Genomic DNA, 57,671 nt, shown 5'->3' with positions numbered 1-57,671 from the left:
CGACGGCGAGGCCGTCGTCACCGGGCGGAAGAAGGACGTCATCATCGTCGCGGGCCGCAATATCGCGCCCACCGTGGTCGAGCGCGCGGCCTCCGGCGTCGCCGGGGTGCGGCCGGGCAGCATCGCCGCGCTCGGCATCCAGCTGCCGAGCATGGCGCGCGAGGGGATCGCGGTGATCGCCGAATCCGAGGCGGCCGGGGACGGCGACGCGTGCGAGCGGATCCGCCGCGAGGTCGCGCGGGCGGTGCACGACGAGGTCGGGATCGCGCCCGCGATCGTGGTCATCGTGCAGAAGGGGGCGCTGCCCAAGACGCCGTCCGGGAAGTTGCGGCGGGCGTCGGCGGCGAGTCTGATCCCGAGCTGACGCGCGGGCGCCGCCGGGTGACCCGGCGGCGCCGACGTTGCCGGACAGAACCGCTGTGCCCGAGCGAGATCGGCGCGCGGGCCGATACCCTGTCGTCCAGCATCACCCCGTCGGACGTTGGACGCCCATGAGATCGAGCAGGCCGGACCCGGCCCTCCGCACCCCGCCCGAACCCGCCCGCGAGTGGCGCGAAACCCGGCTCCGGCTCCGCTGGGTCGCGCTGCGCGCCTGGGGCGCCCTGCTCGGCACCCTCGCGCTCGGCCCCGCCACCGGCGTCCTGGTCTACCTGGAAGCCACCGCGACCACCCCCGGCCCGCAGCGCCTCGCCGCCACCGGCTCCACCTTCACCGGCGCCGCCTTCGTGCTCTGGACCCTGGTCCTCGCGCTCCCGCTCTTCCTGCGCTACCGGCGCCGCCGCCGCGCCCTGCGCCGCCCCTGGCAGCAGTTCTGGTTCGAGCACCTGCCGCGGAACGGCCGCGACTGGGTGATCCTCATCGACCTGGACGGCCAGATCGCGGGCAGCCTCGTGCTCCGCTCCCGCGGCGGCACCGCCGACGCCCTCCTCGACTCCGCCAGCGACGCCATCTGGTTCGCCGGCGACCCGGCCCGCTTCGGCGTCCTCTCCCGCCCCGGCGGCCTCGACCTGCACGACGCCCGCCGCCCCCGCTTCCGCACACCCCCCGCCCCCACCTTCCCCACCCCGCCCGACGACCGCTTCGACCCGCCCACCGCCGTCTTCACCATGATCCGCGACGGCGACCGCGTCGTCATGCGCGCTGCCGACGGAACCGGGGGTCCCGGTAGTAATCGCCGGTGAATCAACGGATATGGCGGGTGAGCGTGGGGCCTCGGGTGATGATTCGTCCCCGACAGCGGTGTCACGGCGCGGCGACGTCCACGTCGATGAGAGCCGACAGGATGGCTTCGATCGCCGCGACGTGCTGTCGAACGGTCGCGGTGTCGAACGGGCTGCGCAGTTCGATGGACAGCCGGCCCTGGAACGTGGTGAGAAAGTAGGCGTTGGGAGCCGTGTCGGCCGTGGCCTCGGGCAGCATGCTGCGGAAGTCGTCGAACCGGAGTCGTTCGGGCGCGCGCAACGGCGGCACGATGCCCCAGTTGCTGGAGAGGACCATGACACGCCGTTCGGACTCGGGGACCTGCCCGACTCCGGCGGCCGTCATCGTGCGGTCGAAGAAGTCCAGGCCGGCCCGGTGTATCTCGCCGGTCCGCAGGTCGTCGACGAGCTGTGCGGTGATCGTCTTCGCCAGTTCGACGATGTCGGTGACGTCCGTCGCGGGGGTGAAGTTCGCGTGGCCCAGCGGATCGGTGGCGGCTTGCGCGGCCACCGGCGGCGAGAGCCGGTCACGCAGATTCACCGGATACGAGTAATGGATGCGTTCGGCGGGTAGGTCCCTCGATTCGGTCTCGACCCGCAGGATCGCCGCGGAGATCACGCTGTTGAGCGTCGACTCGTGTCGCCGCGCGAACTCCAGCAGCGCCGAGGTGGCGTCCTCGCTGAGCCGGCACCGGGCTCGCGCGACCGCGAACCGGCGAATGGCGTCGAGGGGCCGGCTCGGCGCAACGGGCGCGGCGGGCGGCTGTGCGGCCCTGACGATTCCGCGCTCGGCCAGCAGCGTCTCCAACGACTTCGGGTAGCCCCACGGCGTGGTGTCCAGCGGTTCGCCGTGCACTGCGTCGGTATACAACGACCACAGGTCTGCGAGCAGGGCGTAGGAGTGGCACGCGTCGGCGATGCTGTGATGGGTCAGCAGGGTCACCGATGCGCGGTCGTCGTCGTGGTTGATGTGCAGGGCCGCCAGCGCGCGGCGCTGGTCGGCGCCCACAATGCTGATCGCTCCGTCTACCTCGCCCGCCGACACCACGACGCCCGGCAGCGGACCGGACCTGGCAATGATCGCGAACCCGTCGTCGTCCGCCGCCAGCGATGCCGCCAGCACCGGATACCGTCGCCGCAATGCGGCGAAAGCGGTGGACAGCGCGGCGATATCCAACTCGCCGCGCACGCGCACGGAGTAGCCGACGTAGGCGCCGCCCATCGCGAAGAGCCGCTCGCTCGGAGCGAGTGATCGGATACGACTGGACACAGGGGCTCCTCGACGGCGTGGGATGTGTCGGTGGACGACCACCTCGACCCACTATTCCGACACGGTGGTCGCGATCCAATCGACGCCGTGGTTGGGGTCAGTTGGTTTTTCGGCGGTTGCTACCGGGAACCCGAACCGGCACCCGCTACCCCCTCGCACACTTTCCAGCACCGACCAGGGGTGGCGCAGCTACTCCGCCTGGCTCACCCGGGACCGGCAGATCCTGAAGGCGGCGAACAAGATGATCGACGCCGCCCTCGCCGACCCCTTCGCCGGGATCGGCAAACCGGAGCGCCTGAAACATCAGCTCGCGGGCAACTGGTCCCGCCGCATCACCCAGGAGCACCGGCTCGTCTACTACGTCACCGACACCGACATCGTGGTGATCCAGGTCGGCACGCACTACGAGTGACTACCGCCGCGCGGCCGAGCGGGATCGGCCCGCGATTCTACGATCCGTCCCTTTTGTCCTCGAGCTCGCGAATCCGCGCACCGGCCTGCTCCAGCCGCTTGCGCCGGGACTTGGCATCCGCCTTCTTGAGCTCCTTGTACATCTTCTCGTCCTCGTCCCCGAAGTGGTAGAGCAGCCGGGGCACCGAGAGCGTCACCGCCAGCGAGGGCCAGACCAGCCACGCCCAGCTCCAGTCCACGGCGAACTGCAGGATCAGGAAGACCAGCAGGGTGAGCCCGAGGATCACCCCGTCGACCGTCTCCACCACCTTGCCGCGGTGCCGCAGCGACTCCAGCTCGGCGGCGGGCGAGCTCTCCTCCGGCTTCGCGAGCGGCTGCGGGCGTGGGTCCCCGACCCGCTCGATCGCCCCGCTCACCTCGCGCAGCGGCACCCCGCCGGGCAGCCCGCGGAAGGGCTCGCGCAGCGCCGCGAGGGTCCGGCCGGCGGCGACCGCGCCGGACCGCTCGTAGAACTCGTCGCCGTCCAGCCGGCCCGCCGCGTAGTGCTCGCCGAGGACGTTCAGCGCGTGCAACCGCTCCTCGTCGCTGAGCCGGATGTCGTCACCGTCGGTCATCGTCGCGCTCCGCTGTGAGGGGTGGGTCGTCACCGATGATGGTAGTGGCGAGGATCGGCGGATTCAGGCGCAGTGGATGAGGAATCGCGTCGACGCGGGCTCGCCGAGCTTCACCACCACGGTGCTGGTCGCCACCTCGTTCGGGTGGCAGCCGCCGGGCACCGAGAGCACCGTCGCGCGGTAGCACCCGGCCTCGGTGACGCCCTGGGTGGCGGTGCCGTCGCGATCGGTGACCACCGTGCCCAGCTCGGTATCGGTGTCGCAGGTGGTGATCCGCACCGTGACATCCGGCACGCCGAACATCTCGGTGCCGGTGCCCGCCTGGATGGTCACCGGAGTTCCGGCGACCGGGGTCGTGGTCGCGGCGGCGCTCGAGGTCGGTTCACCGCCGACGGTCAGCGAGGAGCCGACCGCCGCGGGGGTGGTGCCCGACGACCCGTCGGCGCAGCTCGCCAGGGCGAGGGCACCCGTGAGCAGGGAAACGGCCAGCAGCGCGGAGCGCATGGATCTCCTTCCGGTCCGGCGCGGCCACCGCGCCGACTGCCACTGTAGGTACCCCGCCGACCGGTCCGGCACGCTTCTTGACAATCCCCGCCTTTCGCGCCGAAAGCGCTACCAGCGGATATCGACTCCGTGGCCGCGCGGGGGGCTGGCATTCGCGGTCAGGCGGGCACGGCGGGGGAACTCCGCGGCGCGGATGATCCGTTCGGGTAGCGGAGTTGCTCGGGTACGGGAGAGGTGGTGGTCGGAGTTGTTCGCCTGGTGGGGCACCCGGGTTTCGCGCTGGCGGTGGCCGGTCATCGGGCTGGTGGCGGCGACCATGCTGGCGCTGGCCGCCTACGGGGCCGGGCACGCCGACCATCTGAGCGAGGGCGGCATGTTCGACCCCGGCTCGGAGTCGGCGCGGGCCGGGGAGCTGGCCGACGCCGCCTTCGGGCGCAACCACGACGTGGACGTGGTGGTCCTCTACACCGCGCCCGCCGGGACCACGGTCGACGACCCCGCCTTCGCCGCCACCGTCACCGGCAGCCTGAATGCGCTGCCCCGCGAGCACCCCGGCCAGATCGCGGGCGTGAACGCCTCCTACTGGCCGACGGAGACCGGCAAGCTCAGCGGCGCCGCGGCCGCCACCGCCGACCGGACCAGGGCGGTCGCCTCGATCGCACTGCGCGGTGACACCGACACCGAGGTGCTGCGCAACTACCGGATCGTCGAGGACGCCTTCGCCATTCCCGGCGTGGAGGTCGAGGTCGGCGGGTTGCAGCCGGTGGCGGGGGCGCTGAACGACACCATCGCCGCCGATATCCACCGGATGGAGCTGCTCGCCTTCCCGGCCGTCGGGGTGCTGCTGTTCTTCGTCTTCGGTGGGCTGGTGGCGGCGGCGCTGCCGCTGGTGGTCGGCGGGCTCACGGTCTTCGGCGCGTTCGGCATCGTGCGCGGCCTCACGCACCTCGCCGAGGTGAATTCCTTCGTCTCGCCGGTGGTCTCGATGATCGGGCTCGGGCTCGCCATCGACTACGGGCTCTTCATCGTGAGCCGCTTCCGCGAGGAGCTCGCCGAGGGCAGCGACACCGCCACCGCGGTCCGCCGCACCGTGACCACGGCCGGGCGCACCGTCGTGTTCTCCGCGACCATGATCGTCGCGAGCCTCGGCGGGCTGCTCCTCTTCCCGCAGACCTTCCTGAAATCCATCGGCTACGGCGCCATGGCCACGGTCACCATGGCGGCGCTCACCGCCGTCACCATTCTGCCCGCCATCCTGGCCGTGCTCGGCACCCGGATCGACGCCTTCGGGCTGCCGCGCTTCGCCCGCACCCGGACCGCGGCCGAGGTGGAGGCCGGGTTCTGGGGGCGGCTCACCCGCTGGGTCATGCGGAACCCGCTGCGGATCGCGGTACCGCTGGTGCTGCTGCTCGCGCTCCTCATCGTGCCGATGAAGAACCTGGCCTTCGGCGGGTTCAGCGAGAAGTACCTGCCCCCGGAGAACCCGACCCGGCTGGCCCAGGCCGAGATCGACACGCACTTCCCGCTGCGCCGCTCGGACCCGATCGAGCTGATCTTCACCGGCACCGACACCACGGCCATCGGGCGGCTGCTGACGGAGGCGAACGCGGCGCCGAACCTGGCCGGGCAGTTCACCCTGCCCAGCCGCTCCACCACCGACGCCGCCGTCTTCCGCACCAGCGCGGTGCTCACCGACCCCGGCGCGGCCGGCGCCACCATCGGCTACCTGCGCGGGCTGGAGCAGCCGGACGGGGTGCGGATGCTGGTCGGCGGCGTGCCCGCCATGCAGCACGACAGCATCGGCACCCTGCTCACCCGGATGCCGTGGATGATCGCGCTGGTCGTCCTGGTCACCACCGTGCTCATGTTCCTGACCTTCGGCTCGCTCGTCCTGCCGATCAAGGCCGCGCTCATGAGCGCGCTCGGCCTCGGCTCCACGCTCGGCATCCTGACCTGGATCTTCGTCGACGGCCACGGCGCCGGGGTGCTCGGCTTCACGCCGCAGCCCATCCAGGCCACTGTCCTGGTGGTCATCATGGCCGTGATCTACGGCCTCTCCACCGATTACGAGGTTTTCCTGCTCTCCCGCATGGTGGAGGCGCGGGCCCGCGGCGCCACCACCACCGACGCGGTGCGCGGCGGCACCGCGCAGACCGGGCGGATCATCACCGCCGCCGCGCTCATCCTGCTCGTCGTGGTCGGCGCCTTCGCCTTCTCCGACCTGGTGATGATGCAGTACATCGCCTACGGCATGATCGCCGCGCTGATCATCGACGCCACCGTGCTGCGCATGCTGCTGGTCCCGGCGGTCATGAAGCTGCTCGGCGACGACTGCTGGTGGGCGCCGGCCTGGATGAAGAAGGTGCAGCGCCGGGTGGGGTTGTCCGAGTTCGAGCCGGTGCCGGAGCCGGAGCTGCGGTCAGCGCCGGTCCTGGCCGGCGATCGCGGCTAGGCAGCGCTCGCCGAGCGCGCGCACGGCGTCGACCAGCTCCGGCGGCCCGTCCACGGTGAAGCCGACATCCACCGCGGTGAGCATCCAGGCGAGCGCCCACGGCGAGTCGGCGCCGAGGTGCAGCCGGCTCCGGGTGTCGTCGACGGCCTCCAGGGTGCCCATGCCCGGCCAGATCCGGTCGGCGAGCTCGGCGGCGGAGGCGTGCAGGGTGACGACCGCCCGGTGTGGCCAGGCGTCGGTGGAGAGCCGCTGCGACAGGTAGGCCACGACGTCGCCACCCGGGATCTCGCGCGGGGTGAAGCGGGGGCCGGTGGGGATGCGCGGGTGCACGCGATCGACGCGGAAGGAGCGCCAATCCGCGCGGCCGGTGTCCCAGCCGACCAGGTACCAGTGCCGGTTGAAGTTCACCACCGCCTCCGGCTCGACATCCCTGATCGTCGCGGTGCCCGAGTGGTCGCGGTAGTCGAAGCGCAGCCGCTCCCGGCGGTGCCTGGCATCCGAGATGGCGATGAGCACGTTCGGGTCGACCCGCGGCGCGGCCCCGCTCACCCGGATCATGCTGCGCTGCAACGCCGTCAGCCGATGCCGCAGCCGGGAGGGCAGCACCTGCTCCAGCTTGCCGAGCGCGCGCAGCGAGGCCTCCTCGATCCCGCTCACCGTGCCGCCGGTGACGGTGCGCAACCCGACCGCGACCGCCAGCGCCTCCTCGTCGTCGAGCAGCAGCGGCGGCACCGTCGCGCCCGCCGCGAGCCGGTAGCCGGTGGCGCCCTGGGTGGCGTGCACCGGGTAGCCGAGCCCGCGCAGCCGCTCGATATCGCGGCGCACCGTGCGCGCGCTGACGCCGAGCCGGTCGGCCAGCACGGTGCCCGGCCAGTCGCGCGGGGTCTGCAGCAGGCCGAGCAGCCGGAGCAGCCGGGCCGATGGGTCGTCCACGGGTTCCAGCATGCCATCCGGTTAGGACAGGATCCGGCCTAACCGGTTCGTAGCGTTGCCGGTATGAGCACCATCGAGGAATTCCGGATCGACATCCCGCAGCCCGACATCGATGACCTCGCCGCCCGGCTCGGCGCCACCCGCTGGCCTGCCGAGCTGCCCGGCGTCGGCTGGAGCTACGGCATCCCGACGAGCTACGTCCGCGAGCTGGCCGAGTACTGGCGCGGCGGGTTCGACTGGCGCGCGCAGGAGCGGGCGCTCAACGACATCCCGCAGTTCGTCACCGAGATCGACGGGCAGCGGGTGCATTTCGCGCACATCAGGTCGGCGGTGCCGGAGGCGACCCCGCTGGTGCTGGTACACGGCTGGCCCTTCGCCGACTTCCGCGCCGTGATCGCCCCGCTCACCGACCCGGTGGCGCACGGCGGCACCGAGCGCGACGCCTTCCACCTGGTGATCCCGACCCTGCCCGGCTTCGGCTTCTCCGGGCCGACGGGGGTACCCGGCGCCGCCGCCACCGAGCACTCCGCGGTGCTGATCGCCGAGCTCATGACCCGGCTCGGCTACGAGCGGTTCGGCGCGCAGGGCGGCGACGCGGGCTCCTTCATCGCCCCCGAGCTCGGCCGGATCGCGCCCGAGCGGTTGCTGGGCGTGCACCTCAACGACCCCATCACCATCCCCGCCTGGGACGATGACGGCTCCGGCTACTCCGACGCCGACCGCGAGAAGCTCGCCGCGCTGCAGGACTGGAGCGCCGACGACACCTCCGGCTACGCCGGCATCCACTCCACCCGCCCGCAGACCCTCGCCCCCGCCCTCACCGACTCACCCGCCGGGCTGCTGGCCTGGACGCTCGACGTCGTGCACACCTACATGGACCCCGCGCACGAGCTGCCCGATCGAGCCATCGACCGGGACGCGCTGCTCACCGCGGTCAGCGTGCTCTGGTTCACCGGCACCGCGGGCTCCTCGCTGCTGCTCTACAAGGAGTCCGAATCCTGGGGTGCGGCACTGCGGAATTCCGGCGTGCCGACCGGCGTCGCGGTCTTCCCGAGCGGCAAGTCCGTGGTGCGCGGCATCGCGGAGAAGCAGCACACCGTCGTGCACTGGTCGGAGTTCGACCGCGGCGGGCACTTCGCCCCCATGGAGGCCCCCGACCTGCTGATCCAGGATCTGCGGGCCTTCTTCGGCGGACTCCGCCCGGCGTAGCCTGACCGCATGGCCGATCGCCCCGCCCGCGTCGACGATGTGCACCGGATCGCGGCCGCCATGCCGCACGTCACCCGGGTCGCCGGCGGGCGGGGCAATGCCGTGTACCAGGTGGGCGGCAAGTCCTTCGTCTTCTTCCGCACCCCGCGCCCGGATGCCGTCGACCCGGTGACCGGGGAGAAGTACGACGACGTCATCGTGCTCTGGGTGGAGTCCGAGGCCGACAAACTGGCCCTGATCCAGGACCCCGGCACGCCCTTCTTCAGCACCCCGCACTTCGACGGCCACCCGTCGGTGCTGGTGCGCGGCAGCGAGATCGGGCGGGTCGGGCTGGCCGAGCTCACCGAGATCGTCCAGGACGCCTGGCTCTCCCGCGCCTCGGCCCGGCGCGGGCGGGCGTGGCTGGAGCTCAGGTCGTGAGCGGGTTCTCGCGGGTCATGTGGGACAGCTTCGCCGGGTTGCGCACCGCGTAGACGCCGGTGATCCGCCCCGTCTCGACGTGAATCGAGAGCACCGTGTCGATGGCCCCGTCGACCCGCAGCACCAGCGCGGGCCCGCCATTGGCGGTCGTCGGCTCCAGCAGCCCCGCGATCGCCGCGACCCTGGCTGAGGTGAGCACGCGGGCGACCCGATCCGCGCCCCGCACCGGCCGCGGTAGGGCCTGGACGATGCCGCCGCCATCGCCGACCAGCAGCACATCCGGGGCCAGCAGGTCGAGCAGCCCGCGCAGGTCGCCGGTGCCGACCGCGCGCCGGAAGGCGTCCAGCACCGCGCGGCTCTGCTCGGCCGAGACCGTGCCGCGCGGCCTGCGCGCGGTGACGTGCCCGCGCGCCCGGTGCGCGATCTGCCGGACCGCGGCCGGCGTCTTCCCGACCGCCGCCGCGATCTCCCCGTACCCGAAGGCGAACACCTCGCGCAGCACGAACACCGCGCGCTCGGTGGGGCCCAGCGTCTCCAGCACCAGCAGCATGGCCATCGAGACGCTCTCCGCCAGCTCCACGTCGGCGGCGATATCCGGGGCGGTGAGCAGCGGCTCCGGCAGCCACGGGCCGACGTACGACTCCCTGCGCCTGCCCAGCGTCCGCAGCCGGTTCAGCGCCTGCCTGGTGACGATCCGCACCAGGTAGGCGCGCTTCTCCACGACGGTGTCGAGCCGCACCTCGGACCAGCGCAGCCAGCTCTCCTGCAGGACGTCCTCGGCGTCGCTCGCCGAGCCGAGGATTTCGTAGGCGACGGTGAAGAGCAGGGTGCGGTGCGCCACGAAGGTCTCGGTGTGCGGGTCGGTCACGGGGTTCTCCTCGATCTCGGGTCGCACACGGGACACCGGCCGCCGCCCGGTTGTGACAGACCCTGTCACAACCTCGGTCGCGCCGGTGTCCGCTGTGCGACCCGAACGCGAGGAGTACCCCCCATGAACGTCATTCTCTGGATCACCGCCGCCCTGCTGGCCGCCGTCGCCCTGGCGGGCGGGGTCACCAAGACCTTCGTCCCGATCTCGACCCTGGCCGCAGCGCCGGGCGGGGCGTGGACCGGCCACACCCGCCCCGCCGCCGTCCGCACCCTCGGCGCCTTGGAGCTGCTCGCCGCGCTCGGCCTGATTCTCCCCGCGGTCCTCGACATCGCCCCGGTATCGGTCCCGGTCACCGCCCTGTGCTGGGTCCTGCTCATGCTCGGCGCCATGGCGACCCACTACCGCCACCGCGAATTCCCCGCCATCGCCCTCAACGCCCTCTACCTCGTACTGGCCGCCCTCCTGGTCTGGGGACGCTTCGGCCCCTACGCCTTCTGAACCGGGTCAGGGCGATGCGGCGAAGTAGGCGCGCACCACCGATCTGGTGGTGGGTGGCGGGAACTTCTCGTTCGGATTGCCGAGTTCGCCGACCCGCACCGTCCATTCAGGCTCCGAGGTATCGACGGCGGGCACGTCGAACTCGGTGAGTACGACGTACGGCACACCGTCGCAGCCGTAGGCGCCGCGCAGGTCGTCGGCGCGGCCACCCCACGCTCCGCCGTGGCGCTTGGAGCAGCGGGTGCCGTCGTCGAGCTCGAGCCACTCCGGGGACGGGCGGTCGGCCGCGGGAACGGACGGGATGGGTTCCCGGGCGCGGTAGGCCAGGAATTCCTTCTCCCAGACGTCCAGTGCGCAGGTGAGTCCCTGCCGATCGGGTGCGATCCAGCAGGTGTGGGCACCGTCGGCGGTCCCGCCGCACTGGACGATGTCCCGACCCTTCGAGGACTCGGCCGGGTAGGGGTAGCGGCAATCGAGGGCGCCGCGCGCGCCATTGCGGGGAGACCAGTCCGGCAGCGGATTTGCCGAATCGTCCACAGCGGTGACCTCCAGTACCTCGGTCGGGCGCTGTGGCGCGGTGACAACGATCCGATAGCCGGTGGAGTCGACGCTGTCCAGTGCTCCGACGACTCCGTCCGGCACGGCGCGAAGGGCTCCGACCACCCAGAGGATCGGTGCGACCACGAACGAGTTGATCGGACCGAGTTCGGCGTCGCTCAGCGCGATGCCCGCGCAGTCCAGTGCCATATCGAGGGCTCGGACGAAGTAGCCGGTGGGATCCGCGGGCAGCTCCGCGGTGGCGAGCGCGGTGAACCCGTCGAGGCAGGCCGCACCCTGCAGTGTCGTCTCCAGCGCGCCGGCGGCACCGCCCGCCCCCGCCCGGTTCAGCAGCAATTCGTACAGGCCGAACGCCGTATCGAGGGCGGTGAGCAGATAGGCGCCCGGATGCGGGGCGACCATGACGCCGAAGCTGCCACCGGCATCCGGGGACGCGGCGAAATCGACGGTGTTTCCGGGCGGCACCAGCTCCACCCGGTTACCGGGCCGGGTCGGAGCGGGGCGCAGGAGGTCGGCGACGTGGGAGAGCAGCTGTCTGCGGTCGGTACGGGTGACATGCAGGCCGGGGGTGTACTCGAACGCGGCCCCGTAGCCGCGTGCGTTCACCGCCCGCAACAGGGGCGAGTTCGCCTCCTTGCCGAGGCACCAGTACACGCGGTCGCCGCTGTCGCTGGTCACCGTGTAACCGTCGTCGCGGACGGCCTTCTCGCCGGGCCAGGTCGGTGGCGAGCCGACGCCGAGATCGTCGATCCGGTCGCGGAGCCAGGTGCTCGCCGCAGCCTGGAAGTCGCTCCACCGTTCGGCCAGCCAGAACGAGAAGTGCGTGGTGTCGACGACGACCTCGCCGTTCTCGACCCGGGTGTTCGGGGCGATCGTGCGCGGCCCGTCCGGACTTTCGGCGAAGGTGACCAGCGGAACCGGCTCACCGGGCGCGAGATCGCCGACCGGGAAGCGCAGCGTCGCCGAACCGGTGAGCGTGGCGCCGTCCAGCTCGACCGACCACCCCTGCTGACCGTCGGGCGTCCGCGCGGCGGTGACGCGTACCCGGCCCGCGCCGCTGACCGCCGCACCGGGAATCTCCACGACCAGCCACGGCACACCGTGCGATCAGCCGCCAGACCATCCCACCAGCCTGCCCGGAGGAGTGCCGCGCGCACACTCCTCCGAACAGCCGACACCGAGGTGGATCAGCGCAGCTGCGGCGCCACCTTCGCCCCGAGCAACTCGATGGCATGCTCGACCTTCTCCGGCGGCAGCGTCCCGACGCTGGTGTGCAGCATGAACCGATCCAGTCCGAGGGTGTCCCGCACCCCCGCGATCTTCTCCGCCACCACATCCGGCGTACCCAGGAAGAGCGAACCCTCCGGCCCACGCATGGCATCGAACTGGGCACGGGTCATGCGCCCCCACCCGCGCTCCCGGCCGATGACGTTCATGGCCCGGGTGTACGGCTCCCAGAACTCGCTGACGGCAGCCTCTTCGGAGTCGGCGAGGTAGCCGTGCGCGTGCACCGCGACGGGCTGCTTCTCGTGCCCGCCTTCGGCGAGGGCGCGGTGGTAGAGGTCGACGAGCGGCTTGAAGCGGGCGGGTTCGCCGCCGATGATGGCGATGGCCAAAGGAAGCCCGAGCAGCCCGGCGCGGGCGACGGATTCGGGGCTGCCGCCGACGGCGATCCAGACCGGCAAAGGCCGGTTGTCGGTGCGCGGGTAGACGATCGCGTTGTCCAGCGGGGCGCGGAACTTGCCCTGCCAGGTGACCGGCTCCTCCGCGCGCAGCTTCAGCAGCAGGGCGAGCTTCTCGTCGAAGAGCTGGTCGTAGTCGCCCAGGTCGTAGCCGAACAGAGGAAACGACTCGGTGAAGGAGCCGCGCCCGGCCATGAGTTCGGCGCGGCCATCGGAGAGCCCGTCGAGGGTGGCGAAGTCCTGGTACACGCGGACCGGGTCGTCCGAGCTGAGCACGGTGACGGCGCTGGTGAGCTGGATGCGCTCGGTGCGCGCGGCGATGGCGGCCAGCACGACGGCGGGGGCGGAGGCGGCGAAGTCGACCCGGTGGTGCTCGCCGACGCCGTAGACGTCGAGCCCGGCGGCCTCGGTGGCGACGGCCTCGGCCACGACCTGGCGCAGCCGTTCCGCCGCGCTCGGCGCGGGGCGGCCGTCGGCCGGATAGCGTTCGGCGAAGGTGGTGAGTCCCAGTTCCACGGTGCGTCCCGTCTCGAGATGTTTCTACGTCAACTACTCGTCGGAACGCCGGGGGCGGACGGATGATTCCCGCGGCGTGCGCTACTCCGCCGTGGCCCGGCTGATCTGCTGGGACACCTCGGGCAGGTCCATCCCGATGCGCCGATCCATGGCCCTGGCCAGCTGCTCGTCCGCGATCAGCCGGACGCTGGGGCGCAGCGCGGCCAGGGTCTCGGCGAGCTGGTGCAGCTGGGCGGGGGAGGGGTGCTTGAGCACCTTGCTCACCAGGTGGGTGCGGAAGATCTGCACGAAGGCGAAGGCCATGCGGTCGAAGGCGGCCTCAAGCTCCCAGCTCACGGCGAGGATGGCGTGCAGCGGAATGCCATTCGCCACCAGCGCCGACGCGCCTTCCAGCAACCGCGAGCTGGCGTAGACGAAGCGGTCGCCCTCGATCCGCAGGTAGCCGAGCGCGACCGCCTCCGCGATGGCCTCGGGGGTCACCTGGTCGCCGAAGCGCTCCAGTAGCTGCTGCAGGTCCATGGAGGCTTCGCTGTCGCCCCAGGCCACCGCGGCCGCGGTCTCGAAGCCGAGCAGCTCGGAGACGCCGCCGCCCTGTTCGGCGCTGGTCAGCAGGTCGGCGATGCCGTCGAGGCTGTGGCCGCGGGCGAGCAGGTCGGCGATGAGCCGCAGCCGCTCGAGGTGCGCCTCGCTGTAGATGGCGTTGCGCCCCCGGCGCTCGGGCGCCGTGAGCAGGCCGCGCTCCTGGTAGTAGCGCACCGTGCGCACCGGCACCGCCGCGGCCTCCGCCAGCTCGGCGACCCGGTACTCCCTGCCGCTCATCCGGTTTCCTTTCGATCCGGGCAACTGTCTCAGTAGATACTGATCCAATCCTCCGTGCTTGGAGCAAATCCGCCGTGATCGGCTGGCTGGAAATGTCTGTAGCCGGATATGTCCACCCATAGTTACAGTTATTACTGAGAGAGTTGAGTCACGATACTACGGAGGACGGATGCGGACGAGCAGCCCGTGCGCCAGCCGGGAACTGAGGATCGCCGGAATGCCTGCCGCGGGATACCTGCGCCACGACCCCCGGCTTTCGCACCAGCTACTCGGGCACGTCGCGGGCGACACCGGGCCGCGCGGCGCGACCATGCCGTGCGGCGCCTCCCGGCGCGAGGCCGCCGAGGTGATCAGGGGCTGCCTGGAGTTGGTGGCGGTCGCGCTGCAGGGCGGGCCGACGGTGGAGGTGCCGGAGCGGCTGCGTTCCCGGATCGGTGACTGGGCCGCCGAGGGCGTCGACCTGGAGGCGGTGCAGCACGCCACCCATCTCGGGTTCCGTTTCGTGCTCGACCTGCTCGGCAGGCGCGCGACCGGTGCGGACAGCAGGGCCATGGTGGTGGCGGGGCAGCGGCTGGCCGAGGTGCTGGACCGCCTCGTGACCGCCTTCACCGGCAGCTACCTGCGGGAGGTGCGGGCGCAGGGCACCGCGCGGGACGACGCGGGGGGTCAGCTGGCGAGCGCGTTGATCGCCGGGGACGCGGGCCCCGCGTTGCTCCGCGGCAGCGGCTTCCCGCCCGCCGACGCCTACGCGGTGGTGGCGCTCGGCGTCGCCACCGAGACGCTGGCCGACCGCGCGGTGCGCGACGAGCGCGAGGCCAGGCGCAGGCTGCGCCGCATGCGGCTGGAGCTGGCGGCGCGGCGCGGCGGGACCCCGCCCGCGCTGCTCGGCCCGGAGGGCGGCACGGTGCTGCTCGCCGAGGACCGGCTGGCGGACGCCCCCGCCGCCGAGCTGCTCGGCGGATTGCAGCGGGCGGCGGGGGTGCCGCTGCTCGGCACCGTCGTGCACGCGCTCACCGGTGAGGTGCCCGCCGCGACCAGGGACGCGCACGAACTGCTCGACCTCGCCCAGCGGCTGCACCGCCCCGCCGGGCTCTACCGGATGGCGGATCTGGCGGTGGAGTACCAGATCACCCGCCCCGGCCCCGGCCGGCGCCGGCTGGCCGCGGTGCTCGACCCGCTGCGGGAGCAGCCGGAGCTGCTGAACACCCTGGTGGTGCATCTGCGCAACGACCGCAACCGGCAGCGCACCTCGCGCGCGCTGCACATCCACGCCAACACCATCGACCACCGGATGCGCCGGATCCACCAGCACACCGGGCTGGACCCGATGAACCTGGACGGGCTGTGGTACCTGCGGGCCGCGATCGTCGCGCACGCCTACGAGACCGGCGCCGCCCCGGTGGAGCTGCCGGAGCTGCCCGTCGCCACCGGGTGACGGATACCCTGTCCCCATGTCCGTGCGCACTCGCCAGCCCCTCGTTCCCGGCACGCTCTCGCCCGAGCGGGAGGTGCCGCGCACCATCGAGCGCCCCGAGTACGTGGGCAAGCGAACCGCGGTGGAGGGCTCCGAGCCGTGGGTGCAGACGCCGGAGGTCATCGAGAAGATGCGGCTCGCCTCCCGGATCGCGGCGCGGGCGCTGGCCGAGGCGGGCAAGGCCGTCGCCCCCGGCGTCACCACCGACGAGCTGGATCGGATCGCGCACGAGTACATGGTCGACCACGGCGCCTACCCCTCCACCCTCGGCTACAAGGGCTTCCCCAAGTCCTGCTGCACCTCGCTGAACGAGGTGATCTGCCACGGCATCCCGGACTCCACCGTCATCCAGGACGGCGACATCGTGAACATCGACGTCACCGCCTACATCGACGGCGTGCACGGCGACACCAACGCCACCTACCTGGCCGGCGAGGTCGACGAAGAGGTCCGGCTGCTGGTGGAGCGCACGCACGAGGCCACCATGCGGGCCATCAAGGCGGTCCGGCCGGGCCGGGCGCTGAACGTCGTCGGCCGGGTGATCGAGTCCTACGCCAACCGCTTCGGCTACGGCGTGGTGCGCGACTTCACCGGCCACGGCGTCGGCCCCACCTTCCACAACGGCCTGGTGGTGCTGCACTACGACCAGCCCGCGGTGGAGACGATCATCGAGCCCGGGATGACCTTCACCATCGAGCCCATGATCAACCTCGGCGGCATCGACTACGAGATCTGGAACGACGGCTGGACCGTGGTCACCAAGGACCGGCGCTGGACCGCGCAGTTCGAGCACACCCTGGTGGTCACCGAGACCGGCGCCGAGATCCTCACCCTGCCGTGACGCCCGGCGGCGCGCTGCTCGTCGCCGGGACCACCTCGGACGCGGGCAAGAGCGTCGTGGTCGCCGGGCTCTGCCGGGCGCTGGCCCGCCGCGGGGTCCGGGTGGCGCCGTTCAAGGCGCAGAACATGTCCAACAACTCGGTCGTCACGCTGGACGGCGGCGAGATCGGCCGGGCCCAGGCGCTCCAGGCCCGCGCCTGCGGGCTGGAGCCGAGCGTGCGGTTCAATCCGATCCTGCTCAAGCCCGGCGGCGACCACCGCTCGCAGCTGGTGGTGCGCGGCAGGGCCGTCGACACCGTCGGCGCGCGCGACTACTTCCGGCACCGCACCGCCCTGCGCGAGGTCGTCGCGGACGAACTCGCCGCGCTGCGCACCGAATTCGACGCGGTGATCTGCGAGGGCGCGGGTTCACCCGCCGAGATCAACCTGCGCGCCACCGATCTCGCGAACATGGGGCTGGCCCGCGCGGCCGGGCTGCCGGTGCTCGTGGTCGGCGATATCGACCGCGGCGGCGTGCTGGCCCACCTCTTCGGCACCGTGGCGGTGCTGGAACCGGAGGACCAGCGGCTCATCGCGGGGTTCCTGGTGAACAAGTTCCGCGGCGACGTCGAGCTGCTGCGCCCCGGGCTGGACGAGCTCGCCGCGCTGACCGGCCGCCCCACGCTCGGCGTGCTGCCCTACGCCGACGAACTCTGGCTGGACGCCGAGGACTCGCTCGGCACCGTCGCCGACGCCCCGGTCGGCCGCCCCGCCCCGCCGCGCGGCCGGGAGTGGCTCGCGGTGGCCGCCATCCGGCTCCCGCGCATCTCCAACTCCACCGACGTGGAGGCGCTCGCCTGCGAGCCCGGTACCGCCGTGCGCTGGGTGACCGAGCCCTCCCGGCTCGCCGGCGCCGACCTGGTGGTGCTGCCCGGCAGCAAGGCCACCGTGGACGACCTGGCCTGGCTGCGCCGCACCGGCCTCGCCGACGCGCTGCGCACCCGGGCCGCCGAGGGCAAGCCGATCCTCGGGGTGTGTGGCGGGTACCAGATGCTCGGCCGCACGATCGTGGACCCGGTGGAGTCCGGCGCGGGCACGGTGCCCGGGCTCGGGCTGCTCGACCTCGAGGTCACCTTCGCCGACCCGAAGGTGCTGCGGCGCAGCGCCGGACGCGAGCGCGGCAGCGGAACGCCGGTGCACGGCTACGAAATCCACCACGGCCGGGTCACCCGCACCGGCGACCCCGCCTGGCTGGAGCTCGAGGGGCGGCCGGAGGGCAGTGTGCGCGGCGCGATCTGGGGCACCCACCTGCACGGGCTGCTGGAGTGCGACGAACTCCGGCGCGGCTGGCTGCGCGCCGTCGCCGCCGCGGCGGGCCGCACCGGCTTCGCACCCGCCACCGACGTCTCGGTGGCCGCGGTGCGCACCGCCCAGCTCGACCTGCTCGCCGACCTGGTGACCGAGCACGCCGACCTGCCCGCGCTGGAACGGCTGCTCGCCGACGGCCCGCCCGCCGGGCTCCCGGTGATCGGCAGCGGGCTCACCGCACCCTGTTGACGAACCGGGCATCGCGGACGGGGCGGCCGTGTAGCGTTTCGGGTCATGACAGCGCGGCAGATCACGGTCGGTGACCGCTCCTGGACGGTGCGGGTGGACGGCCCGGACTCCCGGCACACCGTGCTGCTGCTGCCGGACGCGGGCGCCCCGCCGGACGTCTTCGACGGCGTCTGCGCCCGGCTGCACGTCTCCGACCTGCGTACCGTCACCCCGGAGAGCGTCGAGGGGCTGGAGCCCGCCGATCTGCACGCGGTGCTCGACCAGCTGAGCGTGCCGTACACGCACGTCGCCGGGTACGGCCGCGGCGCCGAGCTGGCCTGGCGGCTCTGCGCCGGGCCCTTCGGCCGCTTCATCAGCCTGACGGTCGCCGACCGCGGCCACCCGGCGGGCGCCGACACCGAGGGCGCGGTCGCCGACGCGGCGGTGCGCCCGATGGAGCTGCCGGTGACCATGGTCGTCACCAAGCGCACCACCCGCGCGGTCGCCGACGGCTCCGGCCGCTTCGTCTACGGCGAGTTCCGGGTGGTCGAGCTGGACGTCGACGATGTCGCCGCCGAGGCCGGGCACGAGTTCGCGACCGAGATCGTGCTGCGCACCAGTCCCTGGTGAGCTAGTTCCGCCGGAAGGCGGCCAGCCAGTCCAGCCAGCTGTCCAGCTCGGCGAAGGCCTCGGCGCGCGGCTTCTCGCTCGACAGGAAGACGTCGTGCCGCGCGCCCTCGATCGGCACGATATTGGTGCGGTCGCCGAGGCAGCCGGACCAGCGCTGGATCTGCTCGACGTCGAGCACCGCGTCCGCCACGTCGATGGCCGGGCCGTACTCGCGGGCGAACTTGGTCAGCCGGGAGCGCAGGATGAGCGCGGGCACCCCGATGCTCAGCCCCCGGTGCAGCCGGGCGTGGCCGCGGCGGATGGCGCGCAGCCAGCCGAACCGCACCGGGAACCCGCTCAGCGGCTTCCAGTCCAGGTTGTACTCCCACTCCCCGGACACCGTGTGGTGCAGGCTGTCGCCGTAGGCGGTGATGGCGGGGGCGGGCAGCGCCGCGGTCTTGCGGAAGCGGCCGAGCACGTCGATCACCGGGGTGCCGACGCTGCGGTAGTAGGCCGGGCCCTGCAGGTCGAACCACGGGCTGTTCAGCACCAGCCCGATCACTCCAGCAGTCTGGGTGCCGGTGCGCGCGTGCAGCCGGTCCAGCCAGAGCGGCAGGATCAGCCCGCCGGTGGAGTGCGCCACCAGCAGCACCGGGGCGCCGGTCTCGGCGCGCACGATGCGCAGCGCCTCGTCCAGCTCGGCGTCGTAGGAGGCCAGGTCGGTGACGAAGTGCGGGCTCTGGCCGTCGCGCAGCGAGCGGCCGCACTTGCGCAGGTCGAGGGCGTAGAAGCGGTGGCCCCGGCCGGCGAAGTGCTCGGCCACGTGCTGCTGGAAGAAGTAGTCGGTGAAGCCGTGCAGGTAGAGCACGGCCGGCGTCTCCGTGTCAGCGGGGGTGGACGCGATCTCCTCGGGGCGGTAGCGCACCAGGGTGGCGAAGATCTCGCCCTCGCCGTCCGGGTCGGTGCCGAGCGGCAGGGTGCGCTGCTGGTAGTTCGTGCCGAGGACATCGGGCTGCCACTGCTCGCCGCCGGACGAGGCCCGCGCCGGGTCGAGCGAGGTTTCGTTCGTCACAGTGCCCAATCTATCGCGGTGCGGGCCCGCTGCCGAGCCCGGTCTACCGGGAGGTATCTATGTCACATTCGGCAGGTTCGCTGCGGGAACGCCGATTCCCGAGGTGCACAATTGGGCACAGGTGAACGGTGGGTAACCTCCAGCCGGAAGCCGCGGGCAACCGCGCAGAGTGACAAGGAAGTCGACACCCGTGCCGAATGCTGCTCAGACCCAGAAGACCGATGTCGTTCTCATCGGTGCAGGCATCATGAGTGCCACGCTCGGCGCACTGCTGCGGCAGTTGCAGCCCGAGTGGTCGATCTCGCTCTTCGAACGGCTGGACGCCGCCGCGGCCGAGAGCAGCGACCCGTGGAACAACGCGGGCACCGGCCACTCCGCGCTCTGCGAGCTGAACTACAGCCCGCAGAACCCCGACGGCACGGTCGACATCACCAAGGCCGTCGACATCAACGAGCGCTTCCAGGTCTCCCGCCAGTTCTGGTCCTACGGTGTGCAGAACGGCGTGCTCGGCGAGCCCTCCCGGTTCATCAACCCGATCCCGCACGTGAGCTTCGTGCACGGCGAAGACGATGTGCGCTACCTGCGCGCCCGCTACGACGCGCTGGCGCCGCACCCGCTCTTCGAGGGCATGGAGTACATCGACAGCCCCGACGAGTTCAGCCGCAGGCTGCCGCTCATGGCGCGCGGCCGCGACTTCTCCGACCCGGTCGCGCTGAACTGGACCGACGCCGGCACCGATATCGACTTCGGCGCGCTCACCAGCGAGCTCCTCGCCTACCTCGGCGGCTCCGGGGTCGACCTGGCCTTCGGGCACGAGGTGCTCGACCTCTCCAAGCAGTCCGACGGGCAGTGGCTGGTCCGGGTGCGCAATGTCCGCACCAGGCAGACCCGCACGCTGATCAGCCGCTTCGTCTTCGTCGGCGCGGGCGGCGGCGCGCTGCCGCTGCTGCAGAAGGCGGGGATCAAGGAGGCGAAGGGCTTCGGCGGCTTCCCGGTGAGCGGGCAGTTCCTGCGCAGCACCAACACCGGCCTCATCGAGCAGCACCACGCCAAGGTCTACGGCAAGGCGGCGGTCGGCGCCCCGCCCATGTCGGTGCCGCACCTGGACACCCGGGTCATCAAGGGCCGCCACGGCCTGCTCTTCGGCCCCTACGCGGGCTGGACCCCCAAGTTCCTCAAGGACGGCAAGAACACCGACCTGTTCAAGTCGATCCGCCCGGACAACCTGTTCTCCCTGCTCGGCGTCGGCGTCACCGAGCTGAGCCTGACCAAGTACCTGATCTCCGAGCTGCTCAAGTCCGAGGCGGGCCGGGTGGAGACGCTCGGCGAGTTCGTGCCGCGGGCGAAGGGCGCCGACTGGGAGCTCATCACCGCGGGGCAGCGCGTCCAGGTGATCCGGCGCAAGGGGATGGGCGGGGTGCTGGAGTTCGGCACCGCCGTGATCGCCGCGGCCGACGGCACCATCGCCGGGCTGCTCGGTGCCTCGCCGGGCGCCTCGACCGGTGTCAGCGCCATGATCGACGTGCTGCAGCGCTGCTTCCCGGCCGAGTACGAGGCCTGGACCCCCAAGCTGCGCGAGATGGTGCCCTCGCTCGGCGTCAAGCTCTCCGACAACCCGGAGCTGTTCCGCGAGGTCTGGAGCTGGACCAGCAAGACGCTGAACCTGGACACCGCCGGAGTCGCAACCCCCGCGCAGGTGTGATAGCAAGAGTCGATGATATCGACGGTTGCCCTGAAGCGGGCCTGGGCCCAGGATCTCGACACCGCCACCCTCTACGAGCTGCTGAAACTGCGCGTGGAGATCTTCGTGGTCGAGCAGAAGTGCGCGTACCCGGAGCTGGACGGCCGCGACCTGCTCCCGGAGACCAGGCACCTCTGGCTCGATGACGAGGGCACCGTCATCGCCACGCTCCGGCTGCTGGAGGAGCACGAGGGCGGCGTGAAGTCGTTCCGCATCGGGCGGCTCTGCACCGCCGTCGCCGCGCGCGGCCAGGGCTACACCACCCGGTTGCTGCAGGCCGCGCTGGCCGAGGTCGGCTCGCACGCGGTGCGGCTGAACGCGCAGAGCCACCTGGTCGAGCTGTACGCCAAGCACGGCTTCACCGCCGAGGGCCCGGAGTTCGTGGAGGACGGTATCCCGCACACCCCCATGCGGCGCGGGTGAGGTCGGCGCCGCCCGCTGGCCGGCGGCGCCCCCGCCGCGCCTAGAGTCGACGCCGTGTCGGTGTACCGGATGGAAGAGATCGAGACCCGGAATCCCGCCTCGATCGCCGAGGCGGGGTTCCCGTTCTCCGCGGTCGTCGGGCAGGAGCGGCTGCAGCTCGCGCTGATCCTGTGCGCGGTGCACCCCGGGATCGGCGGCGTGCTGGTGCGCGGCGAGAAGGGCACCGCCAAGTCGACCGTGGTGCGCGCGCTCGCGCAGCTGCTGCCGCCGGTGGTGGACGAGACCGGCTCGCGCCCGGCCCGGCTGGTCGAGCTGCCGGTCGGCGCCACCGAGGACCGGGTGGTCGGCTCGATCGACCTGGAGCGGGTGCTGCGCGACGGCGAGCAGGCGTTCCGCCCCGGGCTGCTGGCCGCCGCGCACCGCGGCGTGCTCTACGTGGACGAGGTCAACCTGCTGCACGACCACCTGGTCGACGTGCTGCTCGACGCCGCCGCCATGGGCCGGGTGCACATCGAGCGGGACGGCGTCTCGCACACCCATCCGGCGAAGTTCGTGCTGGTCGGCACCATGAACCCGGAGGAGGGGGAGCTGCGGCCGCAGCTGCTCGACCGGTTCGGGCTCACCGTCGACGTCGCCGCCTCCCGGCAGGTCGAGGTGCGAATGGCGGTGGTGCGCCGCCGGCTCGACTACGAGGCCGACCCGGCCGGGTTCGCCGCCCGCTACGCCGCCGCCGACCGCGCCGAGGCGCTGCGCATCCGCGATGCCGTCGACCGGCTCGTGCACGTGCGGCTCGATGACGCGGAGCTGCGCCGGATCGCCGCGCTCTGCGCCGCCTTCGACGTCGACGGGATGCGCGCGGACCTGGTGGTCGCGCGGACCGCCACCGCGCACGCGGCCTGGCGCGGGGCGGACGCCGTCACCGCGGAGGACGTGCGGGTGGCGGCGGAGCTGGCGCTGCCGCACCGGCGGCGGCGGGATCCGTTCGACGAGCCCGGGATCACCGAGGAGCAGTTGGACGAGGCCATGCGGGAGGCCGCCGCGGAGGTGGAGAAGGCGGGACCGGCCTCCGGTGCGGACGGGCCGGATTCCGCGGGCGGCGTGGCGGACCGTGCCGCGGGGCAGGGGTCCGCCGACGGGCGGGGTTCGGCAGACGGTGGTGGGCAGGGTTCGGAGGCTGCGGGCGATCCGCGCCGCGAGTCCGGTGACTCGGCCGCCGACGACCTGGGCACGAACCGTGCCGATGGTTCCGGCACGGAGGCGGCAGACGGTTCCGGCACCGATCCGGTCGACGGTCCCGGCAGCGATCCGGCCGATGGCTCCGGCTCCGATCCGGCCGACGGTGTCGGCTCCGACCCGGCGGACCGCTCCGGCCCCGGCCGGAAGCGCTCCGGCCCCGACGGCACCGACGACGACCCCGACTCCCCGCCGGACGGCCCCGGCTCCGGCTCCGGCTCCCGCGAGCAGCGCGCGGGCACCCCCGTTGCCGGGAAAATCACCGCTCCCCGCTGGGAGGTCCCCGGCATCGGCGAGGGCGCCCCCGGCCGCCGCTCCCGCGCGGAGAGCCGCCTCGGCCGCGTGGTCCGCCCCACCGCGACCACCGGAACCGGCCTGCACCTGCTCGGCACCGTCTTCGCCGCCGCCCCGCGGCAGCGCGCCCGCGGCCGGGTGACCGGCCCGCTGCGGCTGGCCCCGGAGGACCTGCGCGGCGCGCACCGCGAGGGCCGCGAGGGCAACCTGGTGATCTTCCTGGTCGACACCTCCGGCTCGATGGCCGCGCGCGACCGCATCGGCGCCGTCACCGGCGCCGTCGTGACCCTGCTGCGCGATGCCTACCAGCGCCGCGACAAGGTCGCGGTGCTCACCGTGCGGGGCAGCGCGGCCGAGCTGGTGCTGCCCCCCACCTCGTCGGTGGATATCGCGGTGCGCAGGCTGGCCGGGCTGCGCACCGGCGGCAAGACCCCGCTCGCGGCCGGGCTGCTCGCCGCCCGCACCCTGGTGGCCAGGGAGAAGGTGCGCGACCCGCGCCGCCGCCCGATGCTGGTGCTGCTCACCGACGGCAGGGCCACCGGCGGGGTGCAGCCGCTGCCGAGGGCCCGCGCCGCGGCCCGCGGGCTGGCCGCCGACCACGTCACCGCCATGGTGGTCGACTGCGAGCGCGGGATGGTCCGGCTCGGGCTGGCCGCCGAACTCGCCCGCGAACTCGGCGGCGGCTGCGTGCGGCTCGCCGAGCTCACCGGCGACGCCGTCGCGGGCGTCGTCCGCGCCGCCGCCTGACCCGTTCCGAAGGAGTTACCGTGCCGCAGGGCATTCCGGCCACCGTCCCGGACGACGGCCTCACCACCAGGCAGCGCCGCAATCAGCCGGTGCTCGCCGTGCACACCGGTCCGGGCAAGGGCAAGTCCACCGCCGCCTTCGGGATGGCGCTGCGTGCCTGGAACCAGGGCTTCGACCTCGCCGTCTTCCAGTTCGTGAAGAGCGCCAAGTGGAAGGTGGGCGAGGAGGCGGCCTTCCGCACCCTCGGCACGCTGCACGAGCAGACCGGGGCGGGTGCGCCGGTGGAGTGGCACAAGATGGGCGAGGGCTGGTCCTGGACCCGCAAGCTGGGCAGCGTCGACGATCACGCGGCGGCCGCGCTGGCCGGGTGGCGGGAGATCGCCCGGCGGCTCGCGGCCGAGCAGCACCGCTTCTACGTGCTCGACGAGTTCACCTACCCGCTCAAGTGGGGGTGGGTCGATGTGGACGAGGTGGTGCGCACGCTGGTCGAGCGGCCGGGGCAGCAGCATGTCGTGATCACCGGCCGGGACGCCCCGCAGGCGCTGCTGGACGCCGCCGACCTGGTCACCGAGATGACCAAGGTGCGGCATCCCATGGATGCCGGGCGCAAGGGGCAGCGGGGGATCGAATGGTGAGCGCCCGTTCGCGCAGCGCCGCTCGCCGCGGCCGCCCCTCGGTGCCGCGGTGAGCGGGGTTCCCGCTGTCGTGGTGGCCGCGCCCGCCTCGGGCAGCGGTAAGACCACGCTGGCCACCGGGCTGATCGGGGCGCTGCGGCGGGCCGGGCACCGGGTGGCGCCGTTCAAGGTGGGGCCGGACTACATCGACCCCGGGTACCACGGGCTGGCCGCCGGGCGGCCCGGGCGCAACCTGGACCCGGTGCTGGTCGGGGCCGGTCGGGTGCCCGCGCTGTACCGGCACGGGTCGCGCGGCTGCGACCTGGCCGTGGTCGAGGGCGTCATGGGGCTCTTCGACGGGCGCATCGACGAGGGCGCGGGGCCGATCGCGGAGGGGTCGACGGCGCAGGTCGCCGGGGTACTCGGGGCACCGGTGGTGCTGGTGGTCGACGCCCGCGGGCACAGCCAGTCGCTGGCCGCGCTGCTGCACGGCTTCGCCACCTACGACAGCGGGGTGCGGCTCGGCGGCGTCATTCTCAATCGGGTCGGCAGTGAGCGGCACGAGCAGGTGCTGCGCGCGGCCTGCGAGCGGGTCGGGCTGCCGGTGCTCGGCGCGCTGCCCCGGCTCGCGGAGCTCGAGCTGCCCTCCCGGCACCTCGGGCTCATCCCCGCCGTCGAGCACGGTGCCCCCGCGCACGCCGCGGTCGCGGCCATGACCGAGCTCGTCGCCGCGCACGTCGACCTCGCCGCCGTCGCCGCCCTCGCCGGTGCCACCGTCCCCGGCGCAGCCTGGGACCCGGCCGCCGCCCTGGCCGAAGCGACCGGCACCGCCGGCACCGAGCTCCCGCCGGGGGAGCGGCCCGTGGTGGCCGTGGCCGGTGGCCCCGCCTTCACCTTCGGCTACGCCGAGCACCGCGAACTGCTGGCGGCCGCGGGGGCGCGGGTCGAGGTGTTCGACCCGCTGCACGACCCGCTCCCGCCGGGCACGGCGGGGCTGGTGGTGCCCGGCGGCTTCCCGGAGGAGCACGCCGAGCGGCTGGCGGCGAACACCCCGCTGCTCGGCGAGGTCGCCGCGCTCGCCGCGGCCGGGCTCCCGGTGCACGCGGAGTGCGCCGGGCTGCTCTACCTGGCCCGCTCCCTGGACGGGCACCGCATGGCCGGGGTGATCGACGCCGACGCCGAGTTCGGCCCGCGGCTCACCCTCGGCTACCGCGATGCCGTCGCGCTCGCCGACTCCCCGCTCTGGCGGGCCGGGCAGCGGGTGCGCGGCCACGAATTCCACCGCACCCGGCTACTCCGCACCGGCGCCCCGGTGCGGGCCTGGGGCTGGCGCGGCAGCGACGGCCGCCCGGTCACCGAGGGCGCCGTCACCGGCGCAGTGCACGCCTCCTACCTGCACACCCACCCCGCCGGCGACCCCGCCGCCAGCGCCCGCTTCAGCACCGCCGCGGCGGCCTTCGCCGCCACCCGCATCGGTGCCTGAGCCGCTGACCGTCGGTATCGGGCTCCGGCCCGGAACGCCGGGCGCCGTGATCCTCGCCGCCCTCCGCGCAGTCCTCGGCGATCACGGGATCGCCCGCATCGCCACCCTGGACACCCGCGCGGCGGAGCCCGGCCCGCGGGAAGCGGCCGAGCGGCTCGGCGTCCCGCTCCGCGCCTGCACCGCGGCCGAGCTCGCCGCGGTCGCGGTGCCGAACCCCGGCCGGTACCCGAGCGTGGCCGAGGCCGCCGCCCTGCTCGCCGGCACCGGCCCCCTCGTGGTGCCGAAGACCCCGTACGGCGGCACCGTCACCGTCGCCGCCGCGCACTGACTACGGCGCCACCGACCCCAGATCGGCGAACCCGCTGGGATCGTGCCGCCCGATACTCGCGTGCTCGAACAACCCCCACCCCTCGGCCGCCCCGCACCGCGCCCGCGCCACGAAATCGCTGACGCCCCACGGCGCCCTGGCCACGATCTCCGGGTCGGTGAGGTCGTAGCGGCTGCTGGACGACCACCCCCGCCCCTTCCACTGCCCGTGCTGCCACTCCGGATCACCGCCGTACCCGCAGCCGACGTGCAGCGCGATCCCGGTCCCCACCTCCACCTCGATCGGCAGCGGCTTCCCGTCCGGCGTGGTCAGCTCCAGCAGCGCCCGCACCGGAGACCGTGTCCCGCTGCGGTATTCGACGGTGATGCGCGGCCAGCCGAGCTGCTCGACCCGCCCGCCCGGGAACACCCGCTGCGCGTCGTTCAGCGTGCGCCGCCCGTCCGGCAGCTCCTGCACGATCACCACCACGGCGAACTCCGGAAACCGCAGCGGCACGTAGAGCCACCAGAATCCGCCCGCCGATTCGGTGGCCGCGCGCCCGGCGGGTTCGGTCTCGCCGACCGGCCGGATGCCCCACGAGCGGTCCCTGGTGCCGGTCCACACCGCCGGGTCGACCGCGATCTCGGCGCCGTCCACCGCCAGCGTCCCCGCCCAGCTCCCCACCTGCGCGAAGCGGCTGGCGTCGAGCACCGGCCGCGGCCCGGCCAGCATGAGGTGCGGCTGCTCCTGCACGGCGGGGAAGGCGCCGGTCCAGGTGAGGTCGGCGGCGAGGTCGTCGTGCTCGCAGCGCAGCCGTAGCCGGTGCAGCGGCTCCAGCACCTCCAGCCGGATGCCGCCCGCCCCCTGCTCCAGCGAGCGCGGGCCCATGGCGTCGGAGAACCGCACCGTGCGCTGGGTGTCCCCGCGCCGCACGGTCAGGAACGCGTCCACCACACCGAGATTCGGGTAGGTGCCGAGCCCGGCGACCAGGAAGGTGCCCGCCCGGTCGTGCGCGTTCAGGTAGGAGCGGTCGTAGAAATTGCGGTCGCCGGTGTTCACCCTGGCGATCGGCAGCGGGGTCTGGTGGATGGGGTACTCGTCCAGCGGGCCCGGCGTGGCGGCGTAGTCGGTCACGGTCACTCCCAGCGATAGGTTCCGTCGAGCAGCGCCTCCAGGCTCGCCCGGTGCATGACGTAGTCGTCGCGGTCCTCGGTGTCGGTGTCCTCGCCGAAGTGGATCATCCTGCGCTTGATCCGCGCCATCACGATGGCGTGCCGCAGCGCCGCGTAGACCAGGTAGAAGTCGAGGTCGCGCACGGTGTGGCCGGTGCGGGACTCGTACTGCGCCACCACGTCCGCGCGGCGCAGGAAGTCCGGCAGCCCCGGCTGCTCGAAGCGCTCGGCGATGTCCTGGAAGAAGCGGTGGATGAAGATGACCCAGCCCAGGTCGACCTCGCGCGGCACGATCGCCGCCATCTCCCAGTCGAGCACGGCGAGCGGGCGCCACCCCTCCCAGATGATGTTGCCCGGCCTGGCATCGCCCCAGCAGAGCACCGCGGGGCCGGGGTCGGCGGGCCAGTGCGCGTCCAACCAGTCGAAGGCGCGCTCGATGATCGGGATGCGGTAGCCGTCGCCGGCCAGCGCCCAGTCGTACCAGGCGCGCTGGGCCCGCACGTGCGCGCGCAGCGGCTGGCCGGGGCCGACCGGCAGCCCGAAGCGGGCCTCCGGGTGCGGAATGGCGTGCACATCGGCGATCACCTCGACGGTGGCCCTGCCCACCTCGGCGCGCTGCTCCGGGGTGGCGACGAAGAGCCAGCCGACGAAGACGTACGGCGGGTTGTCCGCCGGGACCAGCCCGTCCACCCGGCGCATGACGAAGAACGGCGAGCCGAGCGGCCCCGCGCTCTCCTCCAGCCACACCAGCGGCGGCACCGGGACCGGGCTCGCCGCGCCCACCTCGGCGATCACCCGGAACTGGGCGGCCAGGTCGTACTCGGGGAAGACCGGGAAGGCGGCGGCCTCCGGCGCCATCCTGGCCACGAACGAGCCGCCCTCGGCGCGGCCGTCGACGGTCCAGTGCGCGTCGAAGAGGATGGTGGTGCTGGACATGCCGCCGGATTCCGGGCGGCCGGTCACGGTCACGGTGGGCGGGTGGTCCGCGCTCACCCGCTCGTCCAGCCACGCCGTCAGCCGCGCGCCGAATCCGTCGAGATCGGCCGCGCTCACGGTCAATCGGTGTCGCTGCGTCGGGTCGGCCTCGTCGCCCATCCCGGTACCTCCTGCTCCCACGCCCCCGGCGGTGAATGTAACGTGTTCTAGTTGTGGCGTAGGGGGAAACGGGCAGAAATATCCGCCCAGCGGGGGAGCCGGAATGGGTGGCTTCCCGGAAGCGCGGCGCCGCCCCGCGGCCCTAGCGTCGGAGCCGTGCAGCAACAGACCACCTGGCATCCGCTGACCCGCATCGCCTTCCGCTTCGGCGTCGTCTACTTCGGCCTCTACCTGCTGCTGTTCGCGCAGATGCTGTACGTCTACGCGGGGATAGCCGCGCAGTGGCTCCCGGACAGCGCGGTGCTCTGGCAGATGCGGCTGGTGCAGGGCCCGGTGGCGTGGACCGGCCGCCACGTCTTCGATGCCGACGCGGTGCTGCGGGACAACGGCAGCGGCGACCAGACCGCCATCTGGGTGCAGCTCTTCCTGCACCTGGTCGTCGCCGCGGCGGCGGCCGCGATCTGGTCGGTGCTCGACCGCCGCCGCCCGGCCTACCCCGTGCTCTTCCGCTGGTTCACCGTGCTGCTGCGGCTGGCACTGGCCGGGCAGCTGCTGCTGTACGGCTTCGCCAAGGCGGTGCCGAACCAGATGCCGTTCCCCGCGCTGACCACGCTCATCACCCCCTACGGCGAGCAGCGGCTGATGGACGTGCTCTGGAACCAGGTCGGCGCCGCCCCGGCGTACGAGATCCTGCTCGGGCTGGCCGAGATCGCCGCCGGGCTGCTGCTGGTGCTGCCGCGCACGGCGACGCTCGGCGCCCTGCTCGGCGCGGTCTGCATGGCCCAGGTCTTCCTGCTCAACCTGACCTTCGACGTCCCGGTCAAGCTGCACTCCTGGCACCTGCTGCTCATCGCCGTCGTGCTGCTGCTCCCGCACCTGCGCGCGCTCGCCGACCTGTTCGTGCTCGGCAGGTCCGGCGACCCGGTGACCCCGCCGCCGCTCCTCGGCTCCCCGCGCGCGAACCGGATCGCGTTCGCGGTTCAGTTGCTGCTCATTGCCTGGCTGATCGCCGGGCAGGTGCAGGTGGCGGCGGACGGGTACCGGGAGTACGGCAACGGCACCCCGCGCCCGGAGCTGTACGGCATCTGGGAGGTCACCGACTTCGAGCTGGCCGGCACCGCGCTACCGCCGCTGCGCACCGACCCGGCGCGCTGGCACCGGCTGGTGATCGACACCGGCGGCGCCGCCTACCAGCGCATGGACGACACCCTGGTGCCGATTGCCGCCGAACTCGAGGCGGGCACCCTGGTGCTGACCGGCCCGGACCCGATCGCCCGCTTCACCGTCGAGCGCCCGGCCGCCGAGCTGCTCACCCTGCGCGGCGAGCTCGGCGGCGCCCCGGCCACGATCGCCCTGCGGCAGCGCGACCCGCACACCTTCCCCATGTACCACCCGCCGTTCCGCTGGGTGATCGACGAGGTGCACCGCTGACCACGGAACGCGCGCTCAGATGAGCGGCTTGTCCCGCCGCATGCGCCGGCGCGCGTCGGCCATCAGCCCCAGGCTGCCGCCGTGCCGCAGCGGCCGCGGGATGAAGCGGTTGACGAACCCGACGAAGACGAAGAGGTGCTCGAAGCGGCGCTGGTCGGCGGCGCTCCAGCGCAGCCCCATCTGCTCGCGGAAGTGCGGCGCGAGGAAGCCGGTGGTGAGGAACTTCAGCAGCCCGCGGAAGGGAATCCGGATGTACCAGTGGATCATCCGCAGGTTCAGCAGCGCGTCCAGGTAGTTGCGCACGTACTCGTCGAGCACCGCGTCCGCGCAGGCGCGCACCCAGTACTCGTCGAAGGCGGCGCGGGTGGGCGGCCACTGGTCCTCGGTGACCTGGAGCGTGGTGCCGAGCGTCGAGGTGGTGGCGTAGAAGGCCTCCCGCTGCTCGTCGTTCATCCGGCCGTTGAGCAGCTGGTAGGTGTCCTCGAAGCCGATGAAGAGGCAGGCCGCGACCCACAGCTGCAGCGTGCGGTCGAAGGCGTTGTACTTGACCGGCGCGCCCGGCTGCGAGCGCACCTGGCGGTGCGCGACGTTGATCGCCTCGCGCAGCGTGTTCCGCTCCTCCTCGGTGCCGAGGATGGCGACCGCGAGGTACTGCGTGGTGGTGCGGGCCCGCTTCCACGGGTGCTTCATCAGCGACCCGGACTCCACCCGGCTCTCCGCGACGCCGTACCCGACGCCCGGGTGCGCCATCTGCATCACCACGTTCGCGGCCGCCCCGGCGAACTGCCAGAAGTCGAGCGCGTCGGTGAGCGCGAGCGGCCGCTTGGTGAACGGGCGGTGCGCGCCGTGGATGGGGATACGCGTCCGCTCCAGCGTGAGCGCGCGGGCGGGCAGCGGTTCAGCGGCGGTCATCGGTCTCCTCGGGGTCGGGTACTACCGTGTATGTTATCGGTGATTCGCACTCCTGAGAAGCCGGATACCCGGCGTTTTAGTGGTGTTTCAGAACTTCGAAGCGGAATAAGTGTCGGGATGTTCTTCACAGATCGGCGAATCCGTGCGTACTATCGCAGCGGTCCGCCGCGGCGGAGAACGGAAGGAGCGGTACGTGCTCGCCAAGCTCGACCGGTTGTTGAGTTACGAGATGAAGGTGTCCGAGTTCATCGGGACGCTGATCATCCTGGGCATCCCCTACGGTGTCGTCGGGGTCGTCTGGAGCATCACCCACACCGCGCACCTGCGGACCATGCACGGCGTCGACGTGATCGTCTCGTTCCTCGGGTCGATCGTGTGCTGGCCGGTGCTGCTCTTCGCGAACGTGACGATGACGTGATGGCGCTGGTCTGGATCATCGACGTCGTCGTGATCCTGCTGAAGATCCTCGGCGGCCGGATCCGGGTGAACCCGGTGCTCCGGTTCGGCCTCTGGCTCGTCGTCCTGATCGGCGCCGCGGCCGCCGTGCTACTGCTCGGCATCCTGCTCGTCCTGCTGCAACGCGGCCTCACCGGGCAGGACCCGCTGCCCCTCCTTCCTCTCTGACAGAGCGAACAACGCGAAACATCCCAGCCCGAGTCTTTCACGTCAACCGGCTGTTTCGACTCCGCATGAGCGGAATCCGTATTAACATCCGCAGGGCTCCGGCAAGAAAGGCCAGCGTGACCATCACCCAGCGACCGGCCGGTCGTACCGATCTGGATCGGGCCTTCGACGACCTGCGCGGGCTGTGGCGCCGCCATCCGCAGCAGGCCCTGGAGACCCTGGGCAGGCAGGTGCTGCTGGGCCGGGACGCGCTGATCGGGCTCTTCGAGGCGATCATCCAGCGCCGCTTCCCGTACCAGGAGTTCATCAAGCAGTGCGCCTTCATGGTCGGCGTCTCCGCGGCGCCGACCGTGCTGGTCGCCATCCCGATCGCGGTGGTGGTCTCGATCCAGGTCGGCGCGCTGGTCAACCAGGTCGGCGCCACCACCTTCATCGGCGCGGTGGCCGGGCTCGGCATCATCCGGCAGGGCGCCCCGCTGGTGACCTCGCTGATGATCGCGGGCGCGGTGGGGTCGTCGATCTGCGCCGACCTCGGCTCGCGCACCATCCGGGAGGAGATCGACGCAATGAAGGTCATGGGCGTCGACCCGGTGCGCAGGCTGGTGGCGCCGCGGCTGGTGGCCGCGATCCTGGTGAGCATCCTGCTCTGCGGCTTCGTGGTCTTCGTCGGCTTCGCGACCGCCTACATGTTCAACGTCTACGCCCAGGACGGCACGCCCGGCTCCTTCATCGGCTCCTTCGCCTCCTTCGCGGTCGCCAACGACCTGATCGTGGCGCTGGTCAAGGCGGCGATCTTCGGGCTGCTCACCGCGATCATCGCCTGCGATATCGGGCTGCACACCAAGGGCGGGCCGGGCGGCGTCGCCAACTCGGTGAACTCCGCGGTGGTCACCTCGGCGCTGATGTTGTTCGCCACCAACGTGATTCTGACGCAGCTGTACAACACGCTTTTTCCCACGAAGGTGATCTGAGATGGGCAGCTCGTACACCCCGCCCGCGCTGCGCCCGCTGCGCCGCACCGGGCAGGCACTCGCCGTGCCCTACCGGGCCAATATGCGGCTCGGGCACCACGCGGTCACCTTCTTCGAGGCGCTGGCGGCGATCCCGTTCGTGCTGCGGCACTACCGCAAGGAGGTGCTCCGGCTCACCGCCGACGTGGGCTGGGGCAACGGCTCGCTGGTGGTCGGCGGCGGCACCGTCGGGGTGGTGATCATCCTCTGCGCCTTCGGCGGGCTGACCGTCGGCATGGAGTCGTACAACGCGCTGAACCTGCTCACCATGGGCCCGCTCACCGGTGCGATCTCCGGCTTCGCCACCACCCGCGAGCTGGCGCCGATCCTGGCGACGCTGGCCTTCGCCATCCAGGCCGGCTGCCGGTTCACCGCGCAGCTCGGCTCCATGCGCATCTCCGAGGAGATCGACGCGCTGGAATCCATCGCCATCCGGCCGCTGCCGTACCTGGTGACCACCCGGATGATCGCGGCGACGGTGACCATCGTCCCGCTCTACACCGTGGGGCTGGCCACCGCGTACCTGGCGACCAAGCTCTCCGTGCTGTTCCTCGGCGGCACCTCGGCGGGCACCTACGACCACTACTTCTTCCAGTTCCTGATCGGAACCGACGTCTTCTTCTCGGTGCTCAAGGTGGTGATCTTCGTGCTCATCGCGACCTTCGTGCAGTGCTACTACGGCTACACCGCCACCGGCGGCCCGGAGGGCGTCGGGGTGGCGGCCGGGCAGGCGATCAAGATGGTGATCGTTCTCATGGTGTTCGCGAATCTTGTTCTGACATTGGCGATCTGGGGCATCGACCCCGGTTTCCGGATCTCCGGGTAGGGGGGACGATGCTGCTCGATCCCAGCGGCCGCGGCCCCACCGCCGCCAAGCTCTCGATCGCCGGGCTGGCCATGACGCTGGCCGTGCTGCTCGTGCTGGCGCTGCTCGCGCTGCGCTACGAGGGCTACTTCGAGAAGAAGGTGCCGGTCACCGCGATGCTCACCAGCACAGGCGACGGGCTGCCCGCGCGCGCCGACGTGAAGTTCCGCGGCATGGTGGTCGGCACCGTCGACGCCGTCCAGGTGGTGGCGCGCGGGCAGAGCCAGCAGGCCCAGATCCACCTGAAGCCGGAGATCGCGGGCACCATCCCGGCCGACGTCACCGCGCGGGTGATCCCGAACAACCTCTTCGGCGTCACCGCCATCGAACTGGTCGACCAGGGCGGCAGCAGCGAGGGGCTGCGCTCCGGCGCCGTCATCCCGGAGGACACCGGCGAGGCGACCGTGCAGCTGCAGACCACGCTCACCGTGCTGCGCGACGTGCTGGAGAACATCCAGCCGGAGAAGCTGGGCCGGGTGCTGGCCACGCTCTCCGCCGCGCTCGACCCCGGCGCCCGCGCCCCCGGCTCCACCATCGAGCGGCTGGACCGCTGGATGACCGAGGTGCACGCCATCCCGGAGATCGGCGCGCTGCTCGGCGATCTGGGCCGGGCCACCACCGAGCTGAGCAAGTCGGCGCCGGAGCTGGTCGGCGTGCTCGCCGAATCGGTGACCACCGCGCGCACCCTCACCGAGCGCCGGGAGGGGCTGGTGAACCTGCTGGCCACCGCGGGCGGCGCGGTGGACTCGGTGAACGAGCTCTTCGCCGCCAACCCGGACTCCGCCAAGGAGCTGGTCCCCGGACTCTCCGCGCTGTTCGGCAGCCTGGCCGGCGACGCCGACACCATCCCGCTCGCCGTGCACAACCTGAACTACGCGCTACAGCAGCTGGAGGGGGTGTTCAGCTTCGGGCCGAGCAAGCAGATGGTCTGGAAGATGGACGTCAGCTTCACGCCGTTCCAGCAGTACACCGCCGCCGACTGCCCGCGCTACGGCGAGCTCGCCGGGCCGCGCTGCGGCGGGCCGACGGTCCCCGAGGTCGCGCCGGAGCAGGAGTACCCGGCCGCCATGCTGCCGCGCTGGCTCGATGCCGCAGGGCCGCCCCCGGTCACCGCGCCCGCCGTCCCCGCCGCACCGGCCGCGCAGCCGCTGATCCCGGGGCTGCCCGCGATCCCCGGGCTGCCGTCCATCCCCGGCCTCTTCGGGTTCCCCGGGGGTCCGACGCCCGGCGCCGCGGTGCCGGGCACCGTCCCCGGCGTGGCACCGGCGCCTTCCGCCACCGACGGCCTGACGCCCGGCGCCGAGCGGCCCGGCGCCACCGGGACCGGTGGGCCGGGTGCAGGGTCGCCCGACGGCGCGGCGCCCGACGGTCAGGGCTTCGGCCCGGCAGCGGATCGGCCCGCCGCGACGGTCCCCGGCGCACCGGGGACGGCCAAGCCGGTCGCCGCGACCGGCCCCCTGCGCCTGCGCGGCGTCGCCGCGGTCGCCGCGCTCACCGGCGGCAAACCCACTGCCGCGCAACTCCTCCTGCTCACCCCGCTGCTGGCCGGCGGCTCCCTGGAGATCACCGACGGAGGTGCGGCGTGAAGTCCGCCCGGGCCCTGGCCACCTTCAGCCTGTTCGCGGTGCTCGCCACCGTGCTCACCTACACCATCTGGTCGACGCTGCAGCGCTCGGTCTCCGGCGACACCGACGGCTACTCGGCGGTCTTCACCGACGTGCTCGGTGTGCGGGTCGGCGACGACGTGCGGATGGCGGGCGTGCGGGTCGGCCGGGTCGACGAGATCGACTTCGTGGACGGCTACCACGCCAAGATCGACTTCAGCATCCAGGACCGCCAGCACCTCACCACCACCACGAAGGCGCTGGTCCGCTACCAGAACCTGATCGGCCAGCGCTATATCGCGCTCATGCCGGGCACGGAGGCGGGCACCGAGCTGAAGCCGGGCGGCACCATCCCGCTGGAGCACACCGAGCCCTCGTTCGACGTCTCGGCGCTGCTCTCCGGCTTCGAGCCGCTCTTCCAGGTGCTGCAGCCGGACCAGGTGAACTCGCTCTCGGAGACGCTGATCCAGGCGCTGCAGGGCGACGGGGTCTCGCTGAGCGCGCTGGTCACCCAGGCCGCCGAGCTGGCGAGCACCTTCGGCGAGCGCGATGAGCTGCTCGGCGCGGTGATCGGCAACCTGAGCAGCGTGATGGCCGGGCTGGCCAACCGCACCGACGAGCTGGAGACGCTGATCACCCAGGCGAGGGCGCTGATGGACGCGCTCTACGAGCAGGGCGAGAACCTGAAGAGCTCGGTCGACCAGGTCGCCCGCTCCACCGACTCGCTGGTGAACCTGGTCGGCATGGTGCAGCCGGATCTGGCCCGCGCCCAGGACACCGCCACCACCGGCGTCGCGCTGCTGCTGCTCAACGGCGCCTCGCTGGACCGGGCCGCGGTCGAGCTGCCCGACTTCCTGAACGGCCTCGCGCGCTTCTCCGGCTACGGCGCCTACGGCAATGCCTACATCTGCCGCCTCGACGTCTCGCTCTGGGGCGTGCTGCTCCCGCCGGGGCTGGTCTCGCAGGTCGGCGGCGACTCACAATCGGAGGTGTGCCGATGAGGCTGCCGCGTTATCGGGACAACCGCTTCCTCTGGCTCGGCTTCGCCGCGGCCGCGGCGGTGGTGCTGCTGCTGGTCGGCTCCAGCGTGATCTCCCGGGCCCAGCTGGGCAGCAAGACCGTCGAGGTGGAGTTCGCCCAGGCCGCCGGGTTGCGTCCCGGCGCGACCGTCGACATCTCCGGCATCGAGGTCGGCGAGGTGCAGAAGGTCGAGCTGGAGGGGCAGAAGGTGGTCGCGGTGCTGCGCGTGCGCCGCGATATCGAGCTCGGCGCGGACGCGCACGCCACCATCGAGATGTCCACCATCCTCGGCAGGCTGCACATCGACCTGACGCCGGGCGACGGCAAGGGGCTGCCCGGCGACCGGATTCCGCTGAGCAACACCGCCGTGCCCTACAACCTGGCCAAGGTGATCCAGGACTCCCGCTACACCGCCTCCTTCGAGCGGATCGAGCGGATCGACCCGGGCAAGCTGCGCGAGGCGCTCGATCTGCTGACCCAGCAGATGGGGGAGTCGCCGCAGCTCACCGTGGCCGCGCTGGACAGCATCGGCTCGCTGGCCCGGGTGGTGAACAACCGCCGCGACGAGGTGGACACCCTGCTGAAGAGCATGGACCAGGTCTCGCAGCTGGTGGCCGACAACCGGAACAGCGTGCTGGTGCTGCTCACCCGCGGTGAGGCCATCGGCAACGCGGTGGCGCTGCGGCAGGACCTGCTGCGGCAACTACTCGACAACGTGGCGGCGCTCTCCGCGCTGCTGCAGGAGATGGGTGTGGAGAACAACGGCCAGTTCGGCCCGCTGATCGAGAACCTGAACACGATGACCGAGGGGCTGGAGAAGAACCGGGACAACCTGGACCGGCTCTACGAGATCATGCCGGTGGCGCTGCGCCAGTTCAACAATGTGGTCGGCAACGGGCCCTACGGCGACGTCTGGGCGCCGTGGCTGCTGCCGGACAACTGGCTCTGCTCCGCCCAGCTCGCACCGGGGTGCAACTGATGAAGAACACCGCGCACAGGCGCTTCGCCAGGTTCGCCGCGCTGGCCGTCGCCGCGCTCACCGCCGCGGGCTGCTCGCTGCTGCCGGACACCGTGAGCCGGCTGCCGGGGCAGTACCTCGGCGAACGCATCAAGGTCAGCGCCGATTTCGAGAGCGTGGCCGGGCTGTACGCCGGCAACGAGGTCGCGGTGCTCGGCGTCCCGGTCGGGCAGGTCGACACCGTCACCCCGCGCGGCTCCTACGTCGAGGTCACCATGTCGCTGGACGCCGGGGTGCAGGTGCCCGCCGACGCCATGGCGGCGCTCATCTCGCCGCAGCTCATCACCAACCGGCACGTCGAGCTGGCCCCCGCCTACAGCGGGGACGGCCCGACGCTGGCCGACGGCGACCACATCCCGATGGCCCGCACCAGGGTCCCGGTGGAGCTGGACCGCATCCTGGAGAACTTCGACCAGCTCGGCGCCGCGCTCAAGGGCGACAGCGAGGACGGCCCGCTGGCAAGCCGGGTGCTCTTCCCGCTGCTCGAGGGCAACGGCGACCGGCTCGCCGACACCCTCGAACAGCTCAGCTCGGCCTTCGAGGTGACGCTGGCCAACAAGGACCAGATCGCCACCACCATCGCCAAGCTGCAGGAGATCACCCAGGTGATCGCCGACAACGACTCCACCGTGCGGGATTTCAGCGGCAGGCTCACCGAGCTGGTCGCGCTGCTCGGCGAGCAGGCACCCGGGTTGCAGGCGGTGCTCACCCAGCTGAACGACTTCGTCACCAACACCGCGACGGTGGTGGGCGACAACCGGGATCAGCTGGCCGGGGCGATCACCCGCTTCGTCGAGATCGCCGCCCAGATGCGGGCCAATGCCCGCGGGCTGACCGAGATCGTCGACGTGACCCCGCTGACCTTCCAGAACATCTCCAACACGGTGAGCCGGGAGCACCGCGCGCTGCGGCTGCACGGCCTGCTGGACAAGGCGGCGCTCGACAGCGAGCAGCTCAGCCTCTTCTGCGAGCGGATCCAGATGCGGCTCGACGGCTGCCGCACCGGCAAACTCCAGGACATGGGGCCCGACTTCGGGCTCACCGCCGCGCTGCTGGGACTGACGAAATGAGGCGGGCCATGCTCCGCGCCGCCGCCGGCGCCACCGCGCTGAGCTTCGTGCTCACCGGCTGCTCGATCACCGTGGACGACGTCCCGATGCCGGAGCCCGGCATCGGCGGCCCCGGCTACACCATCCGCGCCGCCTTCCGGGACGCGCTGAACCTGCCGAACCGCGCGCACGTGCGGATCGGCGGCACCGATATCGGCGTCGTCAGCGCCATCCAGACCACGAACTTCGTGGCCGAGGTGACGATGGAGATCCGCGAGGACATCAAGCTGCCCGCGGGCACCACCGCGGAGCTGCGCCAGTCCACCCCGCTCGGCGACATCTACGTCGCCATGACGCTGCCCGCCGCGGCCAGCGGCGCCGGGCTGCTGGAGGCGGGCGACATCATCCCGGTGGAGCGCACCGCGGCAGGCGCCTCGGTGGAGGAGCTCATGCTCTCGGTGGCCATGCTGCTCAACGGCGGCGGGCTGAACCAGGCCGCGGAGATCACCGCCCAGATGAACTCCATGTTCGGCGGGCGCGCGCCGCAGCTGGCGCACCTGATCACCGAGATGACCGCGGTGATCGCGGCGCTGAACGCCCGCACCGGCGATATCGACGGGCTGCTCAACGGCGTCAACGCGCTCATGGGCGAGCTGGCCGCGCGCAAGGCCGAGCTCGGCCAGGCCGCGGACACCTTCCCCGACCTGCTCGGCCTGGTCGCCGAGAACAACAGGGACATCACCGGGCTGATCGACAAGGTCGCGGTGACCATGGCCGCGCTCGGCGACTTCTCGCAGACCAGCGGGCAGGATTTCGTCAGCCTCTTCGACAGCATCCAGCGGCTCATGACCGGCTTCACCCAGACCGGGGACGAGCTGAACCAGATGCTGGAGGGGCTGCACACCATCTACCCCTCGCTGATGACCTCGATCGAGGGGCCGACGCTCGCGGTCGCCGCCACCGTCTCCTACCTCAGCCTGGGCGCGCTCACCGACCCCACCGGCAGCAGGCTGCCGGACGGCACCGACATCCCCGCCTTCATCGGCAGCCTCACCCAGGTGCTGGAGAAGGTCATGGGCAGGCTGAACGGGCTGCCCGCGCCGCAGGAGGGCCCGCGATGAACATCCCGCTGTGGAACTGGCTGGTCCGCAATCGGATCGCCATCGCCAACCTCGGGCTGGTGCTGGTGCTGATCTTCGGCAGCGGCTACCTGGCGATCGCCATCATGCGGCTGGACCTGCTGCCCGCCCGCACCTACGCGGTCACCGTGCAGCTGCGCAACTCCGGCGGGCTGGCGGCGAACAACGACGTCACCTTCCGCGGCAGCCGGATCGGCAAGGTCACCGAGGTCAAGGTCGCCGGGGACGGGGTCGCCGCGGTGGCCGAGATCCAGTCCGGGGTGCGGATCCCGGTGGGCGGCACCGTCGCGGTGGGGCGGCTCTCCGCCGCCGGCGAGCAGTACCTGGACTTCCGCCCGGACACCGAGGGCGGGCCGTACCTCGGCGACGGCGCGCTGGTCGACGTCTCCCGCACCGACACCCCGGTGCCGGTGCAGTCGCTGCTGGTGAACCTGAGCGGGCTGATCGGCAGCCTGAACCCGGAGCGGCTCACGGTGATCGTGGACGAGCTGGACAAGGCGCTGCGCGGCGGCCCGGATCGGCTGCGCAACATGGTCTCCGGGATCAGCCAGGCGCTGGCCGGGCTGGACGGCATGCTGCCGCAGACCCAGCAGCTCATCCGCAACCTCGCGGTGATCGCCGACACCACCTCGCTGGCCCAGCCCGACCTCACCACCCTGACCACCGGCGCCGGCGCGCTCTTCCGCCAGCTCACCGCCGCCGACCAGGAGGTGAAGGACTTCCTCGACCTCGCGCCCGGGCAGCTCGCCACGCTCGGCGGGTTCATCGAGGAGACCCAGGACCCGATCACCAACCTGGTGACCAACTTCGTCGCCATCACCAGGGCCGCCAAGCTGCGCGCCCCCGCCATCGCCGCGCTCTTCCCCGCGCTCCGCGAAGGCAGTGAAGCGCTCGGCATTCCGGCGCACGACGGCGCCTTCCACACCCTGGTCGACCCGTGGCCGCGCCCCACCTGCGACTACGACACCATCCCGGTGGTGCCCACGCTGACCTCCACCGACACCAGGGTCCGGCTCTACAACTACTGTGTCACCAGCAACCCCGCGCTGCAGGTGCGCGGTTCGGCCAACGCGCCGCGCCCCAACGTCCCGGACAACGGCTCCGGCCCGCCGCCCGGCGTCACCGGCGACGAACTCTCCCGACCCATCCCCGGCAGATAGGACTCTCCCGCTCATGAGCGACCCGACCGACAAGGACGCCGTCCCCGCCGAAGGCGCTAACTCGGCCGCCGCCGAGGAGAAGCCGGCCCCTTCCGAAGTGCCCGCTGCCGCGCAGAAGCCGGCCGCCTCTGAGACTCCGCGCGCCGTCGCGTCGCCGACGGCAGGCGCAGCCGCCGGAGGCGACGCGACGCGCGCGAAAACCTCTACTGCCGAGGCCGAAGGCGAGTCGTCCACGACGGCGGGCGAGCCCGGGCGCAAACTCTCCCGCCCGGTAATCGCCCTCGCGGCGGCCGCGGTACTCCTGGTCGCCGCCATCGCCACGAGCATCACCCTGTTCATCCAGAACAGCAACCACACCGCCCTGGAGGACGCCAGGGCGGAGGCGCAAGCAGCCGCCTGCACCTACGCCCCGGTCCTCGCGGAGTACGACGCCAAGAACCTGGACGCCTACTTCCAAGGCGTCCTGGACGGCGCCACCGGCGACTGGAAGCAGCAGTTCGCCGACACCAGCAAGGAACTCCGCGACGTCCTCTCCAAGGGCGAGGTCATCTCCAAGGCCGACGACGTCCAGTGCGCCATCAAGTCCGCCGACGAGACTTCGGCCGAGGCGATCGTGGTGATCGGCCAGACCATCACCTCACTCGGCACCCAGGGCAAACCGGCCCCCGGGCAACTGTCGATGGTCATGCGGCTGCAGAAGATCGACGGCCGCTGGCTGGTGAACAACGTCAACTCCCCGCTGGCGCCGAATCAACCCTGATCGGCCGCCGACCCGAGCAGGATCACCCGCATCAGGTGCACCACCCGTGCCCTGGTGCACTCCGGGTGCTCCGGCCCCATCCACTGCCCGAGGTCGACCACCAGCGCCAGCGCCGCGTGCACCAGCACCCTGGCCTGCGCCGCGCTCAACCCGGAGCGCACCGCCGTCACCAGCTTGGCCCACTCCTCGACATTGAGCCGCTGGATATTGCGCAGCGTGGTGCGGTCGGCCGCGGGCACGTTCCCGATCTCGGCGTAGTAGACGAAGGTCAGCTCACGCTCGGCGAACGACCCGTCCACATACAGCTCGATCAGCCGGGTGAGCGCCGCCCCCGGCCCGTCGGTGCCCGCGATGGCGGGCCCGATGGCCGCCGACACCCGGTCCGCCGCGCGCCGGAAGGCGGCGGCGAGCAGATCGCCCTTGCTGCGGTAGAAGCGGTACACCGCCGAGGAGGCGGGCAGCCCGGAGGCCGCCGCGATGTCCTCCACGCTCACCCCGGGGTACCCGCGCACGTGGAACAGCTCCACCGCCTTCTGCAGCACCACCTCGTGGGTGAAGGTGGCGGCGGGCGGCGGCGGCGTGCGCTCCTCGGCGGTCGCCGCGGGCAGCGTGCACCCGGCGATGTCCCGGCAGGCGCCGGCCAGTAGCGCGGTGAGCGGCCGGGTCGGCACCGCCACCCGGTGGTCGGAGATACTGCCGATCACGCTCATCACCGCGCCGGTGAGCACCGCCCGCTCGGCGACCGCCAGCCCGGGCCGCAGCTCCGCGATCCGCTCCCGGATGGCGGAATCGGTCGCCGCCATCTGCGCGACCAGCGTGCGCCGGTCCTCCTCCTCCAGGTAGCGGTGCTGCCAGCGCAGCAGCGCCCCGCGCCGCCGGTTGGTGATGGAGACCGCGAGCAGCGCCTCGAACACGTGCGCGCAGCGCTGCTCCGCGTCCCAGTCCACCGCCTCCGGCGGCAGCCGCACCGCCTCCTCGCTGATCCCGCTGAGCCGCAGCGCCTCCTGCCGGAAGAGCGCGTACTTGCTCGGGTAGTGCCGGTAGAGCGCGGTGGAGGTGATGTCCAGCCGGGTCGCGATCTCCTCCATGCTCACACCGTGGTAGCCGTGCGCGCCGAACGCCTCGGCGGAGACGTTCGCGATCTGTGCCCGGCGATCCGCGGGCCTGCGCCGCACCGGCCGGTCCACCGGTGCCTCCCCCGCTCGCGTCGAGCGCCGGTTACCAGCAGCCATATCGGCGAGACTATCCGAGAACGGGGCCGCCCACGGCACTTGCGAAGTGCTCGTGACCGGAATGAACCGCAGATCACACACGGCCGAACTGATCAGGACATAAGTCCAGCAGTGATATCCGAATTTCGCGTAACTTATCCGGCTGTGGGAACGATAGGCGTCGTCGGCGCCGGGGTGCCCACCGGTCGGTTCCCCGAGGCTCCGTAGGCTGGCACCTCGTGTCCGATACTCCTACCGATGCCGGCGATCCGAACTACCTCGTCGGGCTGGACCTGAACGGGCGGCGCGTCGTCGTGGTCGGCGGCGGGTCGGTGGCCCAGCGCAGGCTGGGGCTGCTCATCGCCTCCGGTGCCGAGGTGCACGTCGTCAGCCGCGCGGTCACCCCGGCCGTCGAGGGGATGGCGAGCGCCGGGCAGCTCACCCTGGAGCTGCGCGACTACGCCGACGGCGACCTGGACGGCGCCTGGTACGCCATCGCCTGCACCGACGAGCCGGAGACCAATGCCGCCATCGTGGCCGAGGCCACCCGGCGCCGCGTCTTCTGCGTGCGCGCCGATATCGCGCGGCTCGGCACCGCCGTCACCCCCGCCACCGCGCGCTACGACGGGCTCAGCCTCGGCGTGCTGGCCGGTGGCGCGCACCGGCGCTCGGCCGCGGTGCGCAGCGCGCTGCTGGAGGCGCTGCAGTCCGGCGTGGTCACCGACGACTCCGACCCGGTGGTGCCCGGCGTCGCGCTGGTCGGCGGCGGGCCCGGCGACCCCGACCTGATCACCGTGCGCGGCCGCAGGCTGCTCGCCAGGGCCGACCTGGTGGTCGCCGACCGGCTCGCCCCGCCGGAGCTGCTCGCCGAGCTCGGCCCCGAGGTCGAGGTGATCGACGCCGCCAAGATCCCGTACGGCCGGTCCATGGCGCAGGAGGCGATCAACCAGGCCCTGATCGACGGGGCGAAGGCGGGCAAGTTCGTGGTCCGGCTCAAGGGCGGCGACCCGTACGTCTTCGGCCGCGGCTACGAGGAGCTGGAGGCCTGCGTCGAGGCCGGGGTCGCGGTGACCGTCGTGCCCGGCATCACCAGCCCCATCTCGGTCCCCGCCGCCGCGGGCATCCCGGTGACGCACCGCGGCGTCACCCACGAGTTCGTCGTGGTCAGCGGCCACCTGGCCCCCGACCACCCGGACTCCCTGGTCGACTGGCCCGCGCTGGCCACCCTGCGCGGCACGCTCGTGCTCATGATGGCGGTCGAGCGGCTGGACCGCTTCGCCGCCGCGCTGCTCGACGGCGGCCGCCCCGCCGACACCCCCGCCGCCGTGATCCAGGAGGGCACGCTGCGCACCCAGCGGGTGCTGCGCGCCGACCTCGGCAGCGTGGCCGAGCGGGTCAAGGCGGAGGGCATCCGGCCCCCGGCGATTGTCGTCATCGGCCCGACGGCCGGCTTCGGGTCGAGCGCCGGGTAGGCGCCGCCGCCGCGGCCCCGGCCCGTTTTCCGGGTCGCCGCGCAGGTCACGCGGCGGCCGGGCCGAGGCTCCGCGACCCCCGGCCCGGGAAGTGTCTGTGACGCGATGACCTACAGTGGCCGGGTGCTGAGAGATCCAGCGGTATCCCCGCACTACCCGGTGACCGGGCGCGCCTTCGGGCTCGCCATCCTGGTACTGAGCGGTTTGCAGCTCATGGTGGTGCTGGACGGAACGGTCGTGATCTTCGCGCTACCCCGGCTGCAGGAGGAGATGGGGCTCTCCAGCGCGGGCAGCGCCTGGACCGTCACCTCCTACGGCTTGACCTTCGCCGGCTTGATGCTGCTCGGCGGCCGTCTGGGTGACTCCTTCGGCCGCAAGCGCATGCTGATCAGCGGCGTCGCGGTCTTCACCATCGCCTCGCTGCTCTGCGGCCTGGCCCAGGCCGAGTGGATGCTGCTCACCGCCCGCGCCCTGCAGGGCGCCGGCGCCGCCATCGCGGCCCCGACCGCGTTCGCCCTGGTCGCCACCACCTTCGCCCCCGGCAAGGCGCGCAACCAGGCGGTCGCCATCCTCGGCTCCATGGTCGGCGTCGGCTCGGTCGGCGGCCTGGTGGTCGGCGGCGCGCTCACCGAGGTCTCCTGGCGCTGGATCTTCCTGATCAACGTGCCGATCGGCGCCCTGATCATCGCCGGCGCCGTCGTCACCCTCTCCGACACCGCGCACCGGCGCACCACCCTCGACGTGCGCGGCGCGCTGCTCGGCACCATCGCCTGCGCCGCCATCGTCTTCGGCGCCACCGAGGGCCCGCAGCTCGGCTGGGACAGCCCCTGGATCATCGGCGCCCTCGTCGGCGGGCTGCTGCTGCTCATCGTCTTCGTCCTGCTGGAACGCCGCGTCGACTCCCCCCTGCTGCCCTGGTCGCTCTTCGACCGCCGCGACCGCGTCGCCACCTTCCTGCTCATCTTCCTGGCCGGCGGCATGCTCGGCGCGATGACGTACTTCGTCGCCCAGTTCCTGCAGAACGTGCTCGGCTACAGCCCGCTCACCGCCGGCCTCGCCGCCATCCCGTTCACCGTCGGCATCGGCATCGGCGGCGCGCTCGCCTCCAAGCTCGCGCTTTTAGTTGCCCCGCGCTGGCTGCTGCTGGTCGCCAGCGCCATCCTCGCCTGCGGTCTCGCCTTTGCCTCCACGTTGAAGGGCGACGTCGAGTACTTCACGATTCTGCTGCCCCTGCTCATCGTGATCGGCTTCGGCGTCGGCGTCGCCATGGTGCTGGCCCCGATCTGCGTCCTGGTCGGCGTGCCCGCGGCCGATATCGGCCCGCTCGCCGCCGTCGGGCAGATGTTCATGAACCTCGCCACGCCTATCGCCATCGGGCTGTTCAGCCCCATCGCCGCCTCCCGCACGCTCGCCGTCGGCGGGGTGGTCGGGGTGCCGGCTACCGAGATGACCGAGGCCGAGATCGACGCGCTCGGCAATGGCTACACCCTCGTCCTCTTCTGCTGCGCGCTCCTGGCCCTGCTCATCGGTGCGGTGGCGTTGACGTTGCGGTACACGCCCGCGCAGTTGGCCGAGGCGCAGCATGCGGAGAAAGAAGCGCAACAAGCGTGAACGGTTCTCCTGGGGGAAGCGCGTGCGGTCGCTCCCGCCGGTCGGCTGACGTAGCACTGCCCCGGGACGGTCGCGGCTCACTGCGAGGTCAGCTCCCATTCGCCGAGCCAGCTGGATCGGTCGTGGCTCGTTGCACCGTAATTCATCGTTGCGCAGCAGAATAGCGATCGAATACGAGAGGGACCCGGGAGCTTGGCCTGCTCCCGGGCCCCGGAAATGAGTCGCCCCGTGCCTGCCCCGGCACCCACGGCCGGATCATGGTGACTGCGACGTGCCCTTCCATTGGACCACCTCGGTAGGAGAACACCGAGAACCGGATTCGAACCGGCACCCCGTCGCCGTGCGTCCGGGCCGCGGGGCCGGGGCAAGGGCGACGAATACTCGTGCTGGAGCGAGAGTCTGAACTTGAGAGTCAGGCTGATCGATCAGCGTGAGTTTCTGCGCTCAGGGAGCGCATCCCCCCGCTCGCGACGGGGGAGTTCGTGGGTCAGCGGAACAGGTAGCGGAAGACGGCGTCGCCGGTGCGGCGCTCCGCCACCTCGGCGCCATTGGCCTCCTCGCGCGCGAACTGCACCGCCTCGCGCAGCGTCTCGACCCGCTGCACCAGCTCGTTCACCCGCCGCGCGGGGAGCGCGCCGGAGAACTTCACCGTGGACAAGTTACCAAAGGGGTACCACCGGCGTAAGCTGGGCTTATGCCGTTGAATCCCAGTGACTTTCGCGATCTCGTCGCCGTTGTGTACGCCCGCGTCTCGCAGGACAAGAACAAGAATCTGTCGGTGCCTGCGCAGATCGAGTGGGCAGAACAGCAGTGCGGGCGGTTCGAGTGGCCGATTGCCAAGGTCATCGCCGACACGGATATCGGCGCTACTCGGCACAGCTTGAAGGAGCGGCAGGGGTACCGGGAACTGCCTGAGCACCTCGTGCCGGGGCGGGGGGAGCCGCGTCGGGTGCTCGTTACGCGGTCGAGTTCGCGTGCCAACCGCAAGCTCGGGGACTTCGCGATTCTGCGGGATCTGTGCGCGGAGCACGGAACGTACTGGTTCAGCGGCGGGCAGCTCTACGACCTCGACAACCCGCAGGATCGGCGAATCCTCGCAGCGGAGGCGGTGGAGAACGAGTTCGGACCGGAACAGAGCCGCTTCGACTCCATGCAGCAGCTCAGCCGCAATTTCGCGGAGGGCAAGCCGCACAGCCGGGAAGCGTTCGGGTACCGCATCGTCTACAACCGGGGTGTTGCGGTGGCACGGGAGATCGATGAGGCCAAAGCAAGCGTCGTGCGGGAGATGGTGGCGCGTGCGCTGGCTGCGGAGTCGCTGCACAGCATTGCCCGATGGTTGACCGACAGCCGGATTCCGGTGCCCACTGCCGATATGGCGATGCCGTGCCGCCGTTGCTCGGTGACCAGCGGCCGGAAGGTACTCGAGGCGGTAGACCGCCGCGAATGCGGATGCGACCAGGGATGGCGAACCGAGTGGAAGCACACGACCGTGCGCAAAGTGCTGCTCAGTCCTACCATCGCGGGTCTGCGAGCTCACAAGAGCCCCACGACCGGCGAAGTCACGACCACTGCCGCCGTGTGGGAACCGATTATCCCGATCGAAGACCATCACCGATTGCTCGCGATGGCACAAGACCCTAAGCGCCGCAACGCAAGCCGAGGCAACGCGCCTCGTTGGCTCCTGTCGGGAATTCTGCGCTGCGGAAAGTGCGAGCAGCGACGACTCAGGTCGAAAATGGCCGGGCCCGACCGCCCACGTAACTACGTTTGCGAAAGTTACTGCGTGTCGCGCAACGCGGAACTTGTCGATGACCTCGTGCAAGAGACCGTGCTGCGCAAGCTGGAAGACCCCGCGCTGCTCGAAGCCCTCCGACGCACCGATGCCGAGAGCGAGAGTCTTTCGGCCGAGGCGAAGCGGCTGCGCGACGCCTATGAGAAGTGGATTGCCGAAGCACTCGACGCCGAGCTTTCGCCGCTCGAAATCAAGGGGTACAAGGATCGGAAGTTGCCCGCCGTCAGGGCCGCCGAGACTCGCGCCAACGCGGCCATGCCGATGCCTCATGTTGTCGCCGTGGCAGGCCCGAACGCCCGCGAAGTGTGGCACGACGAGGCGCAGACACCGTTGCCGATGAAGCGCGACATCATCCGCTCCCTGCTGGCGATCACGATCAACCCAGCCGGGAAGAAGCACGAATTCGGCGGCTCCGCTGGCGTCGAGACCATCGATATCCAACCACTGGTCGCCTGAGCCCTGTCACTGCTGGCCGGCCGATTCAGCGGAACTCGTACCGGCGTCCGTACCCGATTGCCGGACGCGGCGCGCGCCTTCCCACCATCGGCGCAGTACCGCCAGCTGATCGGCCGTCAGCGGCCCGGAGAGCCGTTGCTGTACCTCGTCCAGGTAGGCAAGCTCATCGGCGCTCCAGACGCGCTGTCGGGGTCCTTCTGTCCGTGGCCGCTGCCCCATCACACATCTCCACGCCCAGGATCAGCCGAACCCCCGATTGCCGAACAAATCGGGGGTGGTGGCGGCGGGTCGGCTATGGCGGACAGGGCACGGTCGTATTCGAGCCGCCACGCGGTGCGTTCCTTGATCGCGGCCAGCAGCAGACGGGACCGGGACGGGATGCGGGTTCCAGGGGCGATGGTGGACCAGGTGAACCGGTTCGGGTCGGGTGCGGGTTTGTCGATGCCGATCGCGGCCAGGACCCCGCGCACGAACGCGGCCCGGTCGGCTTTGTGGTCCCCGAGGGTCTTCCCGGTCCAGCGCTTCGAGCACAGCACCCGCCGCCCCGGCAGCCCGAGCGTCGACCGGCGATGCGCACGGCCCTTGCACCGGCCGGGTTCCATCCGCCGCGTGGCGCCCTTGGGAACGATGCCGTAGGCGAGCCAGACAGCGCACCGCGGGCTGCACGGGGTCGCGCAGAGCGCCTGGTGTAATCGGTCGTAGTGGGCGTGCTGGCGCGGTGACGCGCCTTCGAGGGTTTCGCCCACCGATTTCGTGAGGTACTTGCACAGGTAGCCGATATGGCGGTCGGCTTCCGGCGTCCCGGCAAGGATGCCCTTGTAGTGCACCTGCACCCCGAAGCGGGCCACGTGCGCCGGATTGTCGTCGTCGCCGATGGCGTCCACGGCCTCATCCCAGGACGGCAAGGGTTCGCGGGTGTCGGGGTCGAGGAACGTGGCCGAATCGTGGTCCCAGACCGGCCGGGCGTCGTCTCGCCCGTAGACGACCCGGTCCGGGGTCGGCCACCAGATATTGCGGTAGGTCGCCCGAGTCACTTCCCGGATCACCTCACGCGGGACGGTGCCGCGCAGGGCGAGGTGGATATGCGGGGCACCCCGGCGTTGGGGCTCGACGGCGGCGAAGTACTGGATTTCCCAGCCGATGACCCGGCGAAGGTTCTGAATCCAGCGATCCACCAGCGCGGCGAAGCTCACCGCGTCCCAGGCCGCCCGCGCGTAGTCGTAGCGGTCGGGATCGAGGGGTGTCCCGTCGTCGCGGTGGACCGGGCCGTAGGAGTCGAGGGTGAGGGTGATGAACATGGAAGGCCGGAACCGGCCCGCGTACTCACGCCCGATGCTGCGGGACTTATCCACGGGCTGGCGCGGCAGGTCGGTTACATCGTCACGCCGCCGGGTGGAGCGGTGCCGCCGCGCCGCCGGTTCGTCCGGGTCGCCGTCTCCGTCGTCGTGGTCAGAACCGGGGTCGGGCAGTGGGGGTGTCTTACCACGCATACCCAGCGTTGAGAGTTCGGTATCGACCCATGCGATTTCGGCCGCCAGCTCGGACCTATCCGAGTTTCGTTGTTCCTCAACAGCTTCGGTGTATTCGCCGAGTAGATCGGCACGGTAGGCGATCAGGTGTTCCTGATCGGGGTGCGGGGCGCGCGGGGCGGTGTCGGGTTCGGTGTCCAGGTGCCAGCCTTCCCGGCATTGCATCATCCGCAGCCGCTGTGACTTGCGCGCGCACGGGCGGCACACCGATTCCAGGGTCGCGCCGCAGGGCACGGGGATGAACTCGTGGCGTCCGGTGGTGGTGTCGATGCGTTTGAGCACCATCGGGCGCACACACACGCCGTTCTTCTCGGCCAGCGACAGCGCGATGTCGTCGAAGTCGGGCAGATTGCGCCGCAACTCCTCCTCGCTCGCCTTGACCGTGGGTGGCAGGACCAGCCGGGCATCGTGGCCGACCATAGGGGGGTTCTCCTGTTCCGTCGCGGGGGAGGCGCGGCACCGGCCCAGAGGAGAGCCGATGCCGCGCCGAGGGTCGAGCTGGAAAGCGGCTGATAGCCGTTGTGCCGGATCAGAATTAGAGAGATGTGGACCGCTGCCGGTTCAGCGTCCGGGGGCGCTCGCGTCGCGCCGGGAAGTCAGGAGAGGAAGTCAGTGGGGCGCTCGTATCGCGCCGGGGAAGTTATCAAGAATATGCGCTTGTCCGCGCTCAAATATGTTGTGTCAGTGCATTTTTGAAAGCGCTCAGTGTGCGCCGCAGAGGATCAGAGGGTGTCTGTGTCGCGGATGTCGGCATCAGCCGAGCAGTGGTTTACCCGAGGTGTCGCGGCCGTCGCCACGGTCGGCGGGCGGGTAGGTGCGCATGATCCACCGGATATCCTCGTCGTCCACCCAGTAGGCCCGCACACGCACGATGTCGGTCGAGGACTCGTGTTCGACGTAGCCGACGCCAGGGGTGTCCTCGGGAATCTCGTCGCACAGCGCGCCACGATCGCGCCCGGTCTGGCCGAACACCATGTTCGGTTGCGTCGGCTCGGCCATACGCAGCCCGATCCGGTACGGGTAGAGCTGGCGCTGTTCGAGCACGTCCTTGCTGGGGTCTTGCAGGCAGCCCACGACAGGGATCGCCATTGCGCGGGACTGGGTGAGCACGATCCCCATGTAGCGCAAGATCGCGTCCTTGAGCTTGCGATCGGAGTAGTAGGCGGTCAGGCTCGCCGCCTCGTCCACGATCACCAACACCAGCGGCTCAGCCGGACTCGGGGTGAGCTTGCGGGCGAACCGGTCCATGTAGACCTGCCCGCGCGCCTGGACCAGCTCGGCGGCGTCCTTGAAGATCGATAACGCCTGCTCCCCGTTGTCGTAGGCGAACCGGGCGAACCACTTACGCGCGGCCCCGAACTCGGCACCACCCTTCGGGTCGATCACCCACAACACCACCGACCCGTCCTGGATCGCAGGGCCGAGCGCGGCGATCAACGACCACACCACCGACCCCTTACCCGCGCCCATCATGCCCGCGACCAGGATCTGATTGCCGAGCAGCTTGATCCGCCACGGCGCACCCAGCTCGGTCACGCCGACCTCCAGCGATGTCAGATCGCAGGTTTTCGCCTTCACGCGGGGCAGCGGAATCGGCTCGGTGAGGATGTCGGTGTGGATGACCTCGAGGCGCACGAACCCGGATTTCGTGGCGGTGCGGACCCGGACCCCGATCGCGCCGAAGGCGTTGCGTAGGGCGTCGGTTTGCTTGGCCCAGTGGGCGACGGTCTGCCCGCCGACCATCTTGATCAGCAGCTCATCGGCAACGTCCCCGATCGACACTTTCGCCAGCGCCGGAGTGAGCACCTGAGTGTTCAGGACCGCATTCAGCCCCGCCAGCGCGGTCAGCGAATCCCAAGGTGCCCGGTACCGCTTCCATGCCAGCCAGCGCGACCGCATCCGGCCCCACACCCAGCGCCGCCAGCTCCCCGGCCACCAAGCCCACCACAGCACCCACGCCGCTACCGAGCCGACCACGACCGCGGTTCCGGCCGGCCAGCCCAGATACCACCACGCCGCACCGGCCGCGACCAGCGGTAACGTCAGCATCGGGAACAACACCGCCCACCACAGCACGACCAGGGCCAAACGGAGCAGCAGGATCAGCAACTCCATGAACTGCTCGGCAATACCGTCGAACAAGGTGTTGCCCGCCGGGGGCTTCTCATAGTCCGCTGTACGTGCCATCAGCGGCCACCTTCCTTTCCTCTCTTGGTTGAACTGCGAAATCTGTTGTCACGCAGCACATTCGATTTCCCTTCTCGTGTGAAGGTCGAGCGGGGTGCCCCCACCGGCCGAGACCGCGTGAACGCCGCAACGCTCGGTGACGGTCTCGGCCGATGGAAGGCATGTCCCGGCCGCTCAGGACGTCTTGCTCGCCGAGCCCGAGCCGGAGCCCGACGCGGACGCCGGACCCGAGGACTTGCCCGAAGCGGGCGAGGCGGGCGGGGTGGGCGAGGTGCCCGGCAGCGGGACGTAACCGGTCGCCCAGAACGCCCAGCCGAGACTCTTGTTCAGCCCCGAGGTCATCAATCGGGGCTGCACGGTCATCCCGGTCAGCGCGACCCTGTACATATCCGGATCGGCATCAGCAGCCATTAGCGGCACCGGCTCGGTGTCGGACAGGATCAGCACCGGGAAACTCGCCTTGTTTCGCTCGAGCAGCGGATCGGTCACGGTGATCTGCCACACCAGCACCCCCGTCTGCTCGTCATGTTCCTGCGGCAGCACGCGGTTGCGGTCATCGGAGTAGGGCCGCTTGATCTCCACCGGCCCGACCTGGTAGAGCCCGCGCGGGAAGTACGCCGCGAACTCGATCGGGAACCGATGCCTACGCCGCTTATCGAGCAGCCGCTTACGTTCTTCGGGAGTCAAACGCTCCACGATGTACCTCACTTCAGAAGATGGGTTCAGTGCTTGAATGACCCGCACGATGCGGGAGCGCTCCGTGCGCGAATCGGGGCGGATCAGCCCAGCGGGAGGCCCACGACCTCCACCGCAGCCGACACACTCAGGCAACGAAAGCCAGCCGACACACCAGGGGCGAGCCTGTGAACTCGGCATCATTTCGGGCGCAAAGGCACCCAGCGTGGGGGAGTAATCTACGATGAACACAGCAGGAGCCTCCGGTTTCTGCTCACGAATGGAGCAGGGGTCTCACGCTTGGCAGGGTTTCCGGCCCTTATGCCTTGGCGTGCTTGGTTCGTTCGCGGGCTGTCCCCTCGTTGGCGCGAGGGGGCAGCCACCGGACGTATTGCCGGTCAGTCGTTTCGGTGGTCCGTCATCGTCTCCTTCCTTGCTGTGGGGGTGATCGGTTCTTGCCGTTGATCCGCTACCAGGGCCAGTCTCGCTGCTCCGTCGGTGATCGCTATCCGGTCCCACACTCGCTGTGTGGAATCGGTGAAACACCGAGGGCGCGAGACCTTCCCGGCCTGGCATCGGGCCAACCTTTCAGGCTACCCGTGCCGAGACCGCCCGATCGGTCCGGCAGTCCTGCCACCTCCGCCTACCCGAAAGCCGGGAACCGCAGCGACGGTGATGATCGAACTTCGCTATCTATCGTCCCCGCCGCAAACGACAAAGCAAGGGTTCTCATTCACCGATTTACCGGTGAATTAGGACCCCGGCAATCCGCCGACCCCCACACTGCACCGCGAGAGGTCAGGAAATGGACGGTCGGCACAATCCTCTGAACAGCGGCGATGGCCTGAATCATCAATACCGTGACCCGAAGGATAAAACAGACCGAGTGAAATAGGTTGACCCTATAAACCCAGGATACGTTGTGACCAGAATCATCTTACCGAATGGTAAGATATCACTCTGGCGAATGTGTCTAATTCGCTCTCTACCAGGCAGTATGGGGGGGCGAATAAATTACTGAGGGTAGTAATTCAGTACCTCAGCACCGCTCTCCGATCGGTACCGTACCCCACGCACACGAAACCCCCGGCCGACATCGGGTCGGTCCGGGGGCTGCGTGCCGCCCACCCTGCGAGGGTTTCAAGGGAGCGAGGTCCGAGAGAGGGTCAGCGAATGCGGGCGACTCCGGCGTAGAGAGAGATCCGAGCATCGCGGCGCTTCTGGAGCGTGACTGACACCCTGTCCGCGTGCTCCGGGTCAGTCTCCGGAGACGGCACCGAACCGGCGCGAGGATGCCAGCGGTTCGGCGTGGTGATTCCCGGCGCGATCAGCTCCCGGCCCTCGAAGAAGCGGGCGAACTCCTCCCGCGTGCGTGCCCGGACATCGATCCCGTGCTCAGCGCACACCTCCACCGCCGCGCCGACCGCCTCCGCGCTGAAATCGTCGGTGAGGTGGGTTGCGCTCAGATACGACCCCGCCGCCAGCTCACCGGCAATCGTGTCCACGATCGCGTATGACTCATCACCCTCACCGAGCAACGGGAGAATCCCGATCAGCGACACCGCCACCGGCTGCGAGAAATCCAGCACCCCCGATTCCCGCACGGTCTTCATCATCGCGGCAGGGTCGCGGGCATCGGCCTCGAGGACTTCCACCCGCCCCTGCTCGGTCCCGCACAACAGCGCGCGAGCGTGAGCGAGCACCACCACATCGTGATCGACATGGACCACCCGCGCCGCCGGGTGCACCTCCTGGGCCACCTCGTGCAGATTCGGCTTCTCCGGAATGCCCACGCCGATATCGAGGAACTGAACAACCCCGACCTCGGCCAGATATCGAGTCACGTCGACCATGAAATTCCGATTCGCACGCGCAGCCTGAGCCACCGACGGAAACACCCGCTCCATCTTCTCGGCCGCGTGCTGGTCCATGTGGTAATTGTCCTTGCCGCCGAGCAGCCGGTTATACACCCGCGCACTCTGAGCGCGATTGACATCAAAACCGGCAACCTCCCAAGCGTCCCCACCGGTCACCACAAACACCCCTTTCCAGAGCGCGCGAAAAACGAAGCAAGACAACAGAATCGAATTGCAAAATCCCGGAAGGTCGGCATGCCCCCGGCGCACGCCGACCCCCGCAGACCCCACAACGGGGCCGGTACCGGGAAACGAGATAGAGAACAGCCAGCCCCGCTATGGGTACTTGCTCGGAAACAGCAGAACCATGAGCAACACCAGCAGCGGAAGACCGATCGCCAGACTCCACCCCGCCAACCCGCTCACGCCGACCCCGCTCGCGTGATCGCCAACTCGACATCGATCAGCGCCCCAGACTCGAGCACCTTTCCGCCTGCGTCGACCAGCTCCCACCCCCACGGCGGACTCTTCCGAGCACGGACCTGCCACCCGTACCCCGACGCCTTCTCCCGCGCGACTGCCGCCCGCTCTTCCCTCGACAGAGCCGTCATCACGCACCCCGCCGGATCGGTGTCGCCACATCGTCGACGATCCGAATCCCGCTCCAACCGCACTCGGCGAACGTCGTCGGGTTCTCGTGCCTGACCAACCGGCCCTCGGTGATCCGCGCCCGGACCAGACACGCCGCGCCAGGGCAATCCACGCTCCGCAACGAGCCGTCCGAAGGCTCGAACGTGAGCACCGTGGTCTGAGACGCATAGATCCACGGCCCACGCGACAACTCACGCGCACTCGCCCAATGCGACATCACGCCCTGAATCAAGTCCGCGGGCATCCCCAGCGCCAGACCACCCGCCAAACTCGGCAAGCCGGGAAACTCCCGCACAGTCCCGTTCCCCGCCGCCACCGAGACCAGCCGCAACACGCCGAAGTCATCGAACCAGCGCACCGCCTGACCGCCATCGAACCTGGTCACGAACGGGGCCGACGACCGAGCCGGGCTCATACACTCACCCCCGACCGATCCAGCTCCCGCAACCCCTCTAGCAGCCGGTAGAGCAGATGCAGCCGCGCCAACGCCTCCAGCGGCCCACCCCGCCCAGACGCACGCGGAGTCACATTCGATGTTCTCTTGGGCAATTCGGGCACAACTTCCCCTCCTGATTCGATGATCGGCCCCTACCGCCGGGGACCAGGTCAACCCGGCGGCGGGACCAACATCAGATTTTCAGAGGGAGGGCGAATCAGGTATAGGACAACCGAACCGAGTGAGCAGGAACGCCTAGTTTGCTTGAGACCCGTTGTAGCGCATCAGTATTCGAGGCTCACGAAATCGGCGAGATCACGCATCTCGTCAGTGAGTGTGCGACGTTCGCTCACTACTGTCCCGAGGATGTCCCGCGCGTAACGCTGCTGAGCCAGCCACTCCGGCGCTGTCGCGCGAACCTCGCGTAGGGTTCCGATCGCTTCGCCGTACTGCCGCAACTGGGTATGAGCGTTGGCTACGTCGAGTCGGTGCCGTAGCCGATTACCCGTGTTCGCCGACAGAGCGGCGGGCAGACTTTCTGCAATAGCCAAGGCTCGAGCGGGCTCCTCCGTGATCACGGCACATTCCACGCTCGCCTGCGCGACCGTGACAGGTCCGAACGTTCGATTGGGCACCCGGTCGTAGACGATCTCACTACCGATCCGCACGGCCGCAGCACGGGCAAGAGCCAGAGCGTCCGCAGTGCCACCCGGCGAGTTGTCACGAACTCCGATGTGGGCCAAGTACATCCAGAACCGTCCCCAGGCGGCAAGGTGAGTGGGCGAAGCCTTCGAGAATCGAGGGGGCTCGAGATCATCTGCCCACTTGACTGCCAGCTCTCGCGCGGCGTCGAGGTTGCCTTGCCGTAGATGCGACCACACCAGAGAGTTCACGGCCCCCACAGCGATCTCCTGTTCGGGGGCGATGTCCACGGCCTGATCCACGGTCAGCGCGGCGGTATCGAACTGACGGTTCGACACGAGCAGAAACGCCGCCAGACTCAGGAGACGCGCTCGAATCGCGCGCCCCTTGTCATCGAGGTTCCTAGCGTCCGCGAGCAAGCCAGGAAGCACCGCCGCGATGTCGCGATATCGGTACGCCTCCACAAGCGGTGCTAGGGCGCGATACGAAGTCTCTACATCCTCGATGGACGGCGGTTCGTCCTCATCCCGGCTGACCTCTCCTGGGGCTACCAGCGCACGGCGTACGGGCTCCCAGAGACTTTCAGTTGCAGGATTCGCATGTTCGGTGTCTGTCGCACCGCCCGGTTGCAGAACCGAAGTGCGGACCCCCAACGCGATCGCAAGTTTGCGCAGGGTCGCCAATCGGACGCCCTGGTTCTCCAGCTGCTCCAGTTGCTGAATCCGCTGCACACTCAGCCCTGATAGCTGCGCAAGTTCCTTCTGCGTCAGAGCCCGGCGCTTCCGCACGGACTTCAAACGCTGTCCCAGCTCGGCCGTCATATCGTCCAGGGTACGCGCGATCAGACACCCGTCCATGCCGAGAGGGTCGGTCAGTGGCCGGATTCGGGGACCTCCGAAACCTGCGGGTCCCGTGCCAAGGGGTGCCTGCCGAGCGCGATGCTCGTCCGTCGCACTCTGATCATGCGCGGAGAAATCGCGAGGAGGCGCAAAGTTGATGGGCTGTAAGTGGAGAGTAAATGAGTGGAAACCGGAGTATCAAAGAAGAAAAAGAAGAGGAGGAAGAAGGATAGGAACCGGATGTGAGTAGAAGAGCAGAAAAGAATTGCCGAATTATTCTCTACAGGATCAAGGCGCGGCAAAGCCGCGCCGCCCAGGGTGCTCCGTCCTCGCTCCGCTGCGGGCGGGCACCCCGGGCGCGGACCACAGGGTCAGGGACTCCGAACCACCACAACCCGAGCGAACCCGACAGATCGGAGCGTGCGAAATCGGCGGAATGAGATACGGGCTGCCGCACCCCTCCGGGGTTTGCCATCTTGCACCGGCCCCATCCCGGTACGGTGCACTGTGACCTAGATCGCACCCACCGTTGAAGCGCCTGGTCAGCGGCTTTTGATGCGCAAATGCGCAGGTCAGACAGTACTCCCTCTTAGGGAACTAGACCGTGGTCCAGTAGCCGACCGCGATGTCCTCGTAGTACACCTCGACCTGCGCCGGGTGCTTCTCCGTCGCCTCCGCCTTGACGTGGTTGCGCGGCACCTTCCGGGTGCGGATGGTGCGCACGGCGTCGGTGCGCCAGGTGTCGGTGGAGTCGTCGAAGGACCAGGACTCGGCGGCGTCGAGCACCGGCAGCGCCTTGACGAACTGGTGCAGCTCGGCCAGCTGCTTCTCCAGGAAGAGCAGGTACGAGACCGGCACCTGGGCGAGCAGCACCTCGCCGTCGACGGTGATGTCGGCGGTGGCGGTGGTGTTCGCCCAGTCCTTGGTCGCGGTGACGTCGAAGAGCCGGGTGAGGGTGGCCGCGGTGCGGCGCAGCACCTCCTCGGAGGTCACCTGGACGCGGGTGGACTCGGCCGGAAGCTGTTCCCCCTCTTCGTCCTTGGGCTGGTACGTGCGGGCGATGCCGGCGAGCAGCGCCTGCTTCTGCAGCAGCGCCCTGGCCTCGGCCAGTTCGCGCGCCGAACCGCTCTTCACGCCCTTCTCGACG

53 protein-coding genes (2 of these 53 only partly in view) are annotated in these 57,671 nt (G+C 70.9%); 32 read left to right on the top strand and 21 right to left on the bottom strand.

The features are described from left to right. Together AB0H71_RS28450 and AB0H71_RS28445 are read left to right on the top strand one after the other, a co-directional pair. Positions 1-364, top strand: partial view of a long-chain-fatty-acid--CoA ligase gene (locus AB0H71_RS28450; RefSeq protein WP_357026878.1) — the 3' end only. Its footprint begins 1,274 nt before the window's first position; 364 of the gene's 1,638 nt are visible here — the last part of the coding sequence; its start codon lies beyond the left edge, outside the window; its stop codon occupies positions 362-364. A 127-nt stretch (positions 365-491) separates the two neighbouring features. Next, complete coding sequence (locus tag AB0H71_RS28445) at positions 492-1,181, top strand: hypothetical protein (RefSeq protein ID WP_357026876.1); 690 nt, start codon at positions 492-494, stop codon at positions 1,179-1,181. Between the two features lie 61 nt (positions 1,182-1,242). Here AB0H71_RS28445 and AB0H71_RS28440 read toward each other — a convergent pair whose 3' ends face one another. Beyond that, complete coding sequence (locus AB0H71_RS28440; RefSeq protein ID WP_357026874.1) at positions 1,243-2,469, bottom strand: hypothetical protein; 1,227 nt, start codon at positions 2,467-2,469, stop codon at positions 1,243-1,245. A gap of 22 nt (positions 2,470-2,491) precedes the next feature. Here AB0H71_RS28440 and AB0H71_RS28435 point away from each other — a divergent pair, with 22 nt between their 5' ends. Further along, positions 2,492-2,881: a Txe/YoeB family addiction module toxin gene (locus AB0H71_RS28435; protein ID WP_357026872.1), complete on the top strand. Its 390-nt coding sequence runs from the start codon at positions 2,492-2,494 to the stop codon at positions 2,879-2,881. Positions 2,882-2,918: 37 nt separating this feature from the next. On the opposite strand, the gene AB0H71_RS28430 is transcribed toward AB0H71_RS28435, so the two are convergent. Continuing rightward, complete coding sequence (locus AB0H71_RS28430) at positions 2,919-3,494, bottom strand: DUF1707 domain-containing protein (RefSeq protein WP_357026870.1); 576 nt, start codon at positions 3,492-3,494, stop codon at positions 2,919-2,921. A 63-nt stretch (positions 3,495-3,557) separates the two neighbouring features. Next, a complete protein-coding gene (locus AB0H71_RS28425) occupies positions 3,558-3,998 on the bottom strand; it encodes a hypothetical protein (RefSeq protein ID WP_357026868.1) in 441 nt (146 codons plus the stop codon). Positions 3,999-4,245: 247 nt separating this feature from the next. Here AB0H71_RS28425 and AB0H71_RS28420 point away from each other — a divergent pair, with 247 nt between their 5' ends. After that, the gene (locus tag AB0H71_RS28420; RefSeq protein ID WP_357026866.1) at positions 4,246-6,450 is read left to right on the top strand and encodes an MMPL family transporter; all 2,205 of its coding nucleotides are present in this window, start codon (positions 4,246-4,248) and stop codon (positions 6,448-6,450) included. Here the strand turns inward: AB0H71_RS28420 and AB0H71_RS28415 are convergent. Further along, positions 6,418-7,395, bottom strand: a complete 978-nt coding sequence (locus AB0H71_RS28415) for a WYL domain-containing protein (RefSeq protein ID WP_357026864.1) — start codon at positions 7,393-7,395, stop codon at positions 6,418-6,420. The two genes, AB0H71_RS28420 and AB0H71_RS28415, sit on opposite strands and share 33 nt — an antisense overlap. A gap of 51 nt (positions 7,396-7,446) precedes the next feature. Here AB0H71_RS28415 and AB0H71_RS28410 point away from each other — a divergent pair, with 51 nt between their 5' ends. Both AB0H71_RS28410 and AB0H71_RS28405 read left to right on the top strand, forming a co-directional pair. Next, positions 7,447-8,592 carry an epoxide hydrolase family protein gene (locus AB0H71_RS28410; RefSeq protein WP_357026862.1) on the top strand — a complete coding sequence of 382 codons (1,146 nt, stop codon included), beginning with the start codon at positions 7,447-7,449 and terminating at the stop codon, positions 8,590-8,592. 9 nt (positions 8,593-8,601) lie between these two features. Beyond that, positions 8,602-9,012 (top strand): hypothetical protein, encoded by a 411-nt coding sequence (locus tag AB0H71_RS28405; protein ID WP_357026860.1) that lies wholly within the window; start codon positions 8,602-8,604, stop codon positions 9,010-9,012. Here AB0H71_RS28405 and AB0H71_RS28400 read toward each other — a convergent pair. Then, a complete protein-coding gene (locus tag AB0H71_RS28400) occupies positions 9,002-9,880 on the bottom strand; it encodes an RNA polymerase sigma-70 factor (RefSeq protein WP_357026858.1) in 879 nt (292 codons plus the stop codon). The two genes, AB0H71_RS28405 and AB0H71_RS28400, sit on opposite strands and share 11 nt — an antisense overlap. Before the next feature lie 123 nt (positions 9,881-10,003). Here AB0H71_RS28400 and AB0H71_RS28395 point away from each other — a divergent pair, with 123 nt between their 5' ends. Further along, positions 10,004-10,381 (top strand): DoxX family protein, encoded by a 378-nt coding sequence (locus AB0H71_RS28395; protein WP_357026856.1) that lies wholly within the window; start codon positions 10,004-10,006, stop codon positions 10,379-10,381. 6 nt (positions 10,382-10,387) lie between these two features. Here AB0H71_RS28395 and AB0H71_RS28390 read toward each other — a convergent pair whose 3' ends face one another. From AB0H71_RS28390 to AB0H71_RS28380, 3 genes are all read right to left on the bottom strand, one after another. After that, entirely contained in the window at positions 10,388-12,022 is a 1,635-nt protein-coding gene (locus tag AB0H71_RS28390) for a hypothetical protein (protein WP_357026854.1), read from the bottom strand. 104 nt (positions 12,023-12,126) lie between these two features. Then, positions 12,127-13,137, bottom strand: a complete 1,011-nt coding sequence (locus AB0H71_RS28385) for an LLM class flavin-dependent oxidoreductase (protein WP_357026852.1) — start codon at positions 13,135-13,137, stop codon at positions 12,127-12,129. A gap of 81 nt (positions 13,138-13,218) precedes the next feature. Further along, on the bottom strand, positions 13,219-13,956 hold the full coding sequence (locus AB0H71_RS28380) for a MerR family transcriptional regulator (protein WP_357026850.1): 738 nt from the start codon (positions 13,954-13,956) through the stop codon (positions 13,219-13,221). Between the two features lie 217 nt (positions 13,957-14,173). Between AB0H71_RS28380 and AB0H71_RS28375 the strand changes: the two genes are divergently transcribed. From AB0H71_RS28375 to AB0H71_RS28360, 4 genes are read left to right on the top strand one after another with little or no spacing between them, the layout of a single operon-like run. Continuing rightward, positions 14,174-15,391 carry a helix-turn-helix domain-containing protein gene (locus tag AB0H71_RS28375; protein WP_357026848.1) on the top strand — a complete coding sequence of 406 codons (1,218 nt, stop codon included), beginning with the start codon at positions 14,174-14,176 and terminating at the stop codon, positions 15,389-15,391. Positions 15,392-15,407: 16 nt separating this feature from the next. Next, positions 15,408-16,271 carry a type I methionyl aminopeptidase gene (gene map, locus AB0H71_RS28370; protein ID WP_357026846.1) on the top strand — a complete coding sequence of 288 codons (864 nt, stop codon included), beginning with the start codon at positions 15,408-15,410 and terminating at the stop codon, positions 16,269-16,271. Then, positions 16,268-17,806, top strand: a complete 1,539-nt coding sequence (locus AB0H71_RS28365) for a cobyric acid synthase (protein WP_357026844.1) — start codon at positions 16,268-16,270, stop codon at positions 17,804-17,806. The genes map and AB0H71_RS28365 overlap by 4 nt, the downstream gene beginning before the upstream one ends. Before the next feature lie 45 nt (positions 17,807-17,851). Next, positions 17,852-18,415 carry an alpha/beta hydrolase gene (locus AB0H71_RS28360; RefSeq protein WP_357026842.1) on the top strand — a complete coding sequence of 188 codons (564 nt, stop codon included), beginning with the start codon at positions 17,852-17,854 and terminating at the stop codon, positions 18,413-18,415. Between the two features lies 1 nt (position 18,416). Here AB0H71_RS28360 and AB0H71_RS28355 read toward each other — a convergent pair whose 3' ends face one another. After that, the gene (locus AB0H71_RS28355) at positions 18,417-19,466 is read right to left on the bottom strand and encodes an alpha/beta hydrolase (protein ID WP_357026840.1); all 1,050 of its coding nucleotides are present in this window, start codon (positions 19,464-19,466) and stop codon (positions 18,417-18,419) included. A gap of 247 nt (positions 19,467-19,713) precedes the next feature. On the opposite strand from AB0H71_RS28355, the gene mqo reads away from it, so the two are divergent. The 6 genes from mqo (at position 19,714) to AB0H71_RS28325 (ending at position 26,329) form a co-directional block, all read left to right on the top strand. Continuing rightward, complete coding sequence (gene mqo, locus AB0H71_RS28350; RefSeq protein ID WP_357026838.1) at positions 19,714-21,168, top strand: malate dehydrogenase (quinone); 1,455 nt, start codon at positions 19,714-19,716, stop codon at positions 21,166-21,168. 12 nt (positions 21,169-21,180) lie between these two features. Continuing rightward, the gene (locus tag AB0H71_RS28345) at positions 21,181-21,630 is read left to right on the top strand and encodes a GNAT family N-acetyltransferase (RefSeq protein WP_357026836.1); all 450 of its coding nucleotides are present in this window, start codon (positions 21,181-21,183) and stop codon (positions 21,628-21,630) included. A gap of 69 nt (positions 21,631-21,699) precedes the next feature. Beyond that, positions 21,700-23,904 (top strand): VWA domain-containing protein, encoded by a 2,205-nt coding sequence (locus AB0H71_RS28340; protein WP_357026938.1) that lies wholly within the window; start codon positions 21,700-21,702, stop codon positions 23,902-23,904. A 20-nt stretch (positions 23,905-23,924) separates the two neighbouring features. Next, positions 23,925-24,539 (top strand): cob(I)yrinic acid a,c-diamide adenosyltransferase, encoded by a 615-nt coding sequence (gene cobO, locus AB0H71_RS28335; protein ID WP_357026834.1) that lies wholly within the window; start codon positions 23,925-23,927, stop codon positions 24,537-24,539. Between the two features lie 49 nt (positions 24,540-24,588). Next, positions 24,589-26,001 carry a cobyrinate a,c-diamide synthase gene (locus AB0H71_RS28330; RefSeq protein ID WP_357026832.1) on the top strand — a complete coding sequence of 471 codons (1,413 nt, stop codon included), beginning with the start codon at positions 24,589-24,591 and terminating at the stop codon, positions 25,999-26,001. Then, on the top strand, positions 25,994-26,329 hold the full coding sequence (locus AB0H71_RS28325) for a cobalamin biosynthesis protein (protein WP_357026830.1): 336 nt from the start codon (positions 25,994-25,996) through the stop codon (positions 26,327-26,329). Before AB0H71_RS28330 ends, AB0H71_RS28325 begins: the two co-directional genes overlap by 8 nt. Here the strand turns inward: AB0H71_RS28325 and AB0H71_RS28320 are convergent, their stop codons facing one another. Further along, positions 26,330-27,442 (bottom strand): hypothetical protein, encoded by a 1,113-nt coding sequence (locus AB0H71_RS28320; RefSeq protein WP_357026828.1) that lies wholly within the window; start codon positions 27,440-27,442, stop codon positions 26,330-26,332. A 2-nt stretch (positions 27,443-27,444) separates the two neighbouring features. Then, a complete protein-coding gene (locus tag AB0H71_RS28315; RefSeq protein WP_357026826.1) occupies positions 27,445-28,533 on the bottom strand; it encodes a phosphotransferase family protein in 1,089 nt (362 codons plus the stop codon). 198 nt (positions 28,534-28,731) lie between these two features. Between AB0H71_RS28315 and AB0H71_RS28310 the strand changes: the two genes are divergently transcribed. Beyond that, positions 28,732-30,006, top strand: coding sequence for a DoxX family protein (locus tag AB0H71_RS28310; RefSeq protein WP_357026824.1), 1,275 nt, complete (start codon positions 28,732-28,734; stop codon positions 30,004-30,006). Positions 30,007-30,021: 15 nt separating this feature from the next. Here AB0H71_RS28310 and AB0H71_RS28305 read toward each other — a convergent pair whose 3' ends face one another. Beyond that, on the bottom strand, positions 30,022-30,918 hold the full coding sequence (locus AB0H71_RS28305) for an oxygenase MpaB family protein (RefSeq protein ID WP_357026822.1): 897 nt from the start codon (positions 30,916-30,918) through the stop codon (positions 30,022-30,024). Positions 30,919-31,111: 193 nt separating this feature from the next. Here AB0H71_RS28305 and AB0H71_RS28300 point away from each other — a divergent pair, with 193 nt between their 5' ends. The 11 genes from AB0H71_RS28300 (at position 31,112) to AB0H71_RS28250 (ending at position 41,167) form a co-directional block, all read left to right on the top strand. Next, on the top strand, positions 31,112-31,336 hold the full coding sequence (locus AB0H71_RS28300; protein ID WP_357026936.1) for a hypothetical protein: 225 nt from the start codon (positions 31,112-31,114) through the stop codon (positions 31,334-31,336). Further along, entirely contained in the window at positions 31,333-31,542 is a 210-nt protein-coding gene (locus AB0H71_RS28295; RefSeq protein WP_357026820.1) for a hypothetical protein, read from the top strand. The genes AB0H71_RS28300 and AB0H71_RS28295 overlap by 4 nt, the downstream gene beginning before the upstream one ends. A 116-nt stretch (positions 31,543-31,658) precedes the next feature. Beyond that, positions 31,659-32,513, top strand: a complete 855-nt coding sequence (locus AB0H71_RS28290; RefSeq protein ID WP_357026818.1) for an ABC transporter permease — start codon at positions 31,659-31,661, stop codon at positions 32,511-32,513. Position 32,514: 1 nt separating this feature from the next. Then, positions 32,515-33,378 carry an ABC transporter permease gene (locus AB0H71_RS28285; RefSeq protein ID WP_357026816.1) on the top strand — a complete coding sequence of 288 codons (864 nt, stop codon included), beginning with the start codon at positions 32,515-32,517 and terminating at the stop codon, positions 33,376-33,378. Positions 33,379-33,386: 8 nt separating this feature from the next. Further along, complete coding sequence (locus tag AB0H71_RS28280; protein WP_357026814.1) at positions 33,387-35,003, top strand: MCE family protein; 1,617 nt, start codon at positions 33,387-33,389, stop codon at positions 35,001-35,003. Beyond that, positions 35,000-36,022, top strand: a complete 1,023-nt coding sequence (locus AB0H71_RS28275; RefSeq protein ID WP_357026812.1) for an MlaD family protein — start codon at positions 35,000-35,002, stop codon at positions 36,020-36,022. Before AB0H71_RS28280 ends, AB0H71_RS28275 begins: the two co-directional genes overlap by 4 nt. Beyond that, positions 36,019-37,020, top strand: a complete 1,002-nt coding sequence (locus tag AB0H71_RS28270) for an MCE family protein (protein WP_357026810.1) — start codon at positions 36,019-36,021, stop codon at positions 37,018-37,020. Before AB0H71_RS28275 ends, AB0H71_RS28270 begins: the two co-directional genes overlap by 4 nt. Next, entirely contained in the window at positions 37,020-38,129 is a 1,110-nt protein-coding gene (locus AB0H71_RS28265) for an MCE family protein (protein WP_357026808.1), read from the top strand. Before AB0H71_RS28270 ends, AB0H71_RS28265 begins: the two co-directional genes overlap by 1 nt. Positions 38,130-38,137: 8 nt before the next feature. Further along, positions 38,138-39,229: an MCE family protein gene (locus AB0H71_RS28260; RefSeq protein ID WP_357026806.1), complete on the top strand. Its 1,092-nt coding sequence runs from the start codon at positions 38,138-38,140 to the stop codon at positions 39,227-39,229. Next, complete coding sequence (locus tag AB0H71_RS28255; protein WP_357026804.1) at positions 39,226-40,407, top strand: MCE family protein; 1,182 nt, start codon at positions 39,226-39,228, stop codon at positions 40,405-40,407. Before AB0H71_RS28260 ends, AB0H71_RS28255 begins: the two co-directional genes overlap by 4 nt. A gap of 13 nt (positions 40,408-40,420) precedes the next feature. Next, on the top strand, positions 40,421-41,167 hold the full coding sequence (locus tag AB0H71_RS28250) for a hypothetical protein (protein ID WP_357026802.1): 747 nt from the start codon (positions 40,421-40,423) through the stop codon (positions 41,165-41,167). Here the strand turns inward: AB0H71_RS28250 and AB0H71_RS28245 are convergent. Further along, positions 41,158-42,399, bottom strand: a complete 1,242-nt coding sequence (locus AB0H71_RS28245; protein ID WP_357026800.1) for a TetR/AcrR family transcriptional regulator — start codon at positions 42,397-42,399, stop codon at positions 41,158-41,160. The two genes, AB0H71_RS28250 and AB0H71_RS28245, sit on opposite strands and share 10 nt — an antisense overlap. 218 nt (positions 42,400-42,617) lie before the next feature. Here AB0H71_RS28245 and cobA point away from each other — a divergent pair, with 218 nt between their 5' ends. Next, the gene (gene cobA, locus AB0H71_RS28240; RefSeq protein WP_357026798.1) at positions 42,618-43,850 is read left to right on the top strand and encodes a uroporphyrinogen-III C-methyltransferase; all 1,233 of its coding nucleotides are present in this window, start codon (positions 42,618-42,620) and stop codon (positions 43,848-43,850) included. A gap of 123 nt (positions 43,851-43,973) precedes the next feature. Beyond that, positions 43,974-45,461, top strand: coding sequence for an MFS transporter (locus AB0H71_RS28235; protein ID WP_357026796.1), 1,488 nt, complete (start codon positions 43,974-43,976; stop codon positions 45,459-45,461). Between the two features lie 487 nt (positions 45,462-45,948). On the opposite strand, the gene AB0H71_RS28230 is transcribed toward AB0H71_RS28235, so the two are convergent. Next, positions 45,949-46,110, bottom strand: coding sequence for a hypothetical protein (locus AB0H71_RS28230; protein ID WP_357026794.1), 162 nt, complete (start codon positions 46,108-46,110; stop codon positions 45,949-45,951). Between the two features lie 45 nt (positions 46,111-46,155). Here AB0H71_RS28230 and AB0H71_RS28225 point away from each other — a divergent pair, with 45 nt between their 5' ends. After that, entirely contained in the window at positions 46,156-47,709 is a 1,554-nt protein-coding gene (locus AB0H71_RS28225) for a recombinase family protein (protein ID WP_357026792.1), read from the top strand. Positions 47,710-47,927: 218 nt separating this feature from the next. On the opposite strand, the gene AB0H71_RS28220 is transcribed toward AB0H71_RS28225, so the two are convergent. From AB0H71_RS28220 to AB0H71_RS28190, 7 genes are all read right to left on the bottom strand, one after another. Then, positions 47,928-49,658, bottom strand: a complete 1,731-nt coding sequence (locus AB0H71_RS28220; protein WP_357026790.1) for a replication initiator — start codon at positions 49,656-49,658, stop codon at positions 47,928-47,930. A gap of 333 nt (positions 49,659-49,991) precedes the next feature. Next, entirely contained in the window at positions 49,992-51,425 is a 1,434-nt protein-coding gene (locus AB0H71_RS28215; RefSeq protein ID WP_357026788.1) for a cell division protein FtsK, read from the bottom strand. A 174-nt stretch (positions 51,426-51,599) separates the two neighbouring features. Continuing rightward, a complete protein-coding gene (locus AB0H71_RS28210; RefSeq protein ID WP_357026786.1) occupies positions 51,600-52,121 on the bottom strand; it encodes a hypothetical protein in 522 nt (173 codons plus the stop codon). 1,145 nt (positions 52,122-53,266) lie between these two features. Beyond that, entirely contained in the window at positions 53,267-54,133 is an 867-nt protein-coding gene (locus AB0H71_RS28205; protein ID WP_357026784.1) for an SAM-dependent methyltransferase, read from the bottom strand. Positions 54,134-54,566: 433 nt separating this feature from the next. Continuing rightward, positions 54,567-54,992 carry a hypothetical protein gene (locus AB0H71_RS28200; protein WP_357026782.1) on the bottom strand — a complete coding sequence of 142 codons (426 nt, stop codon included), beginning with the start codon at positions 54,990-54,992 and terminating at the stop codon, positions 54,567-54,569. Positions 54,993-55,327: 335 nt separating this feature from the next. After that, complete coding sequence (locus AB0H71_RS28195) at positions 55,328-56,506, bottom strand: helix-turn-helix transcriptional regulator (protein WP_357026780.1); 1,179 nt, start codon at positions 56,504-56,506, stop codon at positions 55,328-55,330. A 615-nt stretch (positions 56,507-57,121) separates the two neighbouring features. Continuing rightward, on the bottom strand, positions 57,122-57,671 hold the 3' portion of the coding sequence (locus AB0H71_RS28190; protein ID WP_357026778.1) for a hypothetical protein. The gene runs 26 nt beyond the window's last position; 550 of the gene's 576 nt are visible here — the last part of the coding sequence; the start codon falls outside the window, past its right edge; its stop codon occupies positions 57,122-57,124.

It is taken from the genome of Nocardia sp. NPDC050697, assembly GCF_040654395.1.
In the GTDB taxonomy this organism is placed as follows: Bacteria; Actinomycetota; Actinomycetes; order Mycobacteriales; family Mycobacteriaceae; genus Nocardia.
Note: the sequence above shows the minus strand (reverse complement) of the source record. Positions and strands in the feature narration are given on the sequence as shown.

Bases quoted from the DNA above. Each gene is read 5' to 3' on its own strand.
- mqo (WP_357026838.1), top strand. From the start codon at position 19,714: ATGAGTGCCACGCTCGGCGCACTGCTGCGGCAGTTGCAGCCCGAGTGG.
- AB0H71_RS28425 (WP_357026868.1), bottom strand. From the start codon at position 3,998: ATGCGCTCCGCGCTGCTGGCCGTTTCCCTGCTCACGGGTGCCCTCGCC.
- AB0H71_RS28435 (WP_357026872.1), top strand. From the start codon at position 2,492: ATGTGTCGGTGGACGACCACCTCGACCCACTATTCCGACACGGTGGTC.
- AB0H71_RS28280 (WP_357026814.1), top strand. From the start codon at position 33,387: ATGCTGCTCGATCCCAGCGGCCGCGGCCCCACCGCCGCCAAGCTCTCG.
- AB0H71_RS28415 (WP_357026864.1), bottom strand. From the start codon at position 7,395: ATGCTGGAACCCGTGGACGACCCATCGGCCCGGCTGCTCCGGCTGCTC.
- AB0H71_RS28395 (WP_357026856.1), top strand. From the start codon at position 10,004: ATGAACGTCATTCTCTGGATCACCGCCGCCCTGCTGGCCGCCGTCGCC.
- AB0H71_RS28255 (WP_357026804.1), top strand. From the start codon at position 39,226: ATGAACATCCCGCTGTGGAACTGGCTGGTCCGCAATCGGATCGCCATC.
- AB0H71_RS28215 (WP_357026788.1), bottom strand. From the start codon at position 51,425: ATGGCACGTACAGCGGACTATGAGAAGCCCCCGGCGGGCAACACCTTG.
- AB0H71_RS28345 (WP_357026836.1), top strand. From the start codon at position 21,181: ATGATATCGACGGTTGCCCTGAAGCGGGCCTGGGCCCAGGATCTCGAC.
- AB0H71_RS28260 (WP_357026806.1), top strand. From the start codon at position 38,138: ATGCTCCGCGCCGCCGCCGGCGCCACCGCGCTGAGCTTCGTGCTCACC.
- AB0H71_RS28225 (WP_357026792.1), top strand. From the start codon at position 46,156: ATGCCGTTGAATCCCAGTGACTTTCGCGATCTCGTCGCCGTTGTGTAC.
- AB0H71_RS28305 (WP_357026822.1), bottom strand. From the start codon at position 30,918: ATGACCGCCGCTGAACCGCTGCCCGCCCGCGCGCTCACGCTGGAGCGG.
- AB0H71_RS28220 (WP_357026790.1), bottom strand. From the start codon at position 49,658: ATGGTCGGCCACGATGCCCGGCTGGTCCTGCCACCCACGGTCAAGGCG.
- map (WP_357026846.1), top strand. From the start codon at position 15,408: ATGTCCGTGCGCACTCGCCAGCCCCTCGTTCCCGGCACGCTCTCGCCC.
- AB0H71_RS28265 (WP_357026808.1), top strand. From the start codon at position 37,020: ATGAAGAACACCGCGCACAGGCGCTTCGCCAGGTTCGCCGCGCTGGCC.
- AB0H71_RS28375 (WP_357026848.1), top strand. From the start codon at position 14,174: ATGCCTGCCGCGGGATACCTGCGCCACGACCCCCGGCTTTCGCACCAG.
- AB0H71_RS28380 (WP_357026850.1), bottom strand. From the start codon at position 13,956: ATGAGCGGCAGGGAGTACCGGGTCGCCGAGCTGGCGGAGGCCGCGGCG.
- AB0H71_RS28270 (WP_357026810.1), top strand. From the start codon at position 36,019: ATGAGGCTGCCGCGTTATCGGGACAACCGCTTCCTCTGGCTCGGCTTC.
- AB0H71_RS28445 (WP_357026876.1), top strand. From the start codon at position 492: ATGAGATCGAGCAGGCCGGACCCGGCCCTCCGCACCCCGCCCGAACCC.
- AB0H71_RS28430 (WP_357026870.1), bottom strand. From the start codon at position 3,494: ATGACCGACGGTGACGACATCCGGCTCAGCGACGAGGAGCGGTTGCAC.
- AB0H71_RS28340 (WP_357026938.1), top strand. From the start codon at position 21,700: ATGGAAGAGATCGAGACCCGGAATCCCGCCTCGATCGCCGAGGCGGGG.
- AB0H71_RS28410 (WP_357026862.1), top strand. From the start codon at position 7,447: ATGAGCACCATCGAGGAATTCCGGATCGACATCCCGCAGCCCGACATC.
- AB0H71_RS28360 (WP_357026842.1), top strand. From the start codon at position 17,852: ATGACAGCGCGGCAGATCACGGTCGGTGACCGCTCCTGGACGGTGCGG.
- AB0H71_RS28250 (WP_357026802.1), top strand. From the start codon at position 40,421: ATGAGCGACCCGACCGACAAGGACGCCGTCCCCGCCGAAGGCGCTAAC.
- AB0H71_RS28405 (WP_357026860.1), top strand. From the start codon at position 8,602: ATGGCCGATCGCCCCGCCCGCGTCGACGATGTGCACCGGATCGCGGCC.
- AB0H71_RS28285 (WP_357026816.1), top strand. From the start codon at position 32,515: ATGGGCAGCTCGTACACCCCGCCCGCGCTGCGCCCGCTGCGCCGCACC.
- AB0H71_RS28245 (WP_357026800.1), bottom strand. From the start codon at position 42,399: ATGGCTGCTGGTAACCGGCGCTCGACGCGAGCGGGGGAGGCACCGGTG.
- AB0H71_RS28195 (WP_357026780.1), bottom strand. From the start codon at position 56,506: ATGACGGCCGAGCTGGGACAGCGTTTGAAGTCCGTGCGGAAGCGCCGG.